The organism is Chryseobacterium sp. 14P4.3.2, from assembly GCF_057799275.1.
Genome location: NZ_JBYOKO010000014.1, coordinates 1 through 57671, shown reverse-complemented (window position 1 = coordinate 57671; position 57671 = coordinate 1). Strand labels below are relative to the sequence as shown.

General features: G+C 35.1%; 59 protein-coding genes (1 of these 59 running past the window's edge). 31 read left to right on the top strand and 28 right to left on the bottom strand.

Annotated elements, in window-relative coordinates; all coding sequences use genetic code 11:
* Nucleotides 1-1631, top strand: the 3' portion of a protein-coding gene (locus tag AC27VX_RS18185; protein WP_488697106.1) for an Eco57I restriction-modification methylase domain-containing protein. It extends 211 nt beyond the left edge of the window; only the last 1631 of its 1842 coding nucleotides appear in the window; its start codon lies off the left edge, out of view; the stop codon is at nt 1629-1631.
* 316 nt (nt 1632-1947) lie between these two features.
* Here AC27VX_RS18185 and AC27VX_RS18180 read toward each other — a convergent pair whose 3' ends face one another.
* Complete coding sequence (locus AC27VX_RS18180; RefSeq protein ID WP_488697104.1) at nt 1948-2778, bottom strand: hypothetical protein; 831 nt, start codon at nt 2776-2778, stop codon at nt 1948-1950.
* Nucleotides 2779-2889: 111 nt separating this feature from the next.
* Between AC27VX_RS18180 and AC27VX_RS18175 the strand changes: the two genes are divergently transcribed.
* Both AC27VX_RS18175 and AC27VX_RS18170 read left to right on the top strand, forming a co-directional pair.
* Nucleotides 2890-3036, top strand: a complete 147-nt coding sequence (locus AC27VX_RS18175; RefSeq protein WP_488697102.1) for a hypothetical protein — start codon at nt 2890-2892, stop codon at nt 3034-3036.
* 150 nt (nt 3037-3186) lie between these two features.
* A complete protein-coding gene (locus AC27VX_RS18170; protein WP_488697100.1) occupies nt 3187-3393 on the top strand; it encodes a hypothetical protein in 207 nt (68 codons plus the stop codon).
* Nucleotides 3394-3727: 334 nt separating this feature from the next.
* On the opposite strand, the gene AC27VX_RS18165 is transcribed toward AC27VX_RS18170, so the two are convergent.
* From AC27VX_RS18165 to AC27VX_RS18155, 3 genes are all read right to left on the bottom strand, one after another.
* Nucleotides 3728-4645 carry a hypothetical protein gene (locus tag AC27VX_RS18165; RefSeq protein ID WP_488697098.1) on the bottom strand — a complete coding sequence of 306 codons (918 nt, stop codon included), beginning with the start codon at nt 4643-4645 and terminating at the stop codon, nt 3728-3730.
* A 267-nt stretch (nt 4646-4912) separates the two neighbouring features.
* Nucleotides 4913-5458, bottom strand: a complete 546-nt coding sequence (locus AC27VX_RS18160) for a helix-turn-helix domain-containing protein (RefSeq protein ID WP_236855062.1) — start codon at nt 5456-5458, stop codon at nt 4913-4915.
* Nucleotides 5445-5915, bottom strand: a complete 471-nt coding sequence (locus tag AC27VX_RS18155) for a hypothetical protein (protein ID WP_488697096.1) — start codon at nt 5913-5915, stop codon at nt 5445-5447. Before AC27VX_RS18155 ends, AC27VX_RS18160 begins: the two co-directional genes overlap by 14 nt.
* 288 nt (nt 5916-6203) lie before the next feature.
* Between AC27VX_RS18155 and AC27VX_RS18150 the strand changes: the two genes are divergently transcribed.
* Both AC27VX_RS18150 and AC27VX_RS18145 read left to right on the top strand, forming a co-directional pair.
* Nucleotides 6204-7166 (top strand): alpha/beta fold hydrolase, encoded by a 963-nt coding sequence (locus tag AC27VX_RS18150; protein ID WP_488697094.1) that lies wholly within the window; start codon nt 6204-6206, stop codon nt 7164-7166.
* Between the two features lie 48 nt (nt 7167-7214).
* Nucleotides 7215-7382: a hypothetical protein gene (locus AC27VX_RS18145; RefSeq protein WP_488697208.1), complete on the top strand. Its 168-nt coding sequence runs from the start codon at nt 7215-7217 to the stop codon at nt 7380-7382.
* Nucleotides 7383-8117: 735 nt separating this feature from the next.
* Here the strand turns inward: AC27VX_RS18145 and AC27VX_RS18140 are convergent.
* The 5 genes from AC27VX_RS18140 to AC27VX_RS18120 all read right to left on the bottom strand — a co-directional run bounded on the left by AC27VX_RS18140 (nt 8118) and on the right by AC27VX_RS18120 (nt 11992).
* Nucleotides 8118-9239: an aspartyl protease family protein gene (locus AC27VX_RS18140; protein ID WP_488697092.1), complete on the bottom strand. Its 1122-nt coding sequence runs from the start codon at nt 9237-9239 to the stop codon at nt 8118-8120.
* A 76-nt stretch (nt 9240-9315) separates the two neighbouring features.
* Nucleotides 9316-9702 (bottom strand): hypothetical protein, encoded by a 387-nt coding sequence (locus AC27VX_RS18135; RefSeq protein ID WP_236855066.1) that lies wholly within the window; start codon nt 9700-9702, stop codon nt 9316-9318.
* Nucleotides 9703-9903: 201 nt separating this feature from the next.
* Nucleotides 9904-10290 (bottom strand): hypothetical protein, encoded by a 387-nt coding sequence (locus AC27VX_RS18130; protein ID WP_236855066.1) that lies wholly within the window; start codon nt 10288-10290, stop codon nt 9904-9906.
* Between the two features lie 280 nt (nt 10291-10570).
* The gene (locus tag AC27VX_RS18125) at nt 10571-11353 is read right to left on the bottom strand and encodes a GLPGLI family protein (protein ID WP_236855067.1); all 783 of its coding nucleotides are present in this window, start codon (nt 11351-11353) and stop codon (nt 10571-10573) included.
* A gap of 141 nt (nt 11354-11494) precedes the next feature.
* A complete protein-coding gene (locus AC27VX_RS18120; protein ID WP_488697090.1) occupies nt 11495-11992 on the bottom strand; it encodes a hypothetical protein in 498 nt (165 codons plus the stop codon).
* Between the two features lie 516 nt (nt 11993-12508).
* Between AC27VX_RS18120 and AC27VX_RS18115 the strand changes: the two genes are divergently transcribed.
* On the top strand, nt 12509-13288 hold the full coding sequence (locus AC27VX_RS18115; protein WP_488697088.1) for a GLPGLI family protein: 780 nt from the start codon (nt 12509-12511) through the stop codon (nt 13286-13288).
* Between the two features lie 38 nt (nt 13289-13326).
* Nucleotides 13327-13500 carry a TM2 domain-containing protein gene (locus AC27VX_RS18110; RefSeq protein WP_488697086.1) on the top strand — a complete coding sequence of 58 codons (174 nt, stop codon included), beginning with the start codon at nt 13327-13329 and terminating at the stop codon, nt 13498-13500.
* A 517-nt stretch (nt 13501-14017) separates the two neighbouring features.
* Here AC27VX_RS18110 and AC27VX_RS18105 read toward each other — a convergent pair.
* The gene (locus tag AC27VX_RS18105; protein ID WP_488697084.1) at nt 14018-14938 is read right to left on the bottom strand and encodes a patatin-like phospholipase family protein; all 921 of its coding nucleotides are present in this window, start codon (nt 14936-14938) and stop codon (nt 14018-14020) included.
* Nucleotides 14939-15149: 211 nt separating this feature from the next.
* Here AC27VX_RS18105 and AC27VX_RS18100 point away from each other — a divergent pair, with 211 nt between their 5' ends.
* Together AC27VX_RS18100 and AC27VX_RS18095 are read left to right on the top strand one after the other, a co-directional pair.
* Nucleotides 15150-16274 (top strand): helix-turn-helix domain-containing protein, encoded by a 1125-nt coding sequence (locus AC27VX_RS18100; protein ID WP_488697082.1) that lies wholly within the window; start codon nt 15150-15152, stop codon nt 16272-16274.
* A 155-nt stretch (nt 16275-16429) separates the two neighbouring features.
* The gene (locus AC27VX_RS18095; protein ID WP_488697080.1) at nt 16430-17476 is read left to right on the top strand and encodes a serine hydrolase domain-containing protein; all 1047 of its coding nucleotides are present in this window, start codon (nt 16430-16432) and stop codon (nt 17474-17476) included.
* Nucleotides 17477-17656: 180 nt separating this feature from the next.
* Here AC27VX_RS18095 and AC27VX_RS18090 read toward each other — a convergent pair whose 3' ends face one another.
* Genes AC27VX_RS18090 through AC27VX_RS18080 form a run of 3 tightly spaced genes read right to left on the bottom strand, consistent with a single transcriptional unit; the run spans nt 17657 to nt 22789 of the window.
* Entirely contained in the window at nt 17657-20515 is a 2859-nt protein-coding gene (locus AC27VX_RS18090; protein ID WP_488697078.1) for a pyocin knob domain-containing protein, read from the bottom strand.
* 1 nt (nt 20516) lies between these two features.
* The gene (locus AC27VX_RS18085) at nt 20517-21935 is read right to left on the bottom strand and encodes a hypothetical protein (protein WP_488697076.1); all 1419 of its coding nucleotides are present in this window, start codon (nt 21933-21935) and stop codon (nt 20517-20519) included.
* 2 nt (nt 21936-21937) lie between these two features.
* On the bottom strand, nt 21938-22789 hold the full coding sequence (locus tag AC27VX_RS18080) for a hypothetical protein (protein WP_488697074.1): 852 nt from the start codon (nt 22787-22789) through the stop codon (nt 21938-21940).
* A gap of 491 nt (nt 22790-23280) precedes the next feature.
* Here AC27VX_RS18080 and AC27VX_RS18075 point away from each other — a divergent pair, with 491 nt between their 5' ends.
* Nucleotides 23281-24069, top strand: a complete 789-nt coding sequence (locus AC27VX_RS18075) for a PhzF family phenazine biosynthesis protein (RefSeq protein WP_300685376.1) — start codon at nt 23281-23283, stop codon at nt 24067-24069.
* Between the two features lie 208 nt (nt 24070-24277).
* Here AC27VX_RS18075 and AC27VX_RS18070 read toward each other — a convergent pair whose 3' ends face one another.
* Nucleotides 24278-25459 (bottom strand): NUMOD4 domain-containing protein, encoded by a 1182-nt coding sequence (locus AC27VX_RS18070; protein WP_300685378.1) that lies wholly within the window; start codon nt 25457-25459, stop codon nt 24278-24280.
* A 165-nt stretch (nt 25460-25624) separates the two neighbouring features.
* Nucleotides 25625-26134 (bottom strand): hypothetical protein, encoded by a 510-nt coding sequence (locus AC27VX_RS18065; RefSeq protein ID WP_488697071.1) that lies wholly within the window; start codon nt 26132-26134, stop codon nt 25625-25627.
* Nucleotides 26135-26290: 156 nt separating this feature from the next.
* Between AC27VX_RS18065 and AC27VX_RS18060 the strand changes: the two genes are divergently transcribed.
* The 15 genes from AC27VX_RS18060 to AC27VX_RS17990 all read left to right on the top strand — a co-directional run bounded on the left by AC27VX_RS18060 (nt 26291) and on the right by AC27VX_RS17990 (nt 42078).
* Nucleotides 26291-26575, top strand: coding sequence for a hypothetical protein (locus AC27VX_RS18060; protein WP_488697069.1), 285 nt, complete (start codon nt 26291-26293; stop codon nt 26573-26575).
* A 207-nt stretch (nt 26576-26782) separates the two neighbouring features.
* On the top strand, nt 26783-27034 hold the full coding sequence (locus tag AC27VX_RS18055; protein WP_488697068.1) for a helix-turn-helix domain-containing protein: 252 nt from the start codon (nt 26783-26785) through the stop codon (nt 27032-27034).
* A gap of 207 nt (nt 27035-27241) precedes the next feature.
* A complete protein-coding gene (gene tcmP, locus AC27VX_RS18050) occupies nt 27242-28372 on the top strand; it encodes a three-Cys-motif partner protein TcmP (RefSeq protein WP_488697066.1) in 1131 nt (376 codons plus the stop codon).
* 7 nt (nt 28373-28379) lie between these two features.
* Nucleotides 28380-29105, top strand: a complete 726-nt coding sequence (locus tag AC27VX_RS18045; RefSeq protein WP_488697064.1) for a DUF5131 family protein — start codon at nt 28380-28382, stop codon at nt 29103-29105.
* A 434-nt stretch (nt 29106-29539) separates the two neighbouring features.
* Entirely contained in the window at nt 29540-30325 is a 786-nt protein-coding gene (locus AC27VX_RS18040; RefSeq protein ID WP_488697062.1) for an FRG domain-containing protein, read from the top strand.
* 231 nt (nt 30326-30556) lie between these two features.
* Nucleotides 30557-31354, top strand: a complete 798-nt coding sequence (locus AC27VX_RS18035) for a hypothetical protein (protein WP_488697060.1) — start codon at nt 30557-30559, stop codon at nt 31352-31354.
* 265 nt (nt 31355-31619) lie between these two features.
* The gene (locus AC27VX_RS18030) at nt 31620-31793 is read left to right on the top strand and encodes a hypothetical protein (protein ID WP_488697058.1); all 174 of its coding nucleotides are present in this window, start codon (nt 31620-31622) and stop codon (nt 31791-31793) included.
* A gap of 327 nt (nt 31794-32120) precedes the next feature.
* A complete protein-coding gene (locus AC27VX_RS18025) occupies nt 32121-34004 on the top strand; it encodes a type VI secretion system Vgr family protein (RefSeq protein WP_488697056.1) in 1884 nt (627 codons plus the stop codon).
* A gap of 89 nt (nt 34005-34093) precedes the next feature.
* Nucleotides 34094-35719 (top strand): PAAR-like protein, encoded by a 1626-nt coding sequence (locus AC27VX_RS18020; RefSeq protein WP_488697054.1) that lies wholly within the window; start codon nt 34094-34096, stop codon nt 35717-35719.
* Nucleotides 35700-36275 (top strand): hypothetical protein, encoded by a 576-nt coding sequence (locus tag AC27VX_RS18015; RefSeq protein ID WP_488697052.1) that lies wholly within the window; start codon nt 35700-35702, stop codon nt 36273-36275. Before AC27VX_RS18020 ends, AC27VX_RS18015 begins: the two co-directional genes overlap by 20 nt.
* Nucleotides 36276-36292: 17 nt before the next feature.
* The gene (locus tag AC27VX_RS18010; protein ID WP_488697050.1) at nt 36293-37960 is read left to right on the top strand and encodes a hypothetical protein; all 1668 of its coding nucleotides are present in this window, start codon (nt 36293-36295) and stop codon (nt 37958-37960) included.
* On the top strand, nt 37957-38436 hold the full coding sequence (locus AC27VX_RS18005; protein ID WP_488697048.1) for a hypothetical protein: 480 nt from the start codon (nt 37957-37959) through the stop codon (nt 38434-38436). The genes AC27VX_RS18010 and AC27VX_RS18005 overlap by 4 nt, the downstream gene beginning before the upstream one ends.
* A gap of 55 nt (nt 38437-38491) precedes the next feature.
* Nucleotides 38492-39364: a hypothetical protein gene (locus AC27VX_RS18000; RefSeq protein ID WP_488697046.1), complete on the top strand. Its 873-nt coding sequence runs from the start codon at nt 38492-38494 to the stop codon at nt 39362-39364.
* A gap of 148 nt (nt 39365-39512) precedes the next feature.
* Nucleotides 39513-41105: a hypothetical protein gene (locus tag AC27VX_RS17995; protein ID WP_488697044.1), complete on the top strand. Its 1593-nt coding sequence runs from the start codon at nt 39513-39515 to the stop codon at nt 41103-41105.
* Nucleotides 41098-42078, top strand: a complete 981-nt coding sequence (locus tag AC27VX_RS17990; protein ID WP_488697042.1) for a hypothetical protein — start codon at nt 41098-41100, stop codon at nt 42076-42078. The genes AC27VX_RS17995 and AC27VX_RS17990 overlap by 8 nt, the downstream gene beginning before the upstream one ends.
* 77 nt (nt 42079-42155) lie before the next feature.
* Here the strand turns inward: AC27VX_RS17990 and AC27VX_RS17985 are convergent, their stop codons facing one another.
* The 8 genes from AC27VX_RS17985 to AC27VX_RS17950 all read right to left on the bottom strand — a co-directional run bounded on the left by AC27VX_RS17985 (nt 42156) and on the right by AC27VX_RS17950 (nt 47313).
* Nucleotides 42156-42341, bottom strand: a complete 186-nt coding sequence (locus AC27VX_RS17985; protein WP_488697040.1) for a hypothetical protein — start codon at nt 42339-42341, stop codon at nt 42156-42158.
* Nucleotides 42342-42566: 225 nt separating this feature from the next.
* Nucleotides 42567-43208, bottom strand: a complete 642-nt coding sequence (locus AC27VX_RS17980) for a hypothetical protein (protein ID WP_488697038.1) — start codon at nt 43206-43208, stop codon at nt 42567-42569.
* Between the two features lie 193 nt (nt 43209-43401).
* On the bottom strand, nt 43402-43638 hold the full coding sequence (locus tag AC27VX_RS17975; protein WP_488697036.1) for a hypothetical protein: 237 nt from the start codon (nt 43636-43638) through the stop codon (nt 43402-43404).
* Nucleotides 43635-44345, bottom strand: coding sequence for an immunity protein Tsi6 family protein (locus AC27VX_RS17970; RefSeq protein ID WP_488697034.1), 711 nt, complete (start codon nt 44343-44345; stop codon nt 43635-43637). The genes AC27VX_RS17975 and AC27VX_RS17970 overlap by 4 nt, the downstream gene beginning before the upstream one ends.
* Nucleotides 44338-44979: a hypothetical protein gene (locus AC27VX_RS17965; protein ID WP_300685982.1), complete on the bottom strand. Its 642-nt coding sequence runs from the start codon at nt 44977-44979 to the stop codon at nt 44338-44340. Before AC27VX_RS17965 ends, AC27VX_RS17970 begins: the two co-directional genes overlap by 8 nt.
* Before the next feature lie 419 nt (nt 44980-45398).
* Complete coding sequence (locus AC27VX_RS17960) at nt 45399-45764, bottom strand: hypothetical protein (RefSeq protein WP_488697032.1); 366 nt, start codon at nt 45762-45764, stop codon at nt 45399-45401.
* Nucleotides 45761-46180 carry a hypothetical protein gene (locus tag AC27VX_RS17955; RefSeq protein WP_488697029.1) on the bottom strand — a complete coding sequence of 140 codons (420 nt, stop codon included), beginning with the start codon at nt 46178-46180 and terminating at the stop codon, nt 45761-45763. Before AC27VX_RS17955 ends, AC27VX_RS17960 begins: the two co-directional genes overlap by 4 nt.
* 608 nt (nt 46181-46788) lie before the next feature.
* The gene (locus AC27VX_RS17950) at nt 46789-47313 is read right to left on the bottom strand and encodes a hypothetical protein (RefSeq protein ID WP_488697027.1); all 525 of its coding nucleotides are present in this window, start codon (nt 47311-47313) and stop codon (nt 46789-46791) included.
* 160 nt (nt 47314-47473) lie between these two features.
* Here AC27VX_RS17950 and AC27VX_RS17945 point away from each other — a divergent pair, with 160 nt between their 5' ends.
* The 6 genes from AC27VX_RS17945 to AC27VX_RS17920 all read left to right on the top strand — a co-directional run bounded on the left by AC27VX_RS17945 (nt 47474) and on the right by AC27VX_RS17920 (nt 50623).
* Nucleotides 47474-47734 (top strand): hypothetical protein, encoded by a 261-nt coding sequence (locus tag AC27VX_RS17945; RefSeq protein WP_488697025.1) that lies wholly within the window; start codon nt 47474-47476, stop codon nt 47732-47734.
* Nucleotides 47735-47947: 213 nt separating this feature from the next.
* Complete coding sequence (locus tag AC27VX_RS17940) at nt 47948-48283, top strand: hypothetical protein (protein WP_488697023.1); 336 nt, start codon at nt 47948-47950, stop codon at nt 48281-48283.
* A gap of 140 nt (nt 48284-48423) precedes the next feature.
* On the top strand, nt 48424-48705 hold the full coding sequence (locus tag AC27VX_RS17935; RefSeq protein ID WP_488697021.1) for a helix-turn-helix domain-containing protein: 282 nt from the start codon (nt 48424-48426) through the stop codon (nt 48703-48705).
* Nucleotides 48706-48849: 144 nt separating this feature from the next.
* Nucleotides 48850-49068, top strand: coding sequence for an ArsR family transcriptional regulator (locus AC27VX_RS17930; protein ID WP_236855109.1), 219 nt, complete (start codon nt 48850-48852; stop codon nt 49066-49068).
* Between the two features lie 433 nt (nt 49069-49501).
* Nucleotides 49502-49564: a bacteriocin-like protein gene (locus AC27VX_RS17925; RefSeq protein WP_488697206.1), complete on the top strand. Its 63-nt coding sequence runs from the start codon at nt 49502-49504 to the stop codon at nt 49562-49564.
* 210 nt (nt 49565-49774) lie between these two features.
* On the top strand, nt 49775-50623 hold the full coding sequence (locus tag AC27VX_RS17920; RefSeq protein ID WP_488697018.1) for a GLPGLI family protein: 849 nt from the start codon (nt 49775-49777) through the stop codon (nt 50621-50623).
* A 116-nt stretch (nt 50624-50739) separates the two neighbouring features.
* Here AC27VX_RS17920 and AC27VX_RS17915 read toward each other — a convergent pair whose 3' ends face one another.
* From AC27VX_RS17915 to AC27VX_RS17895, 5 genes are all read right to left on the bottom strand, one after another.
* A complete protein-coding gene (locus tag AC27VX_RS17915) occupies nt 50740-51150 on the bottom strand; it encodes a 5-fold beta-flower protein (protein ID WP_236855112.1) in 411 nt (136 codons plus the stop codon).
* A 298-nt stretch (nt 51151-51448) separates the two neighbouring features.
* Nucleotides 51449-54211 (bottom strand): RCC1 domain-containing protein, encoded by a 2763-nt coding sequence (locus AC27VX_RS17910; RefSeq protein WP_488697016.1) that lies wholly within the window; start codon nt 54209-54211, stop codon nt 51449-51451.
* A gap of 983 nt (nt 54212-55194) precedes the next feature.
* Nucleotides 55195-55635 (bottom strand): lysozyme, encoded by a 441-nt coding sequence (locus AC27VX_RS17905; RefSeq protein ID WP_236855115.1) that lies wholly within the window; start codon nt 55633-55635, stop codon nt 55195-55197.
* A complete protein-coding gene (locus tag AC27VX_RS17900; protein ID WP_236855116.1) occupies nt 55632-56201 on the bottom strand; it encodes a hypothetical protein in 570 nt (189 codons plus the stop codon). Before AC27VX_RS17900 ends, AC27VX_RS17905 begins: the two co-directional genes overlap by 4 nt.
* A 45-nt stretch (nt 56202-56246) precedes the next feature.
* Nucleotides 56247-57563 carry an ATP-binding protein gene (locus AC27VX_RS17895; RefSeq protein WP_488697013.1) on the bottom strand — a complete coding sequence of 439 codons (1317 nt, stop codon included), beginning with the start codon at nt 57561-57563 and terminating at the stop codon, nt 56247-56249.
* Nucleotides 57564-57671: the final 108 nt, after the last annotated feature.

Genomic DNA, 57671 nt, shown 5'->3' with positions numbered 1-57671 from the left:
CTTTTGAATTAGCAATTCCAAAGGAAGATAAGACTGTAAATGGAGCAGTTTATACACCAAATTTTATTAAATCTTTTATTGTTGAAAATGGTATTTCTAAATTAACACTTCCATTATCAAGTATTAAAACAGCCGATATTTCGTGTGGCTGCGGGGCCTTTCTATTTACAATAGCAAACAAGCTAAAAAACGAAACTAATAAATCTTTTTTTGATATCTTCAAGGATAATATCTGGGGGCTGGATATATGCCAAAATAGCATAAAGCGAACTGAGATACTCCTTTCTTTGCAAGCAATAATGGCTAAAGAGGATATACAAAAATTTGAATTTAATCTATTTTGTGATAATGCTCTTTCATTTGACTGGAAATCTAATTGTCCAATTATAAAGAAAAATGGAGGATTTGATCTAATTGTAGGTAATCCACCTTATGTTCGGGCTAAAAATATTGATGATATTAGCAAAAAAATATTACCAAATTGGAATGTAACAAAATCAGGTAATCCAGATTTATATATCCCATTTTTTGAAATAGGATTAGAAAATCTAAAAACAAATGGCGTTCTTGGTTATATTACAGTCAATTCGTTTTTCAAAAGTGTAAATGCTAGACAACTAAGGAAATATTTTCAAGAAAAACAATATAATATAAACATTATAGATTTTGGAGATGAAAAAATATTTGAAAATATATCTGCATATACATGCATTTGTTTTGTTGTGAAATCTAATACAGAATATTTATTATATAAGAAAGAAACGGGGCAAACATTAATAGAGAACGGGCAAAAACATTTTAATAAAATTAGATTAAGTGATCTCGATTCTCATAGAGGTTGGCTTTTGAATAATAGCCATATCATTGAAAACATAAAAAAAATAGAAGCAGCAGGGAAAAGTTTAGGTGAACAATATAAAATTAAAAACGGTATAGCTACCCTTAGCAATAACATATATATTTTCAAGCCAGTAGATGAAAATGATGATTTCTACTTTTTAGAAAGAAAAAATAAAATCTATAAGATTGAAAAAAGTATTTGCAGAGATATAATAAAACCAAACATACTTAAAGATGAAAATCAAATAGAAAATGCAAAAGAAAAAGTTATTTATCCATATACCAATGGAATTACACCTCTTGAATTGATGTCTGAAGATGACTTAATTACAAATTTCCCTAATGCATATAAATATTTATATGCCCATAAAAAAGAATTAAAAGAAAGAGATAAAGGTAATGGAGAATATGCAGCTTGGTATGCATTTGGTAGGACTCAAGCTCTTACAGATAAAGGATATAAGCTTTTATTTCCGTATATGGCAAAAGAGCCTCGGTTCATGTTCACAGATCAAAAAGATATGCTAATATATTGTGGATATGCAATTTTTAATGAATCGGTAGAAGAACTTAAAATTCTTAAAAGAATTTTAGAGTCTGATGTTTTCCATTATTACATGCAAAATACAAGTAAACCTTATTCCTCTGGTTATATATCATATGCAAAAAATTATGTGAAAGATTTTGGAATATGTGAATTAAATGAAAAAGATAAATACTTTCTCTTAAATGAAGAAAAAAAAGAAGAAATTAACAGATTTTTGATCGAAAAATATAGCATATTAATCTAAACAAAAAACATAAATAAAATTGTATTACTCCGAAATTTTCTGACTTTGGAGCAAGCCTAAAGGAAATAATCTTATTTACCAGCTCAAAGTGAGGAGACTTTCCACAGCAGAAGGTAATAGATCTAATTTATTTTTGACCCCGCTCTCCGAAGTCTCCTGACTTTGGAGCAAAATCAAAGAGAATGATCCTATTTACCTCGGCTCTTCGAAGCCTTCAGACTTTAGACTTTAGACTTTAGAGATATTACTTAAAGCAAAAAATAAAAAAAACAATATTTGAAAAAACGCAACACTTTCATAATCATAGTCAAAAGAATTAAGATTTTCGATTTCTAATAATGAACTCCAGATTTTTAATTAGAAAATAAAGAAAAATGCCTATCCCAATACAATAGATGACAGCATAATGAATAGTATATAATATATTAGCCATTGGCGTTAATGGAGACATATTTCCTGTAAATATTGAAGATATACTATATGGAAGTAGTGTTGCATAAGTCCAAAAATTATTTTTATCTAATTCTGCTTTTTTAACTTTATAATAATGCAATTCATTTTTAAGGTATTTAATATTTTGATTTATTATACTTCCAAATTTCACAGAATCTAATTCAGCCTGAGTTCCACCTTTATACAATTCCTTTTTTAAAATACCTTTTCTATCAAAAATATAGATAGTTGCTGTAAAGTCAAAATTTTTACTTGGCAAATTAATCTTGTAATCTGTAAATATTATATTACTTTCAGTAAAATTTAATTGTTTCAATTGTTTTAATTGCCTGTTTAGGATAGTATAATTTGAAATTTTAATATTTTCGAGAGATTTAATCTCATAAGGAATATTCTTCGAATCATCAATCCACTCATTAAGGACCACTCGTTTTCGACTATCATGAATAGCTGTTTTAAATTCAAAACTAGCTGGATTACTTTTGAGCATTAAAGTATATAGAAAAGGAAAGACTACTAAATGTAGAGTTAATATGATTGAAAGACATGAAATTGCATATTTAGATTTCTGATACCTTTTATATTTGGAAATCCTGTAGAGATAGACGCAGAATGATAAAATAATTAAAATTAAGAATGTTGTTGAGAAGAATTCACCAATACCAAATGAGATATTAATTAACGTTAGTATCATATTAAGTTATTTATATATAAAAATAAGAAGATTATAATACATCAATTGTGGTTTTCCGTAATGTAGGAAGTTTGACTTACCTTAAATTTAGTATGTTAAATAAATTTTATTATGGAAACAATTAAAGCAATTAAGCCAGGGCCAAAACCTGACAAGCCTGATGGAACTCCAGACAGAAGACGAAGAGTAACACCCGAAACAAAACCAAAGCATCCGGATCTAAAACCTCACAAACACAAACCCGGAGATTCGAAATAATCTTTGGATTATTACAAATGACTTTAAAAGTCTCAGCACTGCTGAGATTTTTTGATTACAAAGAACCATAAGTTTAGCAATAATTTTATGTAGCTATGCGAAAAATACTGAAATTAAGTAACAAAAAGTCAAAAATTACCCAATACATTTATGACGTTTAAAGAAATTGAAAAAGCTCTGCAACAAAATGAAAAGCTTTATGATGACAAGGCCATTAGTATAAATGAGTATATTGAAAAACAATTTGAACTATTAAAGGAATTAGATGAACATATATATAGGTTAGAAAATATTCATCTAGAGTTTTTTAAAAATATAAAGAATTGGTTTAGAAAAAAAATCAACAAAATAGAATAACCTACCCTCCATAAAGTAAAACAAAAAAATCCCAACGAATGTTGGGCTTTTTTTAAGCAAAACAACCTACAACTATCTATTAGTGTATTATTTACATTGTTTTTTCACCAGCTTCACTCTATGGTTTTGTACCTTCACTTCTTCAGAACCATTATCTGTAATCGGATTTTTGCTGCCAAAGACCTCTACTAAAAGTCTTGCTGTATCTATCCCTGAAGTTCAATACGGACGTAGCGCGGTCTTTTGACGGTTGGATATTATGAGTATTGTTTTCGCTATTAACTGTATATCCGTTAGTAAATACCTGTAAAACGTACAATCAGCTGTGGCAATTTTATGCCTTCATATGTTTTAATATCCAGTTTAAACATTCTTTAGAATCCATGATACTCCAGGAATGAGGATGTCTTGTACCGTCCGGACGAATTCCACGATCATTGGTGATGACAAGATCAGCGTTTTTGTGGCCTTTTAGTCGTAATAGATTAATCATAGCAGTAATATCTGCCACATTAAGGTCGTAAATATCCCTTCCTCTGTTTTCCATCTGCCATATAATCCCTGGTTCTGTATAAATCAGAACAGGGATATTCAGAAGATATTTTGCATTGCCACCATCTTTTTCACGATAAGAAAACATGGATTCTCTTACGTAATTGGCTCTGTTTTTATCCGGTGTACCCATAGCATCAACCATTTCAGCAGTTAAATATTTAGCTTCGTTAGTTCCAATATCAGAATAGTCTCTTTCTATCTCTCTCTGCAACCTGTAGTACATATTCTCGTAATCTAACGGTGCATCAAGAGCGAATACAGAATTGGGTATAAAATAGGTGTTTTTGTCCCTGATTGCCCTTTCAGCATAGGTAACAGCCAGCATTCCTCCGCCGGAAAGTCCTCCCATTGATATTTTATCTTTGGAAATTTTATGCTTTTCCACTGTATCTTTTACCATTCTGTCTATAAACTTCTGCTCTATATGAAATCCAAAATCCCCATCTTCCCAGGTTGGGAGTAATACGATAAGATTCTTTTCCAACGCCAGATCATCCAGCTTAATCTGATTCATTACTTTTTCGCCATTTTCACCTCCACCCGGTAAAATAACAAGTATTCCTTCAGGTTTATCCTTCGGAAGTAATTTCAAATAATGGTTCTGAGTATCTTTAAAAGTGATTTTTTCAGGAGTCTGTCCAAAAAGGTTAGTACAAAATAGGCCCAGGAGAAGGCTAAAGTATCTGATGTTCATCATTAAATAAATAGGTTATTAGGGGTTATAACGCTGATTCTCAAAAAATATTTGATTCATAAAAAGAAAACACTTGCTCTCCTAAATCCCCCGCTCTCCGAAGTCTTCTGACTTTGGAGCAAACTTCAAGGAAATAATCCTCTTACTTACTAGATCAAAGTCGGGAGACTTTGCCAGCGGGACTATTATCTGTAATCGGGTTTTTGCTGCCGAAGCCTACAGCTGAAAGTGTTGGTTTATCTGAAAGCTACAAGCTATAGTAAATGAAAGCTAATAAGCAAATCCAAGTCTGTTTTTAACATGCTTACTTTCTTCATCTCTTAATTTCTGATTGGTCATAATTTCATGTTCTTTATCCTTTTGGATAACCTTAAACCAATTTATCGCGGGAATCAGTCCGTTGGAATGTAATTCAAGTCTGATGATGAACTCATCTGTCGGCTTTCGATGATTATTAATATATTGGCTAAGCACAGCTGGCTTAACATCTACCTCAACAGCAAAGTCCTTATCTTTTTTGTCTTGTCTGCTAACATACTCATTTAAAAAAAATCCAAAATTAAAAGCTTCCAAATATTGACTGCTATCTATATAGTCTTCCAATTGAAACTTTAGCTGTAACAATCTTGAATACATTTTTTGCCTGTGAGTGCGATTGTCAAATTGGTTCCGTCGAGCTACCCAAAAGTCCTCCTCATCTTTTTTCTCTTTTGCATTCAAAACTTGATCTGCAGGAAAGACAAAAGCATCCGCAAGTTCTTCACCTGTAAACTTTGAAAAATCTGTTTCCTTACTTTCCTTTCTATTTGTCTTCATAATATTCCTGAATTAATTTTAATGAATTTTCTCCTTCAGTTATCAAATATAGTTTGGTTGACTGTAGTCCATATTGTTGTATATAATGTTTTTCAAGCTTTGTTTTTGGCTTTAAGCATACATACCCTCCAAATCCTTTTTTAAATGCTTCTCTGCATACAAATGCAATAAGACAGCCCGCAATCCTGCTATAATTCTGCGATTTGCCAACATTTTCTTTGGAGACCGCCAGAAGTCTGATTTCCAAAGCATAATCCTGTGGCCGCTCCTCTATTGATAGTAGCCCTATTGGTTCTTCTTTATCTTCTACTGCTAATTTATAAACATGAAAGTTTTTTTCTTTGTTCCAATTAAAATCAAATCGCTTGGTTTTATTAATTTGCGAAATTTCAACAGCAGCAATTTTAGTTATTGTTGCAGCCTGTTTCTCACCCGTAATTTTATTTAATACGTACATTGCTTAACAAATATACAAAAATAAAGTTTACATTATATGTAAACTTTATCACAAGTTACTTCTTTTTCAGGTAGCTTGCTCGACTTCAGCGAAGATATATTACCAGCTATTCTAAGTCTCCAATCTTTGAAGCAAGTTTAAAGGAAATGCTCTTATTTTACTAGCTTAAAGTCGGGAGACTTTCCACAGCAGAAAATAATAGATCTCATTTATTTTTAACTGCTGACACACTGCTGTCACGGTGCTGCTGTAAGTTTGCATCATTAATTAATCTTTAAAAGAATAACAATGACAAACGAAATTAACTCAGTATTGAAGCCAACCCATTTTCCCAACCCTACTCTTATTTCAGTGAATGGTGTAGAACTGGAAGTTTTTGAAGCAGGTAAAGAGAATGCTGGAAAACCTATTGTACTCTGCCACGGCTTTCCGGAACATGCTTTTTCCTGGCGTCATCAGGTGCAGGCATTGGTTGCAAATGGGTATCACGTGATCATTCCCAATCAGAGAGGGTATGGCAACTCATCCCGTCCGACCGAAGTCACTGAATATGATATTGTACACCTGACAGGCGATCTGGTCGCACTACTGGATTACTTTGGATATGAAGATGCCACTTTTGTTGGTCACGATTGGGGAGCCAATGTTGTTTGGAACCTTGCATTATTGCATCCTAAGCGGGTAAATAGAATAATAAATCTGGCCTTGCCTTATCAGGAGCGCGGAGAACAGCCATGGATTGAGTTGATGGAAGCTATATTTGGAGGAGATTTCTATTTTGTTCACTTCAATCGACAGCCAGGAGTAGCAGATGCCATCATGAATGAAAATACCTCTCAGTTCCTCCGTAACCTATTCCGCAAAAATGTACCTCCAACACCACCAGAGCCCGGAATGATGATGATCAATCTTGCAAGAGCAGAAAGTCCACTGGGAGAACCCTTAATGGAAGACAACGAATTGTCTGTATTTGTTTCTGCTTTCGAAGCATCAGGGTTTACAGGAAGTATAAACTGGTACAGAAACCTTGATAGAAACTGGCACTTAATGGCGGACGTACCCCCAATCATTCATCAGCCGACTCTTATGATATATGGTGAACAGGACATGATTCCCAAATCTGAAAACCTAAAAAATATTGTTCCTAATCTGGATATTGTGAGTCTGGATTGCGGCCATTGGATTCAACAGGAAAAGCCTGAAGAAACTACCCAATCCATTTTAAAATGGTTAGAACAACAGAACGCTTAATAAGCAAGTAAAAAGATATTGTCCTCAAAGCCGGACAGATTGGAAACAATGGTTGGGAAAAACCACCAGGCCAAACAATCTGTTTGGCTTTATTACACCAACAAGTCTAGCCTTCCATCAATAAGTTGGAGTAAAACCGTTGATGAACCACTTTGCTTCAGTTGGATTGACAATTATTCGTGTATAAAGCGAGATTGCTTTTATATAGATTTTTGAAATTTTATTTCTTTTTAGAAGTTGTGCGTTCGCTTTTTTATTTATTCCACCGCTCTCCGAAGTCTCCCAACTTTGGAGATTTTATTTCAAACCAATAATTAAAACTCATTTCACCTTCTCACAAGAACCATACAATTCCTTAAAAACGTCACTACAAAGGCTGTAGGCCGTTCCAAAGACCCTCTAGGTACTTCCCTAACCCCCTCGAGGGTCTTCCCAAGGGGCTATACCCCCTTAAGGAACGGCCTATACCCCCTTACCTAAGGGGCCAGAACCACTTGTATAACGGGCTCGAGACACTTACCCAACGGGCTTCAGGCTGTTCTGCAAGGGGGATCACCCCTTACCATAGTCCCTGGAGGGGGTTATGAAACGGGGTGCAGGGAGATACTATACAATATGTACACATTATACACAATTGCGTACATATTGCATATGATGTGCAATTATGGATTTCCATACTACAGTACCCCTGCTCTCTGAAGCCTCCTGACTTTGGAGCAAGTGTAAAAGTAATATTTACTAGCACAAAGTCGGGAGACTTTGCATCTAAATGTGATATTGAAGAAAACACCGTTAGGAAAATTAAAAATATTGCCTTAGGAACAGTAAAGACCGAATACAATATGTCTATAAAAACACTAGCAAAAATTTGTTGAAAGAAAGAAATTACTTTAGAAGAGTTTTTTAGAAAAATAAAAAAATAAAATCCCAATAATTATTGGGATTTTAGTCCTAGTTTAAATATTTTAAAATGTCTTTCTTTTCTAAGGTAAATTTTTTATGAGATTCATTTTCTATTGTAATAGATGTGTTTTGTTCGAGAAGTTCCTTTATTTTACAGAAATCTTCTGGATTCATTTTAGAAACATCAGTATTGTTTATTTTCACGATTTTATCCGTCAATTTTAAATCAGATAATTGAGGTATTTCAAGCTTGTTTACAATGATGAGACTATTGTCAATAGGAGCGAATGCTACTCCGAAGCTTTGGTATTCAGGGGTTTTCTCGGTTTTTGCAAGAATAATTTTTTTGTTAATAAAATCAAGATCAACTAAATAATTCTCTATAAACCTTGTACCAATCAGATTAGGAGAATCTGAGCTGCTATCTATAATCTGATTACCAAGTTTTGTGTTATTGAACTCAACTTCCATCAGGTCAACTTGTCTTTGTCCTTTGACAATACTGTTTAAAGATTGAGACAAAAGTCCTTCAAAAGTTAAAAAATTTTTATCTTTTATTTTGTCATAAGATTTCTGATTAACTGTAAAGCCCATTCCTGAGCCAGTATCAAATATAAACTCAATATTTTGATTTCTTATTTTAGCATTGATTTTTGGAACACTTGTAAAATTTTCTTCTAAAAAAGGAATTGCTGCAATAATATTTGATTGCTCTTGAGATTTTTCAAAAACATTAATAGTTTTTGATTTAAAATCAATTCTCCACAATTTTTGTTTCATCATATTAGCTCCAAATATTCCACTAATTTTCTTACATGCGCGACCACTCATCCAGCTAATATCTGCAAATGAAAAATTTAAATTTTTTATATTTAAATCTGATATTTGTAGTTTATCCGTTGAAAAAACCTCCATCTTCGACTTTGCATTGTTGGCGTCTACTGCTTCAAAAATAGTCTTGCTTTTCTTTTCATTTAATTGATCTTTTAATTCAGATGAAATAATAGTAAAAGCTCCGGAATCAAAAATGAAATTATGAGGAGTATTTTTAATATTTACACTAACGACAATTTTTCCATCAATCAGTTCGAAAGGTATTGTAGTTGCGTTAAAAAAGAAAGGAAATAATATTAATGCAAATAAAAATAAATGTTTTTGAAGATTTCTCATTTTATATTGATCTTTGATGTCAAACAAATATAGAAATAAAAAATAAAGACTGCCAAGAAGGCAGCCTCTTATTAAATTACCAAGTCCACTTGATTCCTACAGAACCTGTTACAGTTGTAGCACCAGTTTGTGGGTTCGTTGTTGTACTTACATTCGTTGAAACTTCTTTTTTCTTTTTTCCTCTTGCAGCAAAAGCTGAAGGAGGCGTTGTATCCTGCATTTCAACAGGAATCTGTCCTAAGAATCCGATTGCCAAACTGAATCCTGTTACTCTGATGTCAACAAGTTCAAGTTCTTTTAAATAAGCTTGTTGCTCTTCAGACATTTCGAAGTTTTCAGAAATAAATTCAACCGGATTGCTAGAAACATATTCCGCAACTTTTAATCTTTCGTCGATTGATAATGCGTTCAACTCTTTTTGTTTTGACTGCACTCCTTCCGGAGTAAATGGAAATTTTTTCATAATGATTTGGTTTGGTTAATTTGGTTATTAATTAGGTTAACATTGGAAGAGCTCTTATCCTTTTTCTTACTGATACAAAGATAGTTTTGCATGGCGACAGAACTCGTCGTGTTAAAATTTAATTGATGTTTTTTGATGTTTTTTTAGGAAAAAAATAAGGCTGTCTCGAGGACAGCCTTATTGTATTAAGTTGTCATGCGATTACCAAGTCCACTTGATTCCTACAGAACCTGTTACAGTTGTAGCACCAGTTTGTGGGTTCGTTGTTGTACTTACATTCGTTGAAACTTCTTTTTTCTTTTTTCCTCTTGCGGCAAAAGCTGAAGGAGGCGTTGTATCCTGCATTTCAACAGGAATCTGTCCTAAGAATCCGATTGCCAAACTGAATCCTGTTACTCTGATGTCAACAAGTTCAAGTTCTTTTAAATAAGCTTGTTGCTCTTCAGACATTTCGAAGTTTTCAGAAATAAATTCAACCGGGTTGCTAGAAACATATTCCGCAACTTTTAATCTTTCGTCGATTGATAATGCGTTCAACTCTTTTTGTTTTGACTGCACTCCTTCCGGAGTAAATGGAAATTTTTTCATAATGATTTGGTTTGGTTAATTTGGTTATTAATTAGGTTAACATTGGAAGAGCTCTTATCCTTTTTCTTACTGATACAAAGATAGTTTTGCATGGCGACAGAACTCGTCGTGCTAAAATTTAATTGATGTTTTTTGATGTTTTTTAGGAAAAAAATAAGGCTGTCTCGAGGACAGCCCGCTCTCCGAAGTCTCCTGACTTTGGAGCAAACTTAAAGGAAATAATCCTCTCACTACTAGCTCAAAGTCGGGAGACTTTGCCACAGCGGGAATGCTTTTATCATTAATGAATTGTCAATTCTATAGGATTATATTGTTTTGCTCTTTCTGCAGATTTTTTTCTCAACATATTCAAGGTTTCTTTATCCTCAATATAGTCATTGAATTGGTTTTGATCAGCAATTTCTTTCCGTTGATAATCAAAAATTTTAGTTTTTTCAACAAATTTTGCACCTTCTGTATTCATATTTGCTGATTTGCATAGATACTTTCTTTTTCCAAACTTATATAATGTATAATGATAGTCATTATTATCATCATATACTTCTAAAATGAGTCCAGGTAACTTGTTGAATTTATATGGACCAAATGGAAAAGGAATATCCTTAGCAAACCAAGCTATCCAAGTTCTACCATATTTCTTTGTAGTAGCTTTTTGAGTTTTATACTTTCCGATTGTTTTGTATTCATTTACTAATTTCCAATTTATATCATTGGTTTCTTCGTATTTAAAATTTTTATTTGCAATGGGAGCAGTAACATATATTTTTCCATCCGTCGTGCCAATATTTTCACGAAAGAAAGTAAAGTATTTACCATTACTGCTATTATTATCGTCCAGCTTTTTTTCATATCTTAAAGAATCTCCTATATATTTGTTCATATTTTTAAAGTAGGATTCTTTTTCATTTATTAACAATGCAAATGCTGCTTCTTCAATTTTTGCATTCGGAATATTTAGTAATTTATACTGTAATTTATAATCAGCCTCATAAATAACATTAAAGCTTGTTTGTGAAAATAGTTTAACAGATAACAGGATGAAGACTATTGCAAGTTTATTCATAGAAGTTTTTTAAACACGCTTTAATTAAGCTTTAAAACAAATTTAAAAGCCCCAATATTTATAAAATGATCTTTTATTGATTTCAAAAGTAATATCTCTTTAAGCTTATACTTTTCAGTCTGTATCAAATTTAATTAGTTCTTATTTTTGATTATGTCGCCAATGAATAAATTTTTGTGTTGATTGTGGATCGCTTTTAAACCAAAGATCCATATCTTTTAAAAGTTCCGCATTTTCTTTAGACATGATCACATTATTTTTTAAAAGCTGTTCTTTATATTCTTTTTGGGTAAGGGCTTTGGTTTCAGAAGCTTTGGAATAGACAAAAAATAAAACTCCAAAACTAATAATTAACATTGCAAAAGAAGATAGCCAAATATAAAGGCTTAGTTTCGGCACTTTTAAATGCGAATTAAGACGTTCTATGTTTTCTTCTGTTCTTTCCTTGTAAAAAGAATTTAGATAGCTTAAATCAGGCTCTATTTGCATGGTTTTGAGTTCTACAATCTTATATTCAAGTTGTGTTATAGCTTGTTCAATCTCATTCGCTATTCTTTCTTCTTTAAGAACATTTGAATTGATTTTTTCTGCATTAGAGGATATAATTTCTATTATTTCCTGATTAGTATATTCCCCCATTTAAATTTATTTATATTCCAAATTTATAATTTATTCTCTTACATAGTTGCAGTAAAAATTATATTTTACACATGTTACGGAAAACCGTATTTTTCTTAATGCAATTTTTTTTATCTATGCAAAAGCAAGTATCAGAGCTATTTAACATAAAAAAATAATTCTCACTTGATTTGATTTATTTTTAATATTTTTGAGATACATTTTTAAATTAATAACTAATCATTAAAAAAACGATTATAAAAAAACAATTTTATTAGGCGCTTTATTAATCGCTGGTGTAGTAAGTGCATTTCCTTTTAGAACCTCATGCGGAAAATTACTTCAAGTTAGCCAAACTATCGCTGATCACATGTCACAAAATCAATTAGCGGGTTATCTTACAGACTTAAACGGTGAAACATGCCCTCAACATGCAGGTTCAACTGTCGTAACAGTGATTTACAGCCACTAATAATTAAAAAAATTACTAATAAGACCGTCATAAGTGTGGCGGTCTTTTTTTAATAATGAGCAAAAATGAAAAAGATTATACTATTACTAAATTTGTTAGTCGTAACCTTATTTTATTGTCAGAAAAAATTTGATGTAGTTTTTGAAGCCGATTATAAATTAAACTACAAACTTAATAAAGCCAGTAATTATAAAAAAACTACAACATTTGCACTTTTGATAAATCAGGATGCCTCTTTTTTTAAAAACATGAATAAGTATATAGCAGATTCTTTAGAAGTGGAAAAAGTAGACGTACCTTTAAATGAATCAATGAAGTATGTTACAGATTTTCGAGAAACAATTGGTACTACGTCTGCAAAATTATATGTTACAACAGAGATAAACTATATTGATTATTCATACGAAGAACCTAATAATATAAACTGGAAAATAAAAAATGAATTTAAAACTATATTAGGTTTTAAATGTCAAAAAGCTGAAACAACGAAATACGGACGAACCTGGACGGCTTGGTTTACAACAGATATACCATTTCAATATGGACCATATAAATTTAATGGTCTTCCTGGTTTAATTACTGAATTATATGACAGTAAAGACGATTATCATTACACCATATATTCCTTTAGAAAAAGAAAATATACTTGTAAATCGGCTAATATTGCTACTAATGCAAAGAAAACAACAAAAGAAAAAATTTGGGAACTTTTAAAAAATATGATTGCTGGCAGAATGCAAGTTCATGAAGAGTTTATAGAGAATAAAGATGATTTAGAAATGATCAGGCAGAATGCAATAGAAGCTGAAAAAAATTTAAATCCAATCGAATTAAGTATATACTAAAAACATCTTTTAAAGATGTTTTTTTTATTTAAAGAATATTGTTAAATTTTATTTTAAATACTAATTTTAAGGCTAATTCTAAAACATTGAAAAATAAACTATCAACAGCCTTATTGGCTCTATTTTTTGGTTGCATTGGTGCACATAGATTTTATTTAAATCAAGATAGGAAAGGATATAAATATCTATATCTTTCAATATCAATTAGGTAAACTTCCCTGTTTTTGCGGCACTAACTTACAAATAAAATGCGAATGGAATCCTTTAGCTCCAAGGATTTTTTGATTAAAAAGATAATGTACTAATGACGTGTTTTTCTGGCGCAAAGTTTTAGCTTCATTATGCATTTTCAGAGAGCAAAGGCTGAAATCAACTTCGTTGATTCGTCGAAGCGTACGGGTAAGCATACCGCTTCACCAGCGACGAAGCTGCATCCCTTTGCCCACTTACAATAAAGCGGGATTATTCATCAACTTTGTGCTAATTTTTTAATTTATAAAAAATTTCAGACACGATCTATTAGGTTTCCCCTAGCTCTCTAAAGTATCTGACTTTGGAGCAAGTTTAAAGGACATGATCTTTTTACTAACTCAATGTTCGGAGACTTTGCCAACAGAATTCGCAGATCTACAAATACAAGTATTCTATAGCATAGATATAATGGTATTCCCCAAATAAACAGAATGAAAATCGGAAAACAGATTCTTCACAACTTTCCTTATGATCAATTCAAATAAGATCTACAGGTTTCGCTTTTAACAGTAGGCTTTTGCATTCGGTGGTCTGGAAAAGCTCGAGCCCTTCCTGCCACCATTTCGTCATCTCCTCTTTATCAAATATAAATGAATGGGTGGTGAGTATCCTGTTGATAAAAAAGAAATTGATGTGTACATTGGTGGTTGCCGCTTCCAACTGTGAAATAATAAGATCATCACTGGCAATCTGGTTCAGCATAAAATCTGTGGTACGGGCGAAAACATCTAATACATTCTGAAGAGGTGGATTATTGTATGACGTTTTTTCCAGTCTCAATACAATGGTATCTATGGATGATGCTCCCTTTTCCAGGGCGTGCTGTAAAGGAATAAGATTGCCAAAGCCTCCATCTGCATATTCATTTCCGTTTTTTTGGCATAAGCTCATCAAAGGAACCATATTGGATGAAGCCCAGATCCAATCGCAGAAATCCTCATAGCTATGGTCATTAGAAGATTTGTATTCTATTTGCTGCGTTGTAAGGTTGGCCACTGTAACCACAATTTCTTTTTTCAGTTCTTTTATTTTTTCAAAATCATGCTCTGTAAAGCTATTGCGGATAAGGTTTCTGAGGTTGGTACTATCTCCTAATGTCTTTTGCTTTTTTATAAACTGCTTTATAATCCCCAGATGGTTGATCCCTATTTTTACTTTACCATTCTTATTCGTTATTTTAAATGGGCAAACCGTAAAAATATCCGACTGCTCGATGGTGGTATAAAGCTTTTTAATTCTTTGGATATCTCCAAGAGCAAGAAAAGGAATCAGAAGGCTTCCGGTTGAAGTCCCTACAAAAAGTTCATAGTCGTTTTTATGATTTTCTATAAGATGTTCAGCTACGCCTCCTGCAAAAGCACCTTTGCTTCCTCCTCCTGAAATGACCAATGCTTTCATAATCGATTTAAAATTAACTTAGTACTAATTTAATGATAAATTAAATAGGTTATTCATAATAAATTGGGGATACTATACACCATTTTATACTATTGTTGTAGAATCTTCGATTTTTGACGAAGGAGGGGGCTCATAAATTGATTTTCCTTTTTTTCCTTATTGGTAATTCTATTTCTTTGTTACTTATATCCTATTTTTACAAAAAGATTACATGGACAAATTAAGTTTTCTGGAAGTTATTGCTGCGATGGCTGTTTTTATATCGCTGCTGCTTGCCGTATTTTTGTTAACGGTAAAAACGGAAAGAAAACTGGAAAACAGATTATTTGCAGCGTTCCTTATCATCAATGCCATTGATATCAGCGGAATTTTCATGCATCTTTTTGTGGAGAGTTACAATCTGAAAGCTTTCAAAATATCTGCTTACTTATTGGTAATGCCTCTTTTCTATCTGTATGTGAATGCTGTTTGTTATTCTGATTTTACCCTAAAAAGAAAACATTTACTGCATCTTATTCCTTTTATTGTTGCCAACTTAATGTTGGTTCCAAGGCTTTATCTGGCAGAAGGTGCTGCTAAAGAAGCTTTCTTTACAACAATGTGGCACTCTCCTGAAATGTTTGTGTATCAGCTCATCGGAGAACTGCAGTTTTTCTATTACATTGTTGCTGTATTCATGATCCTCAAAAGATATAAGAAGATTTATCTTGAAAACTACACCAATCCCAACACCTTGTTATACCAATGGCTGTTTCAGCTTACCCTCATTTTCCTGTTCATCCATGTCTGTATTTTTTTAAAAAATATAATGCGGTATACCGCATACAACGATCTGTTTATCTGGCTGCATATTCTGGCAGGAACTTCCTTTTTACTGGCTGCCTGCTGGTTTATCTTAAAGGCATTAAATTATCCTGAGCTTTTTCGCAGAATTGATTCTACGTTACAACCGACAGAAGATTTTGCAGAAACATTAGAAACTGAAAATAAAACCGATGAAACAAAAAGTTTTCAGATCGAACAGCTTAAGAAATTTATGGTTGAAAAGGAACCTTTCCTTGAACCTTCATTAACGATTCAGGAACTGGCAGATCAGGTGAATATTCCTGTTCGTGAGTTGTCGGTATTGATTAACCATCACCTCAATCAGCACTTTTTTGATTTTGTGAATGAATACCGCGTTAAAAAAGCAATGACGATTCTGAAAGATCCCACGAAAAAAGAATATACGGTGCTGGAAATCTTATATGAAGTGGGTTTCAATTCAAAATCCTCTTTTCATACTTCTTTTAAAAAATACACGAACCAAACGCCAACGGCATTCAGAAACAATTGATAATTAATCCATTGTAAAAAATCGAACTTTGCATTGCAGATAATCGGACTCATTGTATTCATTAAAATGAGTCCGACTTTTTTATACGGACTTTTTTCAGGATTCCCTACAGCATATTTGCATCAGATTATCAATATTAAATTAAAATTCTGACCATGAAATATGTAATCCCTATTTTATTTTTTGCCTTACTTGGCTGTAATAGTGTTCACCCAACCAACAAACAAAATGTTGAAAATGCCATTACAAAAAATGCTCTTCTGTTATTGGAGGACAAAAGATTTCATTCTGTTTCTATTGCCGTGCTTAAAGATGGAAAATCTACCATCAAACATTTTGGAGAATTAACGATTGGAAAGGGAAACAAACCCAACGATTCCACCCTTTATGAATTAGCTTCCGTCACTAAAACTTTTACAGGTTATATCGCCGCTAAAGCCGTACTGGATAAAAAGCTCAATTTAGAGGATGATATCAGAACCTATCTTAACGAACCTTTTCCCAATTTAGAGTTCAAAGGTGAACCTATCAAAATCAAACACCTCATCACCCATACCAGTGGATTTCCTAATTTCCCTATAAAAAGCGAAAATAAAAAGGCTTTTTTTGAAGGATTAAAACTCATCAACATTGAAACGAAGCCCGGAGAAGTCTATTCCTATTCAAACACAGCTCCGGAGCTGACCGCCTATATCCTTGAAAAAGTGTATCAAAAATCTTTTGAGGAACTGCTTATTGAATTTGTCTTGAAGCCCAATACCATGAACCAAACAAAATTTACACTCACTGAAAATGACAGAACAAGACTGGTTAAAGGCTATAACGATAAAAACGAGCTAATGCCCAACTTCAACAGAACTTTATGGGGTGGAATTTCAGGATTGCATTCTACGACTACGGATCTGGTGAAATATATGAAACTGCAGCTTGACCTATCCAATCCTATTGTCAAAGAATCTCATAAAAAACTATACAAAGAAGGTTCTGATTTTTGGGAAGGCTATCACTGGTACATCATAGAAAATGATCATCAATTAATGTACAGACATCACGGCGGTATCTACGGAATGCAAAATTGGTTTGTGATCTTTCCTAAACAAAATATAGGAATATCCATTTTAACAAACACCAGCTTTAATGAAACAGGAGAAATTTTGGAAAAAGTAGTGGGTAATTTGTATGATGACATCACTGTAAAATAAAAAAGCGTTCTGTAATTCTCCTTTAACTTAAGTGCCCGTTTTATAGTAACAACGCTCATGGTAATACCACACAAAAACCCACAATCAGAAGGCTTTCATCCTCTGACTGTGGGTTTTATTTTAAATTATGGTGAGAAGTTTTTTAATTTTTATATCCCGTAGAATGCCTATTTTATTTTCTTACCAAATAAACATAGATTTCTGTTCCTGTTCTGCAATCACTCTTCGTGATTTTGTCACATACAATCTGAGAGAACAGTCCGGACTAATATTATACACCGTTTTGCCATATATTTTAACTTCCATCGTACCGCCGGATTTGTCAAAATTATAAATAACGATCTGCTGTTTTGGATAGATTTCCTTGAAATTCACCATCATTTTAATCTTTTCTCCAATAATATGGAGAAGCCTGTTTCTATCGTCTATATTAAGAGCCCCGGAAGAAGCGAACTCATATTCGTGTGGGTCTAATCTGATGGCATAATTATAAGAATCAGACTGATCATTAACAATTTCATCTTTCAGAGCAGCTGTTCTGCCATTAGGAATAAAGATGGTATCCGGGCTTTCATCCTCTGATTTAAAGTTTTTACTGGCTTTTACGGAGCCTGCTACGGTTAACTTATCATCCTTATTAGCTTCCCTTCCCATTCCGAAGAGTTTACTCTCCCCATGGTAGTTGAGACCAGACCATGCATCATGCTCTGAACCATAACAGTAATATTCTTTTCTTTTTGCCGCTACAAGGGCACCCCATTTAAAGTCTATAACCCCGGATTCCCCTCCAAAATGACCATCTCCAATGGCTAAAGCTGATCCTGTATTAACTGAAAATTCAGAGTTGAGCTGTAACCCGTACTGCGCCATATAATTCCATTGCTCAATACTCCCTGCCGTAAAATCCTGAGCGGTCCAAACCTGTGCCCAATCTGACCAGGTACCTCCAGCCATCGTCCTCTGATAAGTCACATTGGGCGTGTTACCTGAACCAAATGAGGTTGCCTTTTGGGTAACCCAGGTACTATCATGGGTTTCAATGGTCACATACCACCAACCGGTATTGTTGATTGGTGCATTAGCTAATCCTGAACCTCTGTAAAAACCTGTTTTAAGGTAATTATTCAGATTCGAACCTGATATGATGACAGAGGTACCATTCGGTGTACTTAAAAAGTTTGTTTGCAGATAAGACTGTGTTGCTAACGCTACATACAATCCTGAATTATGATACATATACGGAAACGAATTTCCATCCGGAGTCGGTACATCTCCAGATGAGAAACCAACTGCCAAAGCATTTTCCTGACCATTAGCTTTTGTACTCAGCTGGTTTAGATTCACGGCATGAGTTCCTAAAGTTCCCGCCGGAATAACCGGGCTCCGCTGAAAAGTATTGGTATTTGTAAAAGTCTGAACGCCATTCAGTGCAGCATAATTATCTAACTGGTTATTTAAAGTAAACTGTGTTATATAATTAGCAGGATTAAAATTCCCTGAATGATAAACTTCTCTCCAATCTGACCAGCTTGCATTTCCTGAACCCGTAGGAGTTCCGCGGAATTTCATTCCCTTTCCGCTTCTGTCAATAGTCAGCTGCTGCCTGCCGTCAGAAGAGTTTAGGTTTAAAGTAGTTGTATAATTATATTCGGATGTCGGCACCTCCTGTCTGTAAATACCTGATTCTGAAACATCTTCTAAAACAACTCCATTTCTTAAATTCTTAAAAGGATTATAATTTCCTCCATGGAATATTACCCATGACTGAGACCCGTCTGCATTTTCAATTCTGGGATCCAGTCCATTATTTCCTTTATTGATATGGACTCCCCCTCCAACTTTTTTATAGACCTTACCTCCATCAAAGAAATTAACGCCAGAGTTATCCTGATTAAAATTAATATTCCTATCTAAGTAAACGCCATTAACATTAAAGTTATAAATGCTGCCTGCTCCTGCATAATTAAATTGAGTATTAGTGGTACTCTGAAGTATCATATTGGGTAAAGATGAATTTCCCAGATACAGAATATTTCCCTGAGAACTGAGTATCTGGCCTCCCGTTAAATTATCTGACCCCAATGATCCTATATTACCATTTAAAGTTCCATTCTGAGAATATCTGAGGTAAGCTCCATTATTCTGGTTTCCCGGAACCCTTAAGAGAATTTGGTCTCCATTAGTTCCATCCCATGATGTGGATAATAATTTTTTCTGGGTATATGAATCCCCAACAGTAATTAAGTCAGATACAGCCCCATTAAAATGGATTGTTTCATTCTTCGCATAGAAAGCTTCTTTTATTCTGGAAAATACGGAGCTGTTTACTTCATAAATTTCAGCAAAAGCTAAATAGAATTCCAGTGCCGTATTGGGACCGCTAACATATACATGACCTCCATTTCCAAAACCGGTTCCGGTTCCGCACATCACTGCTCTTACATAGGTTTCCCATTTCCCGGTCCCGGCTCTTGATGTTAACCAAGTGACTGAAGCATTGGCTCCCATGTAGTTTTCAGCATTATTAAATGAATATCCTACAGGAAGTTTGGCCATAAACTTCTGAATAAATACAGCATTAGTTCTTGCCATAAACCCTAATATAAATCCACCTAAACCAGGAGAGGCTCCACTACCATTGTAATTGAATCTCAGCTGCACTCCTGACCTATTCGGAAGATTAGAGGCCGCTTCTCTGGTCATAGTTACAGTACCATTACCGGAGTTATTATAAACAGCTATATTATTGTTTCCATTTCTGAATTCCTCATCTCCATATAAAGGATAAGCTCCCTGTAATGCAAGATTAAGTAAAGAGATTGGCCCCATCTGCGGGTTGGCTACTGATGATCTGTCCCATCCGGAATATAGAGTATTTTGAATACCTATGGTTTTTGTAGAATCTATGGTTTGCTCGGAATTCTTATCAATATACTCTTTACCATCTAAGGAACCATCCGCCTTTAAAAAGTGGGCGGCTGTACCGCCCACTACTCTATAGCCTTTAGAAGTGCTATAATATGCATATTTTACATCCATTCTAAATATCTTTACGGGTTACTGTTATGGATACAGTGTTAGGCAAAGCAGAATCAAACTCAACATCTATTTTATTAGGATCGGTTAATTTTATCCTGCCTTCGATTTTGTAGAATGTCACTGTGTCATACATGGCAACATCTACATTTCTGGTTCCTAAATTGTGTGCCACACTCGCTGTTCCGGAAATAGCAGTAGTATATGATTTTACATTATTATTTCCGGCAATAACTCTACCTTTAGCATCAACTGTCACCTCATCATAAGTTCCGGCAGTCACGCCTGTTGCCGCTAATGTCAACGCTGAGGTAACATTTGCTGAACCGTCAAAAGTTGTGGTCCATGCAGCGTCACCTGTTGCAGAAATTGTTCTCGGTGTTGTCAGTTTTGCTGCTGATCCGGTTGTATTGATGGCTGCAGTCCCTGTAAGTAATGTTGCAGGAACAGCTGTAACAGGAATTGATACATTTGCCGAACCGTCAATGGTTTGTGCCGTTGCAGTAACTCCGGAAAGTGTAACCGTTCTCGGTGTAATCCACTTGGTAGCAGAAAGAACGTTTTTCGCGGCATCTGCTGTATTATCAACATTACTTAAACCGACATGGGATTTGTTTAAAACGACAACCCCCGTTAATCCATTGACAGAATCTACCGCTCCGGAGGTAATATAAACGAACGTTGTTCCCGTCCATCGGTACGTTTTGTTGGTATCAAGAGATACATAAATTTTACCCGTTTCTCCGGCGATGAGGTTGTTAAAAGCCGCTTCTTTGTAAAATTTTCCGTCAGCAGATTTATAATATCCCTCCAAAACATCATCCACGTAAGATGGCAACTGAGAGGCAGGAACCTGCCCGGCTGCATCCAGCGTAGCAATCCCATTTGCTGTCCCTTTTTGTGATAACGGGATATAGTTGGCCAGATCTGCTGAGGTAGGCACAGAGCCCAGATTCACCGTTATTCCGTTGGGCGTCTGAGTAACTCCCGTAACCACATTTCCTGTACCTGAAGTAGCAACGGGTAAAGAAAATGAAGTTCCTGTCAATGTCAACCCATTGCCCGCACTGTAGGTGGTATCTGTAGAGGCTAATGTGATGGTATTGCCGGCCTGGTTAATCACCATATTAGATCCTGCTGCAAGGGTGACATCCCCGGACACCAAAGAACCGGATGCGCCACCTTTCAGGCGGGTAATGGTGTCTGACGTTGTAAATGATCTGTTTGCTGACAAATCATACGTCGTACCGTTAATGGTCAGAGTTCGTGTTTTGGGTACATAATCCAAGGGATTTAAATTTCCATCATGCCAGAAAGAATTGATTGGCCTCGTGCTGCCGCCGGCAGTTAAAATATCATTGTCTGTTTTCCCTTCTATTTTATATCCAACAGAACTTCGGTAATAAGCGTATTTAATGTCCATAATTATATTTTTTTAATGGTTATTTGAATTATATTCGGAGGCAGTGAATCAAAAAGCACTTCAATCGTATTGGCATCTATTCTTCTCACCTTCAGGGGTATTGTAAATAGTGTCACGGTGTCATAAGCATCAATCACAAAACTTAGTGTATCAAGATCATGTTTTATCCTGCTGTCCCCCCTTACTCTCTCTTCATGCTTCATTTTTTCGGAACTGGCTGCATCTTCGATTTTTTTGATTTTATCATACACCAAATCATTAAACTGATTTTGATGAGTGACCGCGCCCCAGTTTGAATACATTTTAACAAGGTTGATCTTATCATCTGAGTTGCTTCCGATAACAGTTTCTTTAAGCAGTTCTATCTGCGCTCTGTTTTCTTTGATATAGTCTGCGATCTCCTGAAGTTCATCCAGGTTTACATCGTTAGAGGCCAGCATTCCGTCAATTTTTGCAATACGTTCAAGTAATTCATCATCTTTTGCCTGAAACCTATTTACAAATTCTCCGATTTGCTCTTTTGTATAGACATTTCCTGTCTCTTCACCCTCATCTATAGTAGCTGCAAATTTGATTTTTAATTTTTCTTTCCACTCTTTTACATTAGCGGCAGTAAGATTGGAGGCATTACGTTTTGCCAGCACCGAAATATGCGCGCTTTCATCTTCCAGATGATTTGTAAAAGTGGTGGCTGACAGCGTTTTTTGAAAAGCTTCATTTAGCCCCATCACCTCATCCATTCTGATTTTTTCATCTAAATGACGGAATGAAGAAAAGGTCTCCTTAAACTGATATTCTGTGGGAATATCACCTTTTTCAAACCAGCTGAAAATTATATTTAATGGTGTACTCATTTGATTATTGGAATTAGTTTTGACAAACTGATAATTCGGGAAATGCCTGTATGGGTTACAGCGGAATTCTATGCTTTTTTGAGTGATCTCTGACCTATCCGTACTTTATCATCTTATTCGTCAGTGAATTATTTACTTACAGTGTTCAAAATTCATTTTTTTTTTATTCTTATGAAAGTTTTTTGCCCCCTCTATTCTGTAGCTGCAGCAGACTCTTATATTCTTAAATCCAATTAAGACTGTATGATACGATGAAAGGAGGTTTCCAGTCCGGCTGTCCCCTGCCCCAACAGAACCGGGCCATCTAAAAATTCGTTTTTAGATCATCCTGTGGGGACCGCTTTAGGAGATTTTATTGTTTGTCTTTGAGTCTAAAAATGCTCAGTAATCAGTAAACAGAATGTTGAAAATGCGGTTACTACAAATGCTCTGAGTTATTAGAAAACACTGGTTTTTATTTATCTTTGCCGCTCACCTAAAATTTCTCAAGCATGAAGTTAGAATTATATCAGATAGATGCATTTACAGAAGAGATTTTCCATGGAAATCCTGCATGTGTTGTTCCGTTAAAAAACTGGTTACCCGATGAGATCCTCTTAAAAATAGCCCGTGAAAATGCGGTAGCAGAAACAGCTTTTTTCATTGATAATGGCAGCACCATTCATCTGAGATGGTTTACCCCTGAAATAGAGATGGACCTATGCGGACATGCTACCCTTGCCACGGCTCATTGCCTTGCTTCCATCTTAAACTATAAGAACAGCAGGATCATTTTTGAAACCAAAAGCGGTGAATTAACAGTAGAGGTAAAAGATGGATTCTACTATATGGATTTCCCGTCAAGAATGCCTGAAGCATCTACCCTTCCGGATAATATAGCCCAGTCTCTCAATATACAGCCCAAGGAAGTCTACAAATCCAGAGACTATGTTCTGGTATACGAGTCTGAAGAAGACCTCAAAAAAATCAAAATTGAAAGATCAGTTTTTGACCTTATCAATCTGGACCCCGGAGGCGTTGTTGTGACAGCACCAGGTTCTGACAGTGATTTTGTTTCGCGGTATTTTACACCGCAGTCCTCCATTCTTGAAGATCCTGTAACCGGCTCTTCGCACTGCTCACTCATTCCGTTCTGGTCATCAAGATCAGGAAAAGATAAGCTTTTTGCCCGCCAGCTTTCAGAAAGAGGCGGCCAGCTTTATTGCGAAAACAAAGATGAAAGAGTGATTGTGGCAGGTAAGGCCAGAACTTATTCTATGGGATATCTATGGATAGAATAACCTTGTTTTACACAGTCTGAAGACCATTTTATTTTACTTAGAAAAGCGGCAAATATCTACGATATTTGCCGCTTTTTTTTATAATTCTTTCCAATTTGCAGAAGTGTAATCCCAAAACACTTTACTCCACTTTAGAAGCTTTATATATTCCCGCATAAGAAAGTGTACTTTAGATGAAAATTAAAGATTTTCAAAAACTTATGTCTTCTTATGCTTTATTATCCCTTCCCCTCTTAAGCACAGAATAAATAGGCTGTAATGATAGTTTTGATACATCTATATTCCAGAACGGTTCATTCTGATTAACGACCACCAGGGTTCTGCTATGTAGATCAAACTCTTTTACAAAACAATAATAAAGCAACCGGGTAACTGTCACACTCTTATTTTTACCATTCTCCCGCAACAAGCAGTAAAAAAGATAAGTTGTATGACCGCTGGGCCCCATAATCTGGGAAAGAATGTGCTCTTTCAAAAATATTTTCCTTCCTATAGAGGTCCAGCCGCTTAGCCGTTTTATTCTTCCTTTATTGGAAATAGCAAAGCGGGCTTCAAAACCGGGGATTGGTTTCCAGTATTCGCCTGGGAGATCTTCGAGTGAAAGATTCATACAGGCAGGCGGATTACTTTCATCTATTGGAGGTTTGCCCAGCTTTTCCCAAAGAGATGTGTTAAGCCTTCTATCGGAGATTTTGGATTTTGTAATTACTATAAAATCCTCTTTCTTCGGGATATAGCTTTGTAAAAACCACCGGAATCCTCCTGCTGTCAAAAATTCTTTATTGATAACATCCATTATACTTTCACATCCGATATCCAGGGCTTTTTTAGCAGCATACATACTTTCAAAATTACAGATCAGTTCACCTTCTACAGAGTATTGGCTTACAGGCTGCTGATAGATGACATCCCGGTTCCGGGCTCTGTTCTTTTGGTATATTTTAGCACTCCTCTCACGGGCAGAAATCTTCTCCAAATTACCACTATGAACGTGCAGTCCATTGTCATCCTTTGAGACGATGGCTATAGTACGGTCGCTCACATCAAATTTTTCAACAAAATGATAGTATACTAAACGGGCTACAGATTTACGGTATTTCTGACCATACAAAGAGAGCCCACAATGAACATTATAAATATTACTTTTCAGATAATTATTAAACTGTTTTACAAAAATCAGTTTCATGATCAATTCGGGTTCTATCTTTCCTGGTCTCCCGTTAGATATTAGAGTGAGACGCTCCAAACTCTTTACCCGGCCGTAGTTGGAAACTGCATAATTCTCAAAACCTTCAATTAACTTCCAGACCTCTTCCGGAAGATCTTTTAAGGAAGTATTATAAAGAACATCTTTCACATATTGGGTTTCTAATTCGATAGGTAGCTTCATGTGTCAAATAATTTTTTTCAATCTCTACTGGTATATATAATAGTATTTATCCGGTTCTTACTTTAATTACAGTAATATTCAATTAATCCGAAACTCATAGCACAATAATAGTCATTAATTTAATCTTTGCTTCTATTTTTCTTTTCAAATATTGAGTGGATCTATCTATCCCTTCCCTCTCCTTTGCAAAATAAGATGTGCTGCATCCAGCATTTTCGTCAGATGAATGTACGGGCTCACAATATTACTTTCCGGTATATTGCCGTAGGCTCCCAGTGAAAAGTAAACCATGCCGGATATAAAATAGTCAAACTCTTTGATGCTGTATTCTTCGAATGCTTTTTTGAAGACGCGCAAAGGATTTTGGTATTCTTTCTCAGAAAGTAAACCGGGAAGCCAGGGAGAAACATTTTCTAAGGGAGTACTGGCGTGCCTTTTCTTTTTCTTCAGCGTAATAAGATAGCCTGCACGGATAAACGACTGCATCGACTGGCGGAAATGAAAAATAGCAGAGGGATCATCTTTTAGCCATGTATTTCCTTTTACTGCACAGTTTATAATATTGTTAAGCTTCTCTTTAGAGGCAGCCAGCTCATTGAACTTAAAAAAATTCTTCATAAGCTCTACTCCGGAATGTTTTTTAGGGGCTTCAAAGTCTGTTCTTCTATTTTTCATGCGATAATTTTTTGTAATTAAGTAGTTATTTCTTTTCATCATTCATTGGTTGTAGTCATTGAACACAGCTCTTCCTGCACCATGAAGATTTCATAATACCGGCAGCTGAACGTTTGTTTATTTGTTTTCTGTTACATTGCTTTAGCAGTTGTAAAAATGGGAGGAAGCCCTTCCAATGCAGGACTTCCCACCCATACAAGACAAAAAATAAAAACTTATGATAAAATTTGTGTTTTTCAGAAAGCCCGAAGGCCGCAACGGATTGTACACCCCATTGTAACGCGTCATGATACTTTATGTGATAAAGCGGGCTTAGAAAAGAGGATTGTAGAAAAGCAGAACAGCATGAAAATAAAAACGGCATGGGACTCTACAATATCCAATCTGAGGTACTGGTATACCTTGTATACAGACAAGAGAGAACCCACGCCTAGGTCGTGAGCTTCCTGCTTATCCTCTCGTATACTTTAAATTACCAGTTTTCAGATTGAGATTCTAAGCAATAGCTTCTAATATTCGTTGAAGTATCGCAAAGCTACATTTATTGTAGCTTATCTTACAAATGTAATAAAAAAAACCACAATACTGGCATATATCCCCATAAGATTTGTTTTTTATAAATGCAATTTGCTTGAAAACATAGTATTAATGGATTTTCACGACGACCTGCAAATTTTGATCGGAAAGCGTATTGCTGAAATTAGAATGAAAAATAATCAAACTCAACAAGATCTGGAATTTTTAACAGGCATTGATTCGGCAGAAGTAAGTAAATATGAAAAAGGGAAAAGGAATCTAACCTTAAAAACTATGATAAAATTTGCTGTAGCATTACAAATTCATCCAAAAGAGCTTTTTGACTTTGATTTTGATATTAATAGATACAAAAATGAAGAATAGAGAAAAATCCTGACGAAAGTTGGGATTTTTTTGTGCCCAAATTGTCTAAATTTTTAAGGATACTTTTAAGAAATTCCGTAAAAATACGGATAGAAAATTTTAAGATGATTTTTATTTTTGTTGTTTACGGAAAGCCGTAAGAAATTGAAATAATGTATTGTGTACATTTGATAAATACATTTGAAGCAAAGTAAATACTTCTAAACCATGGGCAAATTAAATATCAAATCAAATTTATTGGATCACTCTGAAGCTAAGGTAAGGTTGCTAGGCGAATATTTAAAAAGGTACTTAAGTATTATTAGCAATGACGGATTTACCGAAAAAATTTACATTTATGATCTCTTCTGTGGGCAAGGTAAATATGAAAATGGAGGTCATGGAAGCCCATTGGTAGCATTAAAAAATGTTAAAGACATTTTTTTTAGTGTTATTAATCAAAAAAATAATAAACTTCCAAAAATAGATTGTTTTTTTAATGACATTGAAGTTATCAAAACTACTATTCTTAAAAATGTAATTAAGGAAAAAAAACTGCATTATCCAAATATCGGTAATTTAGTTATTACTAATAACGATTATAAAGATGAAATAAAGACATTAAAAGATAAATTTAGAAAGTATAAAAAAGAAAAGGCGTTTGTTTTTATTGATCCTTACGGTTATAAGGAACTAAAAGTTAATGATATTAAAGAGTTAATAGGAACACATAAAAAAAGTGAAATTTTATTATGGCTTCCAATACAATTTATGTATAGATTTTCAGATAAAGAAACACCAGATGTTTTAAAAAATCTTATTTCTGATTTACGAATTAATGAAGAAGTAAAAATATCAAACAATGTTTGGGATTTCATCTATTCCTTAAAAAAAGGGTTTCAAAATTGTTTAGGTAATGACTACTTTGTAGATAATTTCACTCTTAAGAAAGAAGAGAACACCGTTTTTTGTTTGTATTTCTTTACACCTCATATTAAAGGATTTGAAAAAATGTTAGAATCCAAGTGGGAAATTGATGCAGAAGAAGGAAGGGGTTGGGAGTATTCAGGCAATACACCATCACTATTTTTTGATCAAAAGATTAATAAATTAGAAGAACTTTTAAAAGTATTTCTAAAAGCCGGAAAAAGATTCAATTATGACTTATATGAATTTACTCTTCAAGCAGGCTTTCTAACTAAACATTCAACTGAAATATTAACAGATTGGCAAAATCGTGGCTTATTGGAGGTGATTGTAACAGATACAAACTTACAAGCTAGAAAGAAATCATTTTATATAAAATACTTTAAGGCGGACTCCAATGATAGAAGAAAAGTTTACTATATTTTAAAATAACTTAATTATGGCACAATCTAGTATTGAATGGACAGAAATGACTTGGAACCCTACAACTGGCTGTGATAAGATTTCAGCAGGTTGCAAATTTTGTTATGCCGAAATTATGTCCAAAAGATTGCAGGCAATGGGTATTGAAAAATATAAAGATAATTTTGAGGTTAGAACACATGAAGAGGCTCTAAAAATTCCATATACTTGGAAAAACTCTAAAGTTGTGTTTGTAAATTCAATGAGTGATTTATTTCATAAAGATATACCGCTTGATTTTATAAAGAAAGTTTTCAAGGTAATGAACAACAATCCTCAACACGTTTTTCAAGTCTTAACCAAACGTGCAGAAAGACTACTAGAACTTCACACTGAATTAAAATGGACTCATAATATTTGGATGGGGGTTTCTGTAGAAAACGAAAAAGTAAAAGGCCGAATTGATTATTTAAGACAAACAAATGCAAAAGTAAAATTCCTATCACTAGAACCTTTAATTGGGCAATTATCAAATTTAAATCTTGATAGAATTGATTGGGTCATTGTCGGAGGAGAAAGTGGTCGTAGACCAAGACCAATGAGTGCAGATTGGGTTATCGACATTCAGGAACAATGTGAGAAGCATGAAGTAGCTTTCTTTTTTAAACAATGGGGAGGAAAAAATAAAAAAGCAAGTGGACGTATTCTAAATGGAAGAACTTATGATGAGATGCCTGAAATTGAATTACAACGAAGTGTATAGGAAAAAAATATACATTTTTGTAGACTTTTGAGTTTCCTAATTTTGGAGGTTATTCCAAACAGACATAATATATTCTGGATAAAAACAAAAAAATATTGATTATTTTCATTAATAAGAATGAAATACAAAAACTCCATATAATAGGAAATTAATTTTATTTATTTCATAATTAAGACTTCTTTCATTATGAAATAATATTAAAGAAATAAATATATTGGAACATTCTCTCAAGAGATCACTATTCCTTATTTTGCTGAAATTAAAAATAAAGTTAAAAATACTACTAATTCGGAAGTCCGCTTCTATAGTAACTATGAAAAGAGGCAACATATTAAGAGTCTTCATGAAATCGGAGTCGGTACCAGAAGAATTACGTGTTTCAAGATGACATAATTTTAAATTGATAAATAAACTTTAAACTAATAACAATAATAATGATTGAAAAGAAAATTGAAACTATTGCTGAATTTGAAGATGTTATTTTAGAAATTAAGCTTGGAAGATTACCATTTATTGGAGAAAGCTTTCAAGAACTATATCGTGGGCAATCTAAAGAATCCTACGAGCTTAAATCCGGTATTTCACGGTACGTAGGTTCATCTGATGAAATGTCAAAACTGGAAAAAGAAATTATAACAGATTTTAAAGATTTAATAAAACGATCTTCAAATCCAAACAAATTTATCCAATTATCGACTCAAGAAGATTTTGAAAATGATTGGCGTTGGCTAGAGCAAATTCAACATTACAAACTCCCCACAAGGTTACTGGATTGGACGTTGGACCCCAAAATTGCTTTATTTTTTGCAGTGGAAAGAAATTTTGAAAATGATGGACAATTTTGGATTTTTAAAAGTCCTTTAACTTGGTCTTGCGATGACCATTATGAATTAAATCCGTATTCAGAAAACTTAAATCTTATTTCTAATAGCAGCTTTTATGTTGAAGATGATTATATGGATAAAATTGCTGAACAACGAAGAGGATTTCAATCTGGAAAATTTACAGTTCAAGATTGCACAAAATCAATGATAGCTCTAGAAACTCAGGATGAAATTAAAGACAAGTTTATTAAATGTGTAATTCCTGCGCACTCAAAAAAAACATTTTTAGATTACTTAGCAACTCATAATATAGACGAGAATGCAGTATATGTAAGATATGACGATGAAATTGAAGATTTAGTTTCTCAAATCAAAACTAAATTCAATTTAAAGTAAACCCCCTCTATAAATATTCGTATTGTTATTATCCAAAGCATGTAAACTTGAAATATCAGTATTTGTATGCATAATTTATCAATAGGAGATTTAGATTATTATTATAATTACATTATAAATCAAAATTTAATGATTTAGTTTAAATCCTTTAAAACGTATTAATTGAATTTGCAAGGATTTTTTTTACTATTTTTCGTCAAACTATTATTTATTTAAACCTATTTCTAGAGTATGAGTAACTATGAGAAAAAAAGCCTTCAATTTAAAGATACAAAATTTCCAGATATAGTTTTTAAATATCGAAGCGCAACAAATGAAAATCATCTCCGCTTCATTAAAAATAGAGAAGTATTTTTTGCAGCTCCAAGTATGTTTGAAGATTTAAAAGATTGTAAGATTACTACAAGATATGATTTGATGACAGATGAAGAGGCTTTCCGCTTTGCAATGAAACTTTCTAAAGTTGGCAACCCACATTTGACAATGCCTCAGCATATGCAAGTTTCAGCAAATTGGGTGAGAAGTAAAATTTATAAGAAACCTGAATTTTATGATAATTATATAAAATTCGCCAATGAAACATACGATAAACGGAGAGGGATACTTAGTCTAACAGCCAATCCATGTCTTCATAGGCTTTGGGAAAAATACGCAGATCATGGAAAGGGAGTTTGTATTGGATATAATTCAAGAATCATGTTTAAAAAATTTGGCGGTGGTGGTGAGGTATTATATGTAAATGAACTACCACTCATCATGCCTGACCCAATAATGGATGATATTGAGGGGTTTCATAAAACTGTATTTTACAAAGAAAAAAAGTGGGACTTTGAAGAAGAGTATAGAACAACAAAATTCTTCACAAAAGATGCCAGTATTGAAGATAGAAGAATCCGACTTCCCAAAAATGCATTTAACTGTATTATCATTGGACAAAATATAGAGAATAGAGATGAGATTATCAAATTGGCCAAAGAAAACATTGGTAATATTCCAATATATGAACAAAAATTATTCTGTAAATATTAGTCAAAAAAAACTACAAATGGAAAAAATGCAATAAAATTTCTTCTGTATTCATCAACTTCTAGAGGCTAGAATAAAATACTGTATGGGCTTTTTAAAGTTTTTTTTATAAGTATAAAAAATACTATTCTATCATATACCCCATTACACGAAGATAGTGATTACAGTATGCTTATCAAGTACTAACTTGTCCACAACTCATTCCCCTATCATTTATTTCCGTATCTTGTCTCTACATTTTTTACAAAAAAACTAAACACCTTATTTTATGAAAAACTCACAAAAACTATCACAAAAACTCACCAAAGGAGAACTGAAAAACATTTTTGGAGGTGGTCCCATTTTAACGCAGCCGATGTGTACCCCAAGACAATGCGAGATTCATGATACCAGATGTGACTATCGTCACAGCTGCCCTCCCCTATACCCTCAACCGGATTAAAACAAAATACCGCACACAGGAGAAAATACATTGCCCGCAAAATAGTAACCCTATTTGCGGGCTTTTTTTTGAGATCAGCAGGAAGCCTCACGATCAGAGAATACAAAAATCTTCCCGGTAACTATATTAGAACGCTGTTCATCCGTAACTTTAATCAAACTTAACACAGTTTATTTTCATAACATCAGTCTGAAGTTATTCTGAACTGGATTTTTCCTCAATCGTAGTTTTACTACAATTTTTCAAATTTAATATAGTTTTCCATTTCATAATCTATTTTTTCTCTAACTTCGGTGACATAATACCAAAAAAAACGCACAAAATATTATGAAAAACACCTCAAATTCTGAGAAAGTTTCAGAAAACCACATTTCGGGTATCAACCGTGTGGTCAAGCTGGAAATAGTGGTTGAGGGCAAGGCTGTCAATCATTTTAAACACTTTCGTTTACAACAGAGTGCCAGAAAGCACCATGATTTCGAACTGGTATTGGCTCATGATTCTCTAGACGAAGTACAAAACCACAACCTTGAGCAGGCCCAAAAGTTTTTAGGAAAGAGAATCACCATTGTTTTTAAATATAAAGATTACGAAAATGAAAGCCCCGAAAGAACATTTGTGGGCCTCATCACCAAAGTAGCCTTCAGCCAGGAAAAAATGAGCCTGGGAAATATTATCTTAAAAGGACAAAGCCCCACGATTCTGATGGATGCTGCCCCGCATACCCAGAGTTTCGGAGGAAACCAGCAGGTGAATACCAATATTATTGCCAACCGCATTATCCGGGAGACATTAGGAACAAGTAAATTTGATTTCAGAGTAGATACCCAAAACAAAAGCTACATCAGCTACAGCGCGCAATACAATGAAACCCATTACAATTACCTGACAAGGATTGCAGAAGCCTACGGAGAACAGTTTTATTATGATGGTGAAATCCTGCATTTCGGAAAACTTCCCGCTTCAGAAAAACCTATCCAATTGGTGTATGGAAGCAATGTAACGGATGTACTTGTAGAGCTAAAAGCAGTTCACACCAAGCCGGAATATTTTGGCTACAACAGCAGCAACCATACTAAAATGACGGGAGCTGATGACCGTATACAGCATTTAGGAGAACTGTCTTCCAAAGCTTATGAACTGAATGATACTATTTTCACCACCAGATCATTAACTCCTACTCCTGTAAATGCCAATATGTTCTTGGATGTGGATGATTCCCAAAAAAGCGCAAGAGGAAGCAAAGCAGTAGAAGTTTTTACGGTGACAGGGCAAACAACTGTTCCGTTCCTCTATATTGGCTGTGTGGCAGATTTAGCGATGAGAAAGGCTGACAGCAGCGAAACCTCTCATTTTACAACCCTTATGATTACCGAGGTCACCCATGAAGTGAATGCAAGAGGATATTATACCGGAAGCTTTGAAGCCATAGCTGAAGGAACCGGATTTATGCCAAAACCCGATTTTGAAATGCCCAAAGCAGAACCACAGGTGGCTACCGTGATTTCCAATGTAGATCCGTTGAATCAGGGAAGAGTACAGGTTCGGTTTGACTGGCAGTTAAATGATACCACCCACTTTATCAGAATGATGAGCCCCGATGCAGGGGGAACAGAGGCCATCACCCAAAACAGAGGCTTTGTAGCTGTTCCAGAGATTGGCGATCAGGTAATGGTAGGATTTGAATACCACAATCCCGATTTTCCATTCGCCATGGGAGGAATGTTTCATGGGCAGGTAGGTCTGGGCGGAGGTGTGGACAATCACTTGAAATCTATACAGACCAGAAGCGGCATTAAGGTTTTAATGAATGATGCCGAAAAAAGTGTCACCATTAAAGACCCAAGCGGAAATACCTATTTTATGGATGGCCAGGGAAACATTCATGTTACCGCACCCAAGAATATGACCTTTACCGCTGGTGAAGATATGCAGATTTCTGTGGGTAGAAATATGACGACCAAGATTGGAAAAGACAGTATGTTGCATATCGGAAACGACCATACCGAATCTATCACAAAAAGATACACTCAGACTTCTGAAAATAAAACAGTTACCGTAAAACAGGATCAAACCGAAAGTACAGGAAATACCTTTAAAAGCATTTCCGGAGAAGCAGATATACAAACCTCTAAAGGCGATCTGAAATTGAGAGGAACATCATTGGCTGTCTTCCAGGGAGGAAAAGACGTTAAAGTAAGTAAAGGCTAAATTTATTCAGGTGATGAAAGTAGATCTTCATTACTGCCTGCAATTATGATTTCCGCCTTAACATTGAATCCAATCCAAAATAGCAACACATGGAAGATCAGAAGACTTCAGCACATGATCAAAAGCTTTCTGAAAAAAGAGCAGAACAACAGAAGAAATCCACCGAAGATTCTCCTTCAGAAAAGAGAGAAATGGTCATGCATGGAGCGAAGTTGAGCTGTCCTTATGCCCAGGCCCCCGGAGACCTGAAAGTAACGTCTAACGAAATCAACCTTCAGGATCAGCCATTTGCGACCATCGGTGATGGAAATAATATGGTTAACCTTCAGTTTAAAGGAACCTGTGGGCACCCGAAATGGCCTGCAAGAAAAATTTCTCCCCCACCCTGCATGAGTGTGATCAAACTAAGTCCATGGGAAAATCCGGGTACCTCTACCATTCAGGAGCAAAAGGTTTTGGTAAAAGAATCTCATATCACCTGTGATCCTGAATTTAATTCTGCTTCTCCTTCTCCAATTCCAAAGGCTGAAAGTATAAAAAGTGAAATTCAGAATACCGATGGCCCCAAAATTATTGATGCTTATTTTGTGAAATGGGTATCAGAAAAAAGCAGTGACGCTAAAAAGAAAAATACCACAAAAGTAACAGCAGAAAAGATATCTGAACGAGGATTAAGTTATCAGGTTGCTGTGGTTGTAGAGACCGAAGGACTAGCAGGAAAGAAAGTAAAAGTTAAGATTAAAAGTGGTAAAAATAAGGTCTTAAGTGACGTAAATACTGAGATAAGTCTTATCGATTTAAAAGAGGTAGAAAAAATTACCGATGCTTCAAAATATGCTGGAATAAAGGCAAAAAATGAATTTGAGGTAGAAGTTGATAATCTGGCTAATGATACCACCATAGAAAATGCAAGCCAATTCAAAAATAAAGCAGTACTCAAGCTAATGCTGAATCAGCGTGCTGATGATTTATCATTTAACCTGGCCAAGCTCATCGCTGCAAGTACAGACAAAGAAGCATCCGTATATATTGAAGTTACTTCTGATGATCCCAAAATTCAATATCTTGGTAAAGAAGGAAGCGGGGGCTTAAAAAACACCTTCTTAAATGATGGTGGCAACTATTTTAAAATAAAATATCTTGAACAGCCATGGATTGTTAAAGCCCGTGAAGAACAGGAGCTTGGTATTTCAGAATCCACCCACTGTTCCAAGATTATAGATGAATATCATGCTGTTAACCGGCAGAATAAACCCAAAGCCTGTGCGGATACCGGTAATAGTTCCTGGTGTGCTTCATTTGTGGGCTGGTGTTTAAAAAACAGCGGCTATTCGGCCCAATTAGATCCGGGTGCCTATTCATATGGTGAAGAAAAAACCAGATACAGACAAGGATTTAAGAAAAATCCTACCGATAAAAAAGGACTGGAAAAAGAAGAATTTGATGATCCGGTATGGGGAAAACTGATAGCGGGCAATCAGCCTTACTTAGGTTCCATATGTGTTTTATCCAATAAACATCACGTAAGCATGGCTGTTGGAAAAAGCAGTGATGGTAAAACCATCTATTACCTGGGCGGAAATCAGGGAAACAAGGTTTGTGTAGGAACTTTTGCCAATAGAAGCTCTGCCATGTATCCTATAGAATATACAAAAAAAACGGAAGATGAGGAATTACCTATTTATTATACAAAAAATGAAAAGCTTAGTTACTAGTCTGATATTACTTTTCTGCATACCTATTTACGGGCAAAAGCCTGTAGATGATAGTTTGAAGTTATATTATCAGGATTCGCTGATGGTTAATAAAAATTTTAAAGACGGGGCTGTCTCCAATAATCTTACCATAAAAGTCATTAATCCCTGTGACTCTGAAAAAAATAGATTTGACGGAGCTGTTACCCTTATCAGTGCTACTGTTAAAAATAAAAATTACACCGATAATGTAGTTTATAATTATCCTTATGCACAATCCGGCTTAATCAATCTAAAAGCAAAGAATATCTCTGATATGACCATAGATAAACGTCAGGCTGTCTTCATCCCTTTTACCTATTGTGGAAACCAGGATAATGATACACAGGTCACGTATATTACGTTTTATAAACATAAAAAGTACCTGCATCATATCAAGTACTATTGTGGTGAAGACAATAAATGTAAAGTCAAAGATGAACTGAACGTTACTTTAAAAGATCTTCCTGCGCCGGTAAAAGCGAAAGTGATTCGGGACTTAGCGACTAAATATAAGAATCCAAATGATTTTTACTAACTGCAAAATACAATGCGATGAGTGAAATACAAGAACAAGACAATTATTCTGCAAACCCCAATCAAAAGACTTATGATATACCCCATCAGGTAGATCATGAGGTGAATGTGGTAAAAATATATTTTGCTAAACCAATTCCTAAGATGATCTGGGAAACAAAAGAAGATACCTATACTGTAAAAAGCGGAGGACTTGTATCTGATGTTAAAAAGAAATATGCAAAGAAAGGAAGAAGGAATTTACAGGCCGATAAAGAAGATTCTGTAAGATTAACAGCCAAAGAAGAGGTAAAAGTGACCTGGGAAGAAGAAGCACAGGCAAAAAAAGCTGATGGCAGTCCGGATTTTGATTTTGAAAGAATAAACAGCACTACCATTAAAAATAAAGTATGGGTGGTCGCAGAATGCCAGGGAAACAGCGGAAAACTCTCAGTGGAAATCTATGAAAATAAATTAAAAAACACAGAAAACGTATATGATGGTCCTGTAAAGTTTTTAGACGGTGGCACAGAAAAAAGCCAGATTGAATTCAGCATCAACGGAGCATTGGTATATAGTAAAGAAATAACTCTGCGCCCCAAAACTGATGAAGATTTAAAAAATTTAATAGAAAAATTTAATAAAAGAGACGAACTTAATGCTTTTCTATATTTCAAAGGTGAAGTAAAAGATACACAGGATGAAGTGAAATATCCGGATGACACCCATGAGTTTTTGAATAAAGACCATGATAGGTTTGAAATCAGATATTGTAATTGTGGAAAGAATTATGATATTACCTGTACAAGATATAGTGGAAAATACGGACCTGCCTACTGGGGATCTAAAAAACTTGAAAACTATGCTGATTGGGATACCTTAATTGAAAACAAAAAGATAACAGATGAAGAAAAAGCGATCTTAGTGGGAATGTCTGAAAATGAAGGTAAATTAGATTCTGTTCAATCTTATGACTGGGATCTTTCCGGAGAAAAAATGATATTAACTGCCGGGGCCATGCAAAAAACAGTAGATCACACTGGAAAAGGCGAATTTACCACACAGGTTGAAGAGTTTAAAACCCAATATCCTGAAAAATATGAAGAGCTGTTTGTATCCTGTGGCTGGACTGTAGACGCCGGCGTCTTGTATTATAAAGATCCTGCAAACCCTACAGCAGATAAAATAACTGGAAATACATTATCAGAGAAAATAAGAGAAAACTGCAAAGAATCTTTGTTTGGAAAAACGGTGGATTGCAAACCCCTGCAGCCTATAGTAAATGCTGTTATAGATAAATCGTTTCAGGAAAAACAAGTGTTGGATTTTATCAAAAGACTAAAAGAGGTAGTCCTTCCATTAGTTCCTGCCGGCTATTCATATAAACTGTCAGACTATTTACAGTCAAAACTGGGTAAAGCTACCGTACTGGATCATCACATTAACAGACCAGCACTTGTAAAAGATGACTTTGGAGCAGCACTAGGCCGGTTTTTCGCTAAAAAAGATGCTGATACAGCCAAAGAAAATAAAAACAGAAAAGAAGGTGAAAAATTAGAAAAACTATCAAGAAATCCTGGAGAATGGGGAGAAAATCATCCTAAATATGAGCAGGAAATCCTTGATGATTATGGTAATCAAAGAAGAGGTACCGATATGGATAAACGGTATGAGAAAATGAAAAAAAATTCAAACTTGTCGTCATGAAAAAAATTACATCTATCCTGATGATTTTGATCATTTGTATTACATGTGGAAATACTTTTCCCCATCGAAATTATTATGTACAGAATAAAACGGTAAAAAAAGACACTCTCATTACTTTAAATGACACGTGGGCATTGTATTACGCTTCTTATAACCGCGATATGAAATTATGGTACAATCTTCATATTATTAATAAAAAGAAACGTACAAAAGTGGGGAAAGGAACCGAATACAAAGGAACCGGAAGTGAGCTTTTTTCTTCCCTGTCTCCTAATTCAAAATATGTGGTAGTTGATGCCGTCATCAAGGATTATGTGCATGAAAGTGATAAAGACAGTACACTGCACGAAAATTATACGTGTGCTATTATAGATCTGAACAAAGCAAAAATAGTAAAACAAATGCAGCAGGACTGCGATGGATCATGGAACAAAAAAAGCCAATGGGTTTCCTCTGGTGGAAAAGTTGTTTTTTAAATAAAAGCAGTGGTTTAATCAGCAGTTACAAGTTGTAAAAAACAGGTGAAGAATTATGGAGCCAGTGTTTCCCATAGATATTAAATTAAACCTTCTCGAAGGAAAGAAGTTTTATCGCTATTCCTGTAATGAGTATACCACCACCAATGGGAAAACTCACAGAAGTGAGCTCAACAAAAATTTTCATGTTACGCTGAAGCTTTTAGAAACAGATAGATTCGAATATCATATTGAGATTTTTGACAGAGTTCACCGGGATAAGGAGCTGTCATTATCAGAAAAGGATTTTTTAGACAGAGTTGCAGAAATTAATAATGATGTAGTGCTTGTAACAGATGAATATGGCAAATTAAAAAATGTACAAGGATTGTCTGTTCTTCAGGATAAAACAGAAAAAATAATAGAAAGACTTTCCCGATCCTATGTAGGTAAGCAGGCCGATGATTTTTATACATTTTTAAAAGGTTTTTATCAAAAGGAAAATCTGATCTGCGCAGATTTTTTAAAGAACAATCATTTTGGAATGATCGTCCATAAATTTTATGGATGGTATGATGATCAAGAAGAACAGATAAAGCATAGTGTACGCTACCGTAATTTTATGAATAATACCGTCATGGATATAAACGAGCGTATACAAACAGAAGCCATGCGTAATGATGATGAATTATTGCTATTACAGTATACCGGAAATATCCCATCAGATAAAAACTGGGAAATGTTCTACGGAGAAATGAAAAGAAAGGAAATAACTTATAACCGTGAAACCGATTTCCCGAAACTGGACAAATATAAGGGGCAGATGTTACTGGATTTCATAACCAAAGAAGTGTTGGAACATAAACTTACCATAGAATTTTCTCTGGGCGAAAACTATCAAAAGACAATCATCTATCATATAAAAGAAGTAAGTCATGAAGAATTATAAAATAATAAGATGGATTGAAGAACTGGAGGAGCAGCGGGAGCAAAAATCTCAAGGCCTGGGCATTCCCTCATTAAAGGAAATTAAAATCGCGGATCATTCTCATCACGAAATATCAAAAATACTGTATTAAAAAAATAAAAATCGTAACATGGCAACACGTATTACCATAACAGACTCCGGGCAGACACAAACCTTAAATGGTCCATTGGCTCCGGATACTCCCGATGACTCATTACAGCGCATCAGTGACGTTTATTTTGCCAAAAAAGTGACAGCAGACAATGGAACAAGAGTCAGTTTCACAAAAATTGATTCTGCCCATATACAGCGGGATCACGATAATATTGAAATTCCCTACGATTCTATATTAGGAAAGACGGTGTATCTGATCATTGAGACCAGCAATATGCAGACCTTGAGTATAGATGCTGTGATAAGACCGTCCGCCAATACGATGACCGAAAATACAGATACCTTGCAACTCATGCGTTTTGTATCTCCTAACCGATATGAAGCACAGAGGCTGCTGACCGTGCAGGTTGGGAATTTTGATGCTCTTAACAATAGAGATGGCAGCCATGCCCATTATACCAATTTACAGGCGGACCATATCAATAAAGCTATTATCAAGCTGCAGCTAAGGCCGGATGCAAGGGCTGCTTTTGATGACTGGACAAGAAGACTGGGAGATCGCACGATCAACCTGGAGGTGGCGGTAGAAAGAACAGACAACCAGCCATGTGCGTATGGAAATGGGCAGCAGGAAGTAAATGGGGCAGGTACGTTCTTAGATACTGATGCCGGAAGATTCAGAGTGGTCAATAGAAATATCTATACCATCCACCATGGCAGTAATACTTACAATACTTTAGCCGTAATCAGTACCAATCCGGAAAGAAGAAGAAGGATTCAGAAAGTCCGTAATACCCATTCTACGGAAGTTATCTTTTTTTATTACGACCAGAATGATAATGAACACAGGATCTGTGCCAGAACTAAAGAAAGTGTCACCAGAAAAAGAAGAGTGAATGCTATACCACCGCTGGCCCAAAGAGGGACTCTTTTGGATACCATAGATTTCACAGCGAACAGAGCTGCCGGAGAACAGATAGATGCCCATCAGTTACTGGTGTATTCCAACGGAACCCTCGGCGATGGTGCTACGGACAAGTGGTATACCAATCTTACAGAAAGTGTAGATTTGGTGAATATGGATATTATAGCGAATACCGGCGTAGGACCACAGATATTTGAAGCATTCAATTATAACCAGAATGGCGTTGTCATCCGGTATGGATTTCAGCATACCAGAAGAAGAAGCATTCAGCCAGATTTATTTGCCGGTTTCTTGGGTTCATTGGCACAGTTCAGACAGGAAGGACACAATCATTATATTGTTTCTCAGGGATTTTCTTATTCTGATGCCTCATGCTATCCCAGCGCAGAACATGTGAACGGAGAAGCGGGAGACCTGAATCTATTAACGACTCAGCAGAATGGTGTCAATACAATTCTTACCGCAGCCAATTTTGATTATGATAATGAGGTCATCCTTCGCAATATCCTTTTTGATTTTGGATTTGTGCTGGGCCGGTCAGAGGATTTTTCAAACACCTCAAATGCCAGTACGGCAGACAATACCAGTACAAGGTTACCTCATACCACCCATACCGCTACGCCAAGACACAATAATCACCTGCATATTCACGGTTTCACCCCAATATTAGATATCTATGCCTAAAATTAATATCGCTTGTTTTACTATTCTGTTATTCCTTTTTTCATGCTACAGTAAGGCTCAAACGGAAAACAAGGCAGCAAGCACAAAAAAAACAGCTAATGGATCAGTTTTCTTTACTACGAATAAAGCGGACTGTATCACGCTGCCATTCGGATATTCGGATCTTTCAAAACGGATAACCACTGAATCTATTCTGCCTGCCATACAGGATGAAAATAAACTGAAAGAGCTCAATGCATTGCAGTTTGAAAAAGCAATAAAAAAAAATCTTATACTGCTTCCTGAAGAATACGATGTTTTTCTGCCATTCAGCAAGAACGTCAGTGAGAAGTATGACCTCATCAAAATAGCATCTCATCACCTTTGTTACAAAGACTATACACTCTATTTTATGGCAGTTTATAATACCGTTCGCTACGCGGACCCATTTATAGAAAAAATATATTTAGTTTCAACGAAGGAGGGTAAGCTTATCGATATGAAGAGAATATATCTTAATCATCAGGGAGAGATGGGATTTGCCAGCTATACTTTGTTTAATATCGACAAAAACAATATCATTGCCCTACAGGATTATGAGTTTACTGAAAGCCCTTTTACATTACAACCTTTACAGAAATACCAGATTCTGTCCTCCGGAAAATTGGCCAGGTACTATGATCATGATGGCCCTTATAAAAATAATGAAGAACAGGGCGTGGTGAAAAACCACAGTAAAGAAGGAAAATGGATAGAATTTAAACTCAATGGATATCTGGATTTAAAAAAATATCCGGAATTTACAGATCCTTATACTTATCTGGAAGCTGAATATAAAAATGGACTGCCTGACGGAACATGGAAATTTTATAAATTATTGCAGCAATATAATGAAGAAACAGGAGAACCTATATTAAGTACAAGGAAAAAAGGACCATTGATCTATACTGAAATGTATAAAGAAGGTGTGTTGGAAAAACGGGAATTTCAGTAATTCATACAGGTTGCTGATCCAGTATTTTCAGGGCTTTCCGGTTTCTTATGTTTTCCACGTTCTTATTCATTATATGCCTAACGATATTCTGAAAAATAAAGCGTTTGAAAGTGTTGAGCTTTTGCTGATGTGCTGGTTACCAGTTTAGTAAAAATGATTGCTGTATCTCCGGTAAAAACTTCTACCATCCTTGATTTCTCCCAGATATTCGGTCCTTCTGAATATACGATCGGTAAATCAGAAACGTTTAAGAAGTACCCCATTTTTTTATATTATGTCATATTTAATGCACCCAAAAAGTAACTGCATTATTTTATAATATAGAATAAAACTCATAAAAACTGGATTTCAAATACAATGAAGCTATTTCAACGGTAGATTCATTGTATTTGTTACACCATTCAAATACTACGTAAATACTCAAGAACCGGTGCCGCTTGTCTGATGTCCGCAAATAGAAATTAGTGATTGTATTTTTGGCTAATCTGTTATTTATGTCCAATAGTCTGAGTAAAAACAATATCCCCTCTTTCACCTTTTTTCCTGCTAATGTAGTATAAATCCTGATCAGTAAAATAAGGTATTATTTTTCCCTTTATAAATACAGGTACTTTCATAGATTTTTCCAAATCTTCAGTACGGGTTTTACTCATCGTTTCGTATCCTCTTATCTCTTCTGAATCATTCAGTTCATTTATTGTTCTGGCTTCCTGTTTATAGGTTTCATATTCTTCTTCGGTAATAAAAAAGACCGTAGTTTTATAGGTGAATTGGTTTTCTGAATCAGATTGAACCAAAGCATTTTTAACTTCTGCTTCTATTACTTTAACTGTTCCTGCCCATTCATTATAGGGCAAAACGAGATAAGATTCACCATAAAGTAATCCTATGCCTATATCTCTTACTGACTGCATGGAGCGATAGTCAAAACAGGGAGGCCATTGTTCATCGATATTCTCTATTTTAGGTAAAAAAAGGACTGTCGGAAAATGAAGCCCTAAGGTTAGTTTAAAAATGCCTTCCATTTTGTCATAACCAAAATCTTTTGCGTAAAAATGCAGGTCGTCCTGTTCGTTTGAAGCATCCGAATAGTACAGTATATAATTAAATTCATATTTATAATTCTTCATATTGTAAAAAATTTAATCCCTTTCCGTTACCGCACAAATCCTGTCGTGTGGTTTTATGATTACAAAGCAAACTTTTAAAAGACTCATCAATTATGTTTTTATTAAAGATAGTTTCTTTGAGAAAGTTAATAAAAACCACACCGTATAATCGTACAGTAGCTAGGGTAATAATCTATCTTATTTGTATCAGCTATTACCTCCATGAATTCATTTCATAGTTTGAAAAATTCATTTTCATATCTTCTATCCTTTCTTCAAGGGCTTTACTACCTGTCTGCAGATAGGTTTCTTTCTCAGATTCGTTCAGGGTGTACATGACATCGAATCCCGGAGCTGGCCTACCAATGGGAACTGATACGGTAATATGGCTCCCCTCTTCATAGATATAATATTCCCATTCTTTTTTTTCCAGTAGTTTCTTTTCTTTCATGATTTTGTATTGATCTGGTTGAATGTGTTTCTTCCAGCCTTATCATGGCAAATACCTTCTAAAAACAACATATATCGTCCCGGCTGATATTCTCCACAGGAAAACAGGTAGAATGCATCATTTTTCTTTAGATAATAAATTTCTAACCCCTTTTCAGAGGTATACTTTTCAATAAAACTATTGATGAAATTGAATTTGCATTCTTTAATAATGGCACCAAAACTCCTATCTCCTATTTCTTTTTTTAATTCTCTTAATGGATTGTCATAAAAATCACTGAATTTGAACTTTTGATTTCCAATTTCAAAAACTTCTTTTACACCTGCTGCTTCATCTCCATCAAATAATTTCTGCTTAATGATTTCAATGTTTTCCATCATAGCGGGATATAATGAGATTCCCCAAACGGCATCCTGCAGCCTATTAGCATACTCTGTATCGGCTTCCTCGCCAGGAAAATTCCTTACGACCATTACAGCCATTGGATATTTTTGATAAGCCTCCTCTTCCGTGTACACTCCATGATCTTCAATGACTGTTTTCTTTATATCCACCAATTGATTATAAAAAGAGATGTTCATTGGATCATTGGGAAATTGCTCATATTCTTCCTTTGCCTGTGCTAAAGCTTTTTCAACGATTTCACGATAATATTTTTTCGTTAACCGTTCTTCTAAATCGGTGTACACTGGTCTGTTCTTATCCATTGAAACTTTTTTCTGCTTCTTCTATATTGTAAGCAATCCGACTATCCTGACTGATCAAAGGTCTAAAAACATCCAGGTATTTCCTCCCTATATTTTTGTCATAATGAACCACTACGGGAAGCAGCTGGCTGGCCTGGTAATATCTTCTGTTTTCCAGGGCAGTCTGCATGGCCTGTTCTATTTCCTTTAAAAGTGGGCTGCAATCTTTCTCTAAAAGAAAGGTCTTCAGATTAGATTCAAAAAACCGGGTGCCGTACAGCTCTAAAAATTGCCTGATATAAGGATACAATTCCTGTTCGCTTTTCCCATTAAATGTTGAAATGTATAATGCATCAGTAATGATATCATACCCATTGTCTTCACCATGGAGTCTGTGGGGTTCAAAATTGTCTTTTTCGTCCCATTTTTCGGCAACGAAACGATCAAGCAGCTCAAAGCCTTCCGGTACAGACCATGCGAGTAAAATAAGCATTGCCTGATACGCAATATAACGGTCTTCATACTGAAGAAGATGTTTTAATTGTTGAACCCGTTCAAAATCTATTTTTTTAAGGAGCTGTACTTCATTCAAATCGTAGCCTTCGAAGCCCTCCTCATTGTAGTAGTAAAGGAGCTCATGGAGTTGGTTATTCATTTCATTAGTCTTTATAAGTGGTTTGAATAGTATCCGAAATATTCAATACCAGATTTTAAAAATACAAACTTTCTTTGTGATACGGAATTTCTTTACACTTTTACAGGTTTTGTCATTCTTTATACACAATGAGATTCATACAATTTGTTTTTTTCAACCATTTTAGATCATTAAAGAAGGCTAATATCTTCCTCCAAAGGTAAGTACACTTTAGAGAAAAATCAGAGATTTTCAGAAACCTAAAATAGCTCAACTGCCTGAAAACGTTTATGGTTAAAGTAAAAACTCGCAACCATGTCTAGGCTCAAAGTCTTGGCACAGTTTAGTTTCCATTTCAAAAGAACCTAAATATTGTATAATTTAAAATATTTAAAAAAACACAAAATAAAAGAACTTTGACGTTTAATCCCGGTTTTGTATTATGCCATATAACGGATGTCTTCTGTAATCAATTCCACGTCCTTTGCTCTTATAATAAGGACCATTACACCAATAGCCAATATATATGTTTTTAGTTCTTTGCCATCTTCCAAACAAAAAAGAAATTCAAACATAGGATGGTCTTCCAACCCAAATTCTCTGAGCAATTTATCGGTCTTTAATTTCTGACTTACTTCTTCTACTCCCGTGAATAGAAAACCTGCCGTTACAGATTCTTCTTTTTCTTTATCATAAATGCAGGCTATGGTAAAGACTTTTTTTGATGAATGATAATATTCTATGGATTTATGCCTGTACATCACAGTACCTTCTGACAAAAAAGGGAATACCGGTATTGCTTTCATGATACTAAATTTTTGATTTTTTCCTGTTCTCTGAACATTTCTCTAAAGCCGTCATCTGCCTGATATCCTTCGGCCAGTATATTAAATTCAGTTTCTCCTATCTGAAATATATAATGCTTCAGCAATTTCCCATTAATCTCCATATATTTAGCTTCTTTCTCTTTATTTTTTTTTATGAATACACCAGCCCAGTTACCTGTTTCGTCAATTGCCAAATAATTTTTCCGTTCCTGAATAAGCCTGGTTTTCTGATACATTTCTGATAAACCATGAAAATAATAGGATTTTAAATGATGATCTACCCTGATTCTTATATCTACTAAATAAAACACAGGATCTTCATAATCATCTACAACCCTTATCCAATAGCTGTCCAATATTATTTCGTCAAATTCTTCGAGTATTTTCTTTTTCATTGGGTCAATAGTTTTTTATTTGTTCTATGGATGATTTTCACTCTATCGTCAATCCTCCTGACTTTGGTGATTATAATTTCAAGCAATAATAATAAAAATAAGAGTTGAAAAAATTTATTTTCTAAATTTACTTCTATTACAAAAATTCTTATTTTAATACAAAGGATCGTGTTTTTAAGGCTGGTTAAGCATTAGGATAAAACACATACTTCATCAAATCAATTAAAGACATATTCTTTCTTTGCTTCCCAGAGTATGCATTATTAAATTAAAAACTTGGCGTCTGTAAAATTTCTATTCAGATGGACTTCATTTTGCTTAGCTATCTCATTTTTATGGCTGATGTAACCTTCTTTACCCATTTCTGAAGTACCTGCAACCCCTTATATAAGTATCTTTACCCCTTTAGGTAAAGGGACATCCCCCCTTTGGAAGTACCTATACCCCCTTATACAAGTACCTGTACCCCCTTAGGTACGGGGCTAGCCCCCCTTCGGAAGTACCTAAAGGCCGTTCACCAAGTACCTCGAGGCTCTTCCACCAAGCCTACAGGCCTCTGGAAGGCCATGTACCCTTTTTAAGCCTCCATTCGGCAGCAGAACATCTATCTATCTCTTCCCTCTCCTTTCAAGAATGAGGTGCGCAGCATCCAGCATTTTCGTCAGATGAATGTACGGACTGACGATATTACTTTCCGGTATATTGCCGTAGGCTCCCAGTGAAAAGTAGACCATGCCGGATATAAAATAGTCAAACTCTTTGATGCTGTATTCTTCAAATGCTTTTTTGAAGACGCGCAAAGGATTTTGGTATTCTTTCTCAGAAAGTAAACCGGGAAGCCAGGGAGAAACATTTTCTAAGGGAGTGTTGGTACGCCTTTTCTTTTTCTTCAGCGTAATAAGATAGCCAGCACGGATAAACGACTGCATCGACTGGCGGAAATGAAAAATAGCAGAGGGATCATCTTTTAGCCATGTATTTCCTTTTACTGCACAGTTTATAATATTGTTCAGCTTCTCTTTAGAGGCAGCCAGCTCATTGAACTTAAAAAAATTCTCCATAAGCTCTACTCCGGAATCTTTTTTAGGATCTTCCAAAAAATGGGCTTCAAAGTCTGTTCTTCTATTTTTCATGCGGTTGTTTTTTGTAATTAAGTAATTATTTATTTTCATCATTCATTAATTCCAGGGATTGAACACAGCTCTTCCTGTACCATGAAGATTTCATGATATCAGCAGCTGAACTTTTGTTTAATACTATTTGTTTTCTGTTACACGTTTTACCGGTTGTAAAATGGGAGGAAGCCCTGTCAATGCCGGACTTCCCACCCATACAAGACAAAAAATAAAAACTTATGATAAAATTTGTGTTTTTCAGAAAGCCCGAAGGCCGCAACGGATTGTACACCCCATTGTAACGCGTCATGATACTTTATGCGGTAAAGCGGGCTTAGAAAATGAGAATTGTAGAAAAGCAGAACGGCATGAAAATAAAAACGGCATGGGACTCTACAATATCCGATTCGGGGCACTGGTATACCTTGCATACAGATAAGAGAGCCCACGCCTAGGTCGTGAGCTGTTTACTTATCCTCTCGTATGCTAAAAATTACCAGTTTTCGAATCGAGATTCTAAGCAATAGCTTCTATTATTCTTTGAAGTATCGCAAAACTACATTAATTTTTTAATGTAACATTTTGCTAATATACAAATTTATTTACACATGTGTAATTGTTGCAATGCTTTTTTATTAGTCCTTTTGTTTTCATGAAAAAACAAATTAAAATAAGTGAATTAACAGAAGCTATATCAGCGGTTATAAAAGATCTTTACAAAGAAAGAGGTACTGCTGTATTAGATGAAAATAATCAGTATTTTAATGAGATAGGCAAAAATTTAGGATTAGAAAGGTACACCTCCACCGATCATAATGTGACTTGTAGTAAACTATTTGCCATATGCGACTTTTTTGAAATTTCAATGTCTGAATTTTTCATAAAGGTTGAAGAGAAAAATAAATTGCTCAAATTTGATAAGAAAAGACAAGGCTCATTAGTGCTAAAAGCCTATGAGGACGCTGAAAAAAATAATAACAAATCCTAACGTTTCGTTAGGATTTTCTTGTTCTTTGAAGTATCGCAAAGCTACATTTATTGTAGCTTATTTTACAAATATAAAACAACTCCTCAAAATATGTATTATAGTACATAATATTTTTTGATGTTTTTCATTCACTTTGATTTATGAATGAATCATTAGAAGAAATAGAAAGATTTGTTATAACCCGTATAAAAGAAATACGAGAATCAAAGGGTATTACTCAAGAAGAACTTTCTCTTTCTATCGGTAAAAATATTGGATTTATTTCGCAGATAGAAGCTCCTTCGAAAAAAGCTAAATATAATGTCATCCATCTAAATTTAATTGCAATAGCATTAGGTTGCTCAATTAAAGATTTCTTCCCCGATGAACCTATTAAAGAGAAGAAATATGATATTAAAGAAATCAAACCTAATAAATCCTGACGAAAAAGTCGGGATTTATTTATGATCAAATTGTTCAGGCTTACCCTTATATTATTTAAAAAATATCCCGAACTTTATGGTAAATTAAGCTTTATGACCCATAGTGCATAATTATTAAAAATTCTATACATATCAAATATTACCATGAAACAAAATACAGATAAAAAACCTGCCAAAACCTGCTATAATCATCTTGGCGGGAAACTGGGAATGCTCCTTCTGGAAGAGTTTATTAATAAAGGATGGATTGCAAAAGAACATGCCACCGACAAGTATTTTTATATTACCGATGAGGGTACAAAGGGATTTACAAAACTCGGGATTGATCTTTCACAAATAAAATCGGAAGATCTCCAAAAGTAATCTAAACGAAGGTATACTGCGCTACCCATTTACGACTAAAAAAGGCCCGGATTATAAAATCCAGACCTTACTTTTTTCATTGATCCACTGAACGGGATCATTTATTTTTCGCAGTGATGATCATCACTCTAACTTAAAAAGGAAATACACCACTTTAGCCCTGCTCTCCATAGTTTTCTGACTTTGACCATATAAAAAGGAGATTATTTTTATTTTACTGGCTCAAAGTGAGAAAATTTAACATACTTAATGTTCATTATTTATCAATTAATATAGTAAAAAAATCTACATTTTTAAATTATTATTTAAATAAATTAACGAGTTTTATTATCATTCAATAAATTGATATTCAAATAATTAAAACCAAAAACCTCTCTCCGCCGTATGATTTATATACTTATATTTAGTACTTAATTTTAAATATTTTAATGCAATGAGAAAGCTTAAAAAATTATCTCGAAATGACCTTAAGGAAGTAAAAGGAGGTCAAGTTTAGATTGCAGTAACTAAATGTGGTTTCACAGCTACAACTACTCAAGACTGGACTGCTGAAGAGGCAAATGCTTGGGTTGATGAAATTGAAAAAAATTACTGTCAGCCGGCTACACACAGTGGTACTAGTAAGAATTTGGCATAATGTCAATTAATACACTTATGGTTAAAATCACTATACCATAAGTGCAATTTTATAATGAAAATATCTCTTATGCATTATTATAAAAAGCTACTTCAACTATTCATTTTATTTTATAGCATTCTATTTTATGCTCAATCATACAAACAGGATACTTTGCGTGGTGAGTTTACTTATCAGCTAAAAGCTAAATTTGATATACGCACTGAGAATAGATATGAAGAACTATTTTCATTACAGATAGCTGACAAACGTGCATTTTTTGCAAGTACCATATCATTGAAGGGTGACTCAGTAATGGAGAATTCAAGAACAACAACGAATAATCCCGATGGAAGCATCACTCTTAGCTATAAAGAAGGGGTTGTGATTCCAAAAACAAATTTATCATTTACCATTATACAATCCAATGAAAATGTCCAATACTTTAGATGGGTTGGCATGTCAGTACTCACCTATAAAGAACCAGTAATAAAGAATTGGAAACTTGTAGATGAAACAAAAATAATTAATACAATTAGTTGTAAAAAAGCAGAAGCTACCTTTAAAGGAAGAAATTGGATTGCATGGTATTCTCCTGAAATTCCGCTACCCTATGGTCCATATAAATTTAGTGGATTACCAGGATTAATAATTAAGATATCAGATGATAAAGGAGATTATAGCTTTGAGCTTGTAAAATCTGTATCTGATTCTAAATTGAAAGGAAAACTAATTAACATTAAGAAAAGCAGATTTACCGGAGCAATAGAAACAACACAACCGAAACTTAAACAGGCATTAAGAAATGCAGATGCCAATGCAGCTGCTGTACTTGCAAGTTATGGAACCACAATCATAAAAGGGCAGGAAATGGTAAGACAAAGAGAAAAAGAAAGAGAAGAAAACCAAAAATATGAAAATCCATTAGAATTAGAATAAAAGAACATGGTCCCGTAAAGCATGTATAAGCTAAAAAACAAAGGCTCAGAGTATAAAAATCCAAGCCTTATTTTTTTGATCCATTCAACGGGATCATTTCTTTTTCGCAGTGCTGATTAATCTACTTTGAAGAAGAAATAGGCTACAGCCGCCCACTCTTTTTTAATGCCCCTTGCATAGCCAATAGTACTGTGGCTGCTGTTTTCTACCGTTCCATCGTCTTTGATATAACCCATGGTGGAATGACTGCTGTTTTCTACAGTACCGTCACTTTTGACATAGCCTACGGTAGAACGGCTTTTGTTTTCTATAGTCCCATCGCTTTTGATGTACCCGATGGTGGAGTGGCTTTTATTTTCGATTGTTCCATCTGACTTGATATACCCCACAGTGGAATGGCTGCTGTTTTCAATGGTTCCGTCAGATTTGATATAGCCTTTTGTGCTGTGGCTTCCCGACTCTATCGTTTGTGCACTTGCTATAGAAAGGCCGAAGAGAAGAAAGGAAATAATTCCTATTTTTTTCATGATTTTAAAATTTTAATAAGGTTATTGTTTTTGATTTCTTAAAGATATTAAACTTGTTTACACTTTTACAAATTTCGCATTCTTTAGTTACAAAGAAATTCATGTAACCTGATATTTTAAGCCTCTTTTATCTGATCTGTTTTTAAAGAATAGTGCCACTTATCAATAAGTGACACTACTTTTAAACATAAATGTAATAAATATTTAATTTTTTCAAAAGAAATATCCGCGTAAATTCTCTTTTAAAAACTCAGGTTATCAGGATTTTAAATCTCAATAAGCCAGTTTTTAAAATTATTTATCGCTTGATCACTTTTACTGTTTTTACAAAGCCATCAGCTCCATTTACTTTCACCTGATAAACCCCTGATAAAAGAACAGAAACATCAAGTGTTCCTTTAGTATCATTGATCGTTTTCGTAAGTACCGGTTTCCCTGCGGTATTGAAAACCGTTACCGAAAGAATCTTTTGGTCATACGAGATTGTCAGGATATCCTGTACAGGATTTGGATAAACTTTCAGCTGATCTGCCTTCGCTGAAATTTCATTAGCCGTTTTTGCTGAACCTCCATTAAAAACTACAATCGCTGCAGGGCAGGCAACAGGCGTGAAAATTTTCCTTTGAATATTGGTCCCATCTCCTATTGTTCCCCAGGTATTCTGACCACTGATGGCTAAAAATCCATTAGCATTTACAGCCAGTGTATTATTTCCCCCTGCTGCAATATTCTCCCAATTGGAAGCTGTCCCAATACGCATCGGTGCAGATCTGTGTGTCTCTGTACCATCACCTAATTGGCCCAAACCATTATGTCCCCATGTCCAGAGACTTCCATCTGTTTTAGTGGCAATAACAGAACCATTAAAGTTGGTGTTAATACTTCTCCAATTTGCATCTGTTCCCACCTGTGTTGGGATATTCCTTGAACCTGTACTTCCGTCACCTAACTGGCCCCATTTATTATCTCCCCATGTCCAAAGCGTTCCGTCTGTTTTAATGGCTATCGAGTGGCTTCCTCCTTCATCAATATCTTTCCAATTCGTTGCTGTACCTATTTGAACAGGAAAAGTGCTTGCTGCAGAAATACCATTACCTAACTGTCCTTTGGAATTATCTCCCCAGGCCCATAGCGTTCCATCTGTTTTTATGGCGAGCGTATGATTTCCTTTGGATGTGGCAACGAGCCAGTCTGCTGCTGTTCCTATTTGCACCGGTAAGGTTTTATTGACCGTTGTACTATCTCCTAATTGTCCTTTGGAATTACCTCCCCAACTCCACAGTGTTCCATTTGATTTTATAGCTACTGTATGGCTATATCCAGCGACAACACTTACCCAGTCTGTTGCTGTTCCTACCTGTGTTGGCGTATTTCTCTTGGTTGTAGTTCCATCCCCTAACTGTCCCCAGTAATTATTCCCCCAGGTCCAAAGTGTTCCATCTGCTTTGATTCCTGCGGAATAAGAAGTTCCAGCAGCTATTTTCGTCCAGTTATTTGCAGTTCCAACTGGTGTTGGCTTATTTTTATCAATATTGGTTCCATCTCCCAGCTGTCCGTCAAAATTATCGCCCCAGGCCCATAGTGTTCCATCTGCTTTGAGCCCTATCGCATGAGAATTCCCAGCTTTAGCACTTTGCCAGCATCCGGTTTCAGTTGTAGGAAGTGTGGTAAAAGAACCTCCTGCTATCCAATCTACCCAGCTGAAGCCGCAATCAGGTGCCACCCACCAGTAATAAGTGGTATCAGGTAATAAATTAGTCAAATTGACTGTTGTAGAGGGAGTAGCTCCATTATTTCCTCCAATAGCAGGATTGGTGCTGTAAAGATACAGATATCCATTACTGGGAGCCTGAGTGGCTGCGGTCCAGTTAATAGTAGCCTTTGAAGAAGTAATATTGGTTGCTGCCAATTGTGTGGGAGGAATGCAAACCCCCGGACAATCAATAGAAATAAATGTATTTTTATCATTGTTGACGGTATTGGTAGTAGAAGTTCCGTCACCCAGCTGTCCGTAATTATTTACTCCACAAACCTTTAAAGAACCGTCAATAGTTTTTACAAGCACATGATTTTTTCCGGCAAAAATCTGTAAGTTGTCCGTAGAAGAGCCTACCTGTACTGGTGATGCTCCACCATTGGCTGATCCACTGGTACCATTACCCAAATGTCCGTAATAATTATACCCCCATGACCAAAGTGTTCCATCTGCTCTCGTTGCAAATGTAGCCCCATTTCTGGCAGATGCATTGAGCCAGTTGGTTGCCGTTCCTATTTGGGCAGGAATATTGCTGCTGACCGTCGTTCCATTTCCTAATTGTCCATAAACATTCGAGCCCCATGTCCATAGCGTACCATCTGTTTTGACCGCTACCGAATAACCATCAGAAGCATCAACACTTTTCCAGTTGATATCGGTTCCTATTTGGGTCGGGATCATTTTTATAATTTTGGTTCCATCTCCTAACCGCCCGTCAAAATTAGTTCCCCAGGCCCATAATGTCCCATCTGTTTTGATTCCTGCAGAATAGTTATTGCCAGCATCAACACTTTTCCAATCCGTAGCGGTTCCGATTTGCGTTGGGGTCTTTTTTGTAATTTTAGTTCCGTCACCTAATTGGCCATCACTATTATTCCCCCAAGCCCATAATGTTCCATCTGTTTTGAGTCCTGCCACATGATTTTCTCCTATGCTGACACTCTGCCAGTTGTTGGCTGTCCCCACCTGTATTGGAATTCTTTTTGAAACAGTAGTTCCGTCACCTAACTGTCCATAATCATTATCTCCCCATGCCCACAGTGTTCCATCTGTTTTGATAGCAAAAGTCTGGTCATTGCCGGCAATAACAATTTTCCAATCTCTTAATATTCCTATTCGGGTCGGGACCTTTTTGCCGTTGACGTTTAGGTCGGCCAGTTGCCCGGAGAAATTAACTCCCCAGCCCCACAATGAGCCGTCTGTTTTTATTCCTACTGAATGGTCATTACCTGCACCAAGACTTTGCCAGCATTGGGCAAAGGAATGCAAACTGATGAATACAAATAATAAAAGTATTTTTCTCATATTTTAGATTTTGTCATATTTTCCTACTCATATAGCTTTTCGGTTCCGCTTCGTTTGAATGGTTTCTGAACTCCATGAAAAAGTGATCTCTGAGAGAAGACTTTTTGCCAACTAAAACCTGTTCTTGCAAAAACAAGAATTTTAATCGGTGAATCAACGTTGATTTTGATAATGTTTTGATTGATCAGATAGTGCAGTACTACAACTGATACAACAGCAGACTTCATCCAACTTCCCTAAGAGCATTTCTGTTTTCCAAATCGATAACGGAATATCCGTTGTACCTTATTATCGGGTAATTTGAGGAAACAATCAAATTAACCATATTGATTAAATACGATTGGTAGCTCTGAAAAAATTTTGAAGACTTACTATTGTTCTATATTGTTTGAAACAATCAGTTGTGATAAACTAGTAAAATAAATACAGTGTAGCTGTGTACATTTTCATGGTTTAATTAATTTTCAAGATTAGTTTATTAGTTTTTTTGTAACAATATCATCAATGATGGTATTATTTTCTCAATTGCAAAAGTAAATTTTTCCAGATATCTATCAAATAGTTGTTGAAAAATAATGCTGATTTTATTTTTTATGTACATTTTTTATTTTAAAATGCCATACTGAGAATATTTTTTGTAGCACAACGAGGATTTGACCCCTTTAGTATTTTTATATCTATATCGTACTGAATATTTTTTCGGAAAAGGGAAGATTTGTATTATAACAGAAAAGTAAAAAACCTCCCTTATATAAGGAGGTAATTTGTTTTTTTAGAAATGATAAATTTGAAAGATTACTCTCAAATATAACTAGTTTTATATCAGCATCTGACAGTAGCTATAATACGATGTGAAACTATCTTTAATTATTATCACAACAAAAGAATATGATTTAATTTAAAAGGAAAGAGTTCGATAGAATCCCGAACTCTTTATGATCAAAAGTTGTTTAAACTTTGTAGACTGTTTACAGTCGCATTGTTTACTTCGAAAAGAACAGATCAGCTTCTGCTTTTCTTCTGCGGATCAAACCGTTTAAAACTTTTCCTCCGGCAGTAATATATTTGGTGGTGAACCAGTTTCTGATTTCGGACTCTCCTGCTTTTTTATTGACTAAAGAAAATAGCGTATCAGATCCTCCGGTATTGTAAGTATGTGATACAAGGGCATCATATTGATTTTGGGTAAGGACCACTTTCACTTTATTGCTGACAATTTTTTCGTAAGTTGGTAAAACAGTCGAAAATAATTCTGTCGCTTTTTCTCTTGTGATTGCGGGATCTTTCATGGTGACCTTCTTTCCTCCCGGATAGTAGGTATTACCATAACCTATCGTTGGAATTCCTGCTGAATCCAGATAAGGACTAGAGCTGAAGCCTTCAAATGATACAATCAGATTGATTCCTTTTTGTGATGTTTTCATTTCTTAAAATATTTATAGGTGAAAAAGATGAGTATTAAGGTGATTCCAAGAATGGTAATGAAGATCCAGGCTGCGATATCAAATCCATTAAGTTTTATTTTTTTGGTTTCTTCAGAGACTTTTGAAGTCACTTCTTTGGTAGTTTCTTTTGAAGCTGTTGTCTGGGTTATATCCTGAATAGCATAGACAGCTTCGCTCTTTTTAATCTCAGATTTTTGACTACCAGCCTTTGTATAATGATTACTGATGGTATATTCTGCGTTTCCCATTATAGAAATGCTTTGAATAGTATCGCTTCCCACAACATTATGGAATACAAAGGGATTGGAGGTATCAGATTTCCCTTTGATCAGCAGGTCTCCGGATATTTTATTGTTCTCTTCCCTCAACGTAGCACCTGTAGATTCGCTTTGAATTGATTGTAAGGTCTGTAAGACTGAAGAATCAACTTTCACTTTTTCTGTTGCTTTTGTATTCTCTTTATATGTGGTTGTAATTTTGTGTTTGCTTCGGCAGCCCAACAAGAGGCCGCAGAATATGATCAATAGAAGAACCTTTGCTTTCATTAGTTTTTGTTTTTAAAATTGAATGCGTTTACCTGTGTGATTTTTTTATGAAAAGATCTTTTCTTCTTTTACATATTCTTTTTTGATCCCGTCTAATAACATCTCTATGCTTACTTTGTAACCTGGTTCATTCAACGCAATTGTTTTTAAACTTACATCCTGTATTACGTTCATAATATTAGAACCTGTGAGCTCGTATCGTTTGGCGATTTCTTCCAGATCAATGTCTTCAAGGTTTAATTGTTCGGGTAAATTCTGCTGCCAGATACGCAGACGCTCTTCATGCTTTGGATTATTGAATTGTATGCAGCTATGAAAGCGTCGCGTAAAGGCTTTATCCATATTATTTTTAAAGTTGGATGCCAAAATGATAAGTCCTGAGAATGTTTCTATCTTTTGTAACAAATAAGAAACTTCCTGATTGGCATATTTGTCATGGGCATCTCTTACTGAGGTTCGTTTTCCGAAAATAGCGTCTGCCTCATCAAAAAATAAAATCCAGTTTTTATTTTCTGCTTTGTCAAATAACTTAGCCAACTGCTTTTCTGTTTCTCCGATATATTTTGAGACCAGCATAGAAACATCGACTCTAAAGACCGGACGTTTGGTGTATTTCCCCAAGAGGCTGGCGGCAAGAGTTTTTCCGGTTCCCGGTTCTCCATAAAACAACACCCGGAAGCCCGGCTTAAGTTTTTTCTGCATGTCCCAGTCTTCCATAAGTATCCGGCTGCTGTTGTACCAGGCCTCAATGCTTTGAAGTTCATCTAATGTGGCGGGCGGGAGTATCAGATCTGTCCATGACCGGCGCGTATGTAGTTGCTCTGCCGGAAAGTCATTACTCATTTTTGGCAATAGTTCTGTTCCAAACATCAGAGTATTAAAAGCTTCATAATGAATATTTATCTGGCTATTCAGTGAGGTATGCTCATGTGCTGAGCCTGAAAAGACAATAAGCTCTTCTTTAATCAAAACTGAATTTGAGCCGAAATAATCCATTACTTTCAATCGCTCTGAAATGCTGTCTCCACCCAAAATATACTGAACAGCCTGAACTGTTGGATAAAAGAGCCTGCCGTTATCATTGGTTGAACAGAAGTCAAACAGGACACTACCTGGAAACTCTAAATAAATGCGTTTCAGCAATGACGGATCCAATCTTGGTAGTAAAGCCATTAAAAGAATAACAACTTCCTGATGGGCAAGCTCTTTCCCTGAAATATAGTCTCCTAATTGAAAACCTTCATGGTCACTAGTTTTAAATTCAGGTGCTCCAACATTAAAATGTTCTGAAGAATTGTTTATACGCCATGTAATAACCTCTTCTAAATGCGTAAATAATTTTTGTATTTGTTTTGCCTCCATTGGTTTTTTAGTCTTTTTTATTTTTGAAAAACACCTGTTATTTTACCCGTAAAAAGTAATAAACCTCAAACGAAAAGCAGCTCACATTGGAGAGTCTCACCAGAACCG

What these genes read in the sequence shown, in the direction of transcription:
- AC27VX_RS17980 (WP_488697038.1), bottom strand. Translation starts at nt 43,208, where the DNA reads ATGAAGAATTATAAATATGAATTTAATTATATACTGTACTATTCGGAT.
- AC27VX_RS17990 (WP_488697042.1), top strand. Translation starts at nt 41,098, where the DNA reads ATGCCTAAAATTAATATCGCTTGTTTTACTATTCTGTTATTCCTTTTT.
- AC27VX_RS18015 (WP_488697052.1), top strand. Translation starts at nt 35,700, where the DNA reads ATGAAAAGCTTAGTTACTAGTCTGATATTACTTTTCTGCATACCTATT.
- AC27VX_RS18130 (WP_236855066.1), bottom strand. Translation starts at nt 10,290, where the DNA reads ATGAAAAAATTTCCATTTACTCCGGAAGGAGTGCAGTCAAAACAAAAA.
- AC27VX_RS18100 (WP_488697082.1), top strand. Translation starts at nt 15,150, where the DNA reads ATGGACAAATTAAGTTTTCTGGAAGTTATTGCTGCGATGGCTGTTTTT.
- AC27VX_RS18140 (WP_488697092.1), bottom strand. Translation starts at nt 9,239, where the DNA reads ATGAGAAATCTTCAAAAACATTTATTTTTATTTGCATTAATATTATTT.
- AC27VX_RS17960 (WP_488697032.1), bottom strand. Translation starts at nt 45,764, where the DNA reads ATGAAAGCAATACCGGTATTCCCTTTTTTGTCAGAAGGTACTGTGATG.
- tcmP (WP_488697066.1), top strand. Translation starts at nt 27,242, where the DNA reads ATGGGCAAATTAAATATCAAATCAAATTTATTGGATCACTCTGAAGCT.
- AC27VX_RS17940 (WP_488697023.1), top strand. Translation starts at nt 47,948, where the DNA reads ATGAAAAAACAAATTAAAATAAGTGAATTAACAGAAGCTATATCAGCG.
- AC27VX_RS17950 (WP_488697027.1), bottom strand. Translation starts at nt 47,313, where the DNA reads ATGAAAAATAGAAGAACAGACTTTGAAGCCCATTTTTTGGAAGATCCT.
- AC27VX_RS17920 (WP_488697018.1), top strand. Translation starts at nt 49,775, where the DNA reads ATGCATTATTATAAAAAGCTACTTCAACTATTCATTTTATTTTATAGC.
- AC27VX_RS17995 (WP_488697044.1), top strand. Translation starts at nt 39,513, where the DNA reads ATGGCAACACGTATTACCATAACAGACTCCGGGCAGACACAAACCTTA.
- AC27VX_RS18040 (WP_488697062.1), top strand. Translation starts at nt 29,540, where the DNA reads ATGATTGAAAAGAAAATTGAAACTATTGCTGAATTTGAAGATGTTATT.
- AC27VX_RS18115 (WP_488697088.1), top strand. Translation starts at nt 12,509, where the DNA reads ATGAAAAAGATTATACTATTACTAAATTTGTTAGTCGTAACCTTATTT.
- AC27VX_RS18170 (WP_488697100.1), top strand. Translation starts at nt 3,187, where the DNA reads ATGACGTTTAAAGAAATTGAAAAAGCTCTGCAACAAAATGAAAAGCTT.
- AC27VX_RS17910 (WP_488697016.1), bottom strand. Translation starts at nt 54,211, where the DNA reads ATGAGAAAAATACTTTTATTATTTGTATTCATCAGTTTGCATTCCTTT.
- AC27VX_RS18065 (WP_488697071.1), bottom strand. Translation starts at nt 26,134, where the DNA reads ATGAAAAATAGAAGAACAGACTTTGAAGCCCCTAAAAAACATTCCGGA.
- AC27VX_RS18095 (WP_488697080.1), top strand. Translation starts at nt 16,430, where the DNA reads ATGAAATATGTAATCCCTATTTTATTTTTTGCCTTACTTGGCTGTAAT.
- AC27VX_RS18005 (WP_488697048.1), top strand. Translation starts at nt 37,957, where the DNA reads ATGAAAAAAATTACATCTATCCTGATGATTTTGATCATTTGTATTACA.
- AC27VX_RS17935 (WP_488697021.1), top strand. Translation starts at nt 48,424, where the DNA reads ATGAATGAATCATTAGAAGAAATAGAAAGATTTGTTATAACCCGTATA.
- AC27VX_RS18120 (WP_488697090.1), bottom strand. Translation starts at nt 11,992, where the DNA reads ATGGGGGAATATACTAATCAGGAAATAATAGAAATTATATCCTCTAAT.
- AC27VX_RS17900 (WP_236855116.1), bottom strand. Translation starts at nt 56,201, where the DNA reads ATGAAAGCAAAGGTTCTTCTATTGATCATATTCTGCGGCCTCTTGTTG.
- AC27VX_RS18175 (WP_488697102.1), top strand. Translation starts at nt 2,890, where the DNA reads ATGGAAACAATTAAAGCAATTAAGCCAGGGCCAAAACCTGACAAGCCT.
- AC27VX_RS18075 (WP_300685376.1), top strand. Translation starts at nt 23,281, where the DNA reads ATGAAGTTAGAATTATATCAGATAGATGCATTTACAGAAGAGATTTTC.
- AC27VX_RS18105 (WP_488697084.1), bottom strand. Translation starts at nt 14,938, where the DNA reads ATGAAAGCATTGGTCATTTCAGGAGGAGGAAGCAAAGGTGCTTTTGCA.
- AC27VX_RS18145 (WP_488697208.1), top strand. Translation starts at nt 7,215, where the DNA reads ATGGTTGGGAAAAACCACCAGGCCAAACAATCTGTTTGGCTTTATTAC.
- AC27VX_RS18135 (WP_236855066.1), bottom strand. Translation starts at nt 9,702, where the DNA reads ATGAAAAAATTTCCATTTACTCCGGAAGGAGTGCAGTCAAAACAAAAA.
- AC27VX_RS17955 (WP_488697029.1), bottom strand. Translation starts at nt 46,180, where the DNA reads ATGAAAAAGAAAATACTCGAAGAATTTGACGAAATAATATTGGACAGC.
- AC27VX_RS17965 (WP_300685982.1), bottom strand. Translation starts at nt 44,979, where the DNA reads ATGAATAACCAACTCCATGAGCTCCTTTACTACTACAATGAGGAGGGC.
- AC27VX_RS18150 (WP_488697094.1), top strand. Translation starts at nt 6,204, where the DNA reads ATGACAAACGAAATTAACTCAGTATTGAAGCCAACCCATTTTCCCAAC.
- AC27VX_RS18080 (WP_488697074.1), bottom strand. Translation starts at nt 22,789, where the DNA reads ATGAGTACACCATTAAATATAATTTTCAGCTGGTTTGAAAAAGGTGAT.
- AC27VX_RS17970 (WP_488697034.1), bottom strand. Translation starts at nt 44,345, where the DNA reads ATGGATAAGAACAGACCAGTGTACACCGATTTAGAAGAACGGTTAACG.
- AC27VX_RS17930 (WP_236855109.1), top strand. Translation starts at nt 48,850, where the DNA reads ATGAAACAAAATACAGATAAAAAACCTGCCAAAACCTGCTATAATCAT.
- AC27VX_RS18020 (WP_488697054.1), top strand. Translation starts at nt 34,094, where the DNA reads ATGGAAGATCAGAAGACTTCAGCACATGATCAAAAGCTTTCTGAAAAA.
- AC27VX_RS18045 (WP_488697064.1), top strand. Translation starts at nt 28,380, where the DNA reads ATGGCACAATCTAGTATTGAATGGACAGAAATGACTTGGAACCCTACA.
- AC27VX_RS17915 (WP_236855112.1), bottom strand. Translation starts at nt 51,150, where the DNA reads ATGAAAAAAATAGGAATTATTTCCTTTCTTCTCTTCGGCCTTTCTATA.
- AC27VX_RS18035 (WP_488697060.1), top strand. Translation starts at nt 30,557, where the DNA reads ATGAGTAACTATGAGAAAAAAAGCCTTCAATTTAAAGATACAAAATTT.
- AC27VX_RS18070 (WP_300685378.1), bottom strand. Translation starts at nt 25,459, where the DNA reads ATGAAGCTACCTATCGAATTAGAAACCCAATATGTGAAAGATGTTCTT.
- AC27VX_RS18160 (WP_236855062.1), bottom strand. Translation starts at nt 5,458, where the DNA reads ATGAAGACAAATAGAAAGGAAAGTAAGGAAACAGATTTTTCAAAGTTT.
- AC27VX_RS18180 (WP_488697104.1), bottom strand. Translation starts at nt 2,778, where the DNA reads ATGATACTAACGTTAATTAATATCTCATTTGGTATTGGTGAATTCTTC.
- AC27VX_RS18125 (WP_236855067.1), bottom strand. Translation starts at nt 11,353, where the DNA reads ATGAATAAACTTGCAATAGTCTTCATCCTGTTATCTGTTAAACTATTT.
- AC27VX_RS18055 (WP_488697068.1), top strand. Translation starts at nt 26,783, where the DNA reads ATGGATTTTCACGACGACCTGCAAATTTTGATCGGAAAGCGTATTGCT.
- AC27VX_RS17945 (WP_488697025.1), top strand. Translation starts at nt 47,474, where the DNA reads ATGGGAGGAAGCCCTGTCAATGCCGGACTTCCCACCCATACAAGACAA.
- AC27VX_RS18030 (WP_488697058.1), top strand. Translation starts at nt 31,620, where the DNA reads ATGAAAAACTCACAAAAACTATCACAAAAACTCACCAAAGGAGAACTG.
- AC27VX_RS18090 (WP_488697078.1), bottom strand. Translation starts at nt 20,515, where the DNA reads ATGGATGTAAAATATGCATATTATAGCACTTCTAAAGGCTATAGAGTA.
- AC27VX_RS18155 (WP_488697096.1), bottom strand. Translation starts at nt 5,915, where the DNA reads ATGTACGTATTAAATAAAATTACGGGTGAGAAACAGGCTGCAACAATA.
- AC27VX_RS17985 (WP_488697040.1), bottom strand. Translation starts at nt 42,341, where the DNA reads ATGGGGTACTTCTTAAACGTTTCTGATTTACCGATCGTATATTCAGAA.
- AC27VX_RS18085 (WP_488697076.1), bottom strand. Translation starts at nt 21,935, where the DNA reads ATGGACATTAAATACGCTTATTACCGAAGTTCTGTTGGATATAAAATA.
- AC27VX_RS18000 (WP_488697046.1), top strand. Translation starts at nt 38,492, where the DNA reads ATGGAGCCAGTGTTTCCCATAGATATTAAATTAAACCTTCTCGAAGGA.
- AC27VX_RS18060 (WP_488697069.1), top strand. Translation starts at nt 26,291, where the DNA reads ATGGGAGGAAGCCCTTCCAATGCAGGACTTCCCACCCATACAAGACAA.
- AC27VX_RS17975 (WP_488697036.1), bottom strand. Translation starts at nt 43,638, where the DNA reads ATGAAAGAAAAGAAACTACTGGAAAAAAAAGAATGGGAATATTATATC.
- AC27VX_RS18010 (WP_488697050.1), top strand. Translation starts at nt 36,293, where the DNA reads ATGAGTGAAATACAAGAACAAGACAATTATTCTGCAAACCCCAATCAA.
- AC27VX_RS18025 (WP_488697056.1), top strand. Translation starts at nt 32,121, where the DNA reads ATGAAAAACACCTCAAATTCTGAGAAAGTTTCAGAAAACCACATTTCG.
- AC27VX_RS17905 (WP_236855115.1), bottom strand. Translation starts at nt 55,635, where the DNA reads ATGAAAACATCACAAAAAGGAATCAATCTGATTGTATCATTTGAAGGC.
- AC27VX_RS17895 (WP_488697013.1), bottom strand. Translation starts at nt 57,563, where the DNA reads ATGGAGGCAAAACAAATACAAAAATTATTTACGCATTTAGAAGAGGTT.
- AC27VX_RS18165 (WP_488697098.1), bottom strand. Translation starts at nt 4,645, where the DNA reads ATGATGAACATCAGATACTTTAGCCTTCTCCTGGGCCTATTTTGTACT.